General features: G+C 49.5%; 44 protein-coding genes, 1 other RNA gene and 1 pseudogene (2 of these 46 cut by a window edge). 16 read left to right on the top strand and 30 right to left on the bottom strand.

What is annotated here, in order from left to right:
• Positions 1-894, bottom strand: partial view of a monovalent cation:proton antiporter-2 (CPA2) family protein gene (locus AYI96_RS15525; protein ID WP_039032719.1) — the 5' portion only. 876 nt of this gene lie to the left of the window's left edge; the window shows 894 of its 1,770 coding nt (coding positions 1-894); the start codon lies at positions 892-894; its stop codon lies off the left edge, out of view.
• A 486-nt stretch (positions 895-1,380) separates the two neighbouring features.
• Here AYI96_RS15525 and AYI96_RS15530 point away from each other — a divergent pair, with 486 nt between their 5' ends.
• Positions 1,381-1,878, top strand: coding sequence for an outer membrane protein assembly factor BamE (locus AYI96_RS15530; RefSeq protein ID WP_039032718.1), 498 nt, complete (start codon positions 1,381-1,383; stop codon positions 1,876-1,878).
• A gap of 83 nt (positions 1,879-1,961) precedes the next feature.
• On the opposite strand, the gene AYI96_RS15535 is transcribed toward AYI96_RS15530, so the two are convergent.
• Positions 1,962-2,297 (bottom strand): RnfH family protein, encoded by a 336-nt coding sequence (locus AYI96_RS15535; RefSeq protein WP_039032717.1) that lies wholly within the window; start codon positions 2,295-2,297, stop codon positions 1,962-1,964.
• The gene (locus AYI96_RS15540) at positions 2,287-2,724 is read right to left on the bottom strand and encodes an SRPBCC family protein (protein WP_144361930.1); all 438 of its coding nucleotides are present in this window, start codon (positions 2,722-2,724) and stop codon (positions 2,287-2,289) included. The genes AYI96_RS15535 and AYI96_RS15540 overlap by 11 nt, the downstream gene beginning before the upstream one ends.
• Before the next feature lie 207 nt (positions 2,725-2,931).
• Here AYI96_RS15540 and smpB point away from each other — a divergent pair, with 207 nt between their 5' ends.
• From smpB to AYI96_RS15565, 5 genes and pseudogenes are all read left to right on the top strand, one after another.
• Positions 2,932-3,417 carry an SsrA-binding protein SmpB gene (gene smpB, locus AYI96_RS15545; protein WP_025009743.1) on the top strand — a complete coding sequence of 162 codons (486 nt, stop codon included), beginning with the start codon at positions 2,932-2,934 and terminating at the stop codon, positions 3,415-3,417.
• A 115-nt stretch (positions 3,418-3,532) separates the two neighbouring features.
• Positions 3,533-3,887: a transfer-messenger RNA gene (gene ssrA / locus AYI96_RS15550) on the top strand.
• A 202-nt stretch (positions 3,888-4,089) separates the two neighbouring features.
• Positions 4,090-5,313 (top strand): integrase domain-containing protein, encoded by a 1,224-nt coding sequence (locus tag AYI96_RS15555; RefSeq protein WP_144361931.1) that lies wholly within the window; start codon positions 4,090-4,092, stop codon positions 5,311-5,313.
• Between the two features lie 104 nt (positions 5,314-5,417).
• Complete coding sequence (locus AYI96_RS15560) at positions 5,418-6,338, top strand: IS5 family transposase (protein WP_144361932.1); 921 nt, start codon at positions 5,418-5,420, stop codon at positions 6,336-6,338.
• A 44-nt stretch (positions 6,339-6,382) separates the two neighbouring features.
• A pseudogene (locus tag AYI96_RS15565) lies at positions 6,383-6,526 on the top strand (IS256 family transposase); the annotation flags it as partial.
• A gap of 171 nt (positions 6,527-6,697) precedes the next feature.
• Here AYI96_RS15565 and AYI96_RS15570 read toward each other — a convergent pair.
• The 13 genes from AYI96_RS15570 to AYI96_RS15630 all read right to left on the bottom strand — a co-directional run bounded on the left by AYI96_RS15570 (position 6,698) and on the right by AYI96_RS15630 (position 31,821).
• On the bottom strand, positions 6,698-12,976 hold the full coding sequence (locus AYI96_RS15570; protein WP_144361933.1) for a DEAD/DEAH box helicase: 6,279 nt from the start codon (positions 12,974-12,976) through the stop codon (positions 6,698-6,700).
• 14 nt (positions 12,977-12,990) lie between these two features.
• Complete coding sequence (locus AYI96_RS15575; RefSeq protein WP_144361934.1) at positions 12,991-16,305, bottom strand: STY4851/ECs_5259 family protein; 3,315 nt, start codon at positions 16,303-16,305, stop codon at positions 12,991-12,993.
• 593 nt (positions 16,306-16,898) lie between these two features.
• Positions 16,899-17,807, bottom strand: a complete 909-nt coding sequence (locus tag AYI96_RS15580) for a viperin family antiviral radical SAM protein (protein WP_144361935.1) — start codon at positions 17,805-17,807, stop codon at positions 16,899-16,901.
• A gap of 64 nt (positions 17,808-17,871) precedes the next feature.
• Positions 17,872-18,573 (bottom strand): hypothetical protein, encoded by a 702-nt coding sequence (locus AYI96_RS15585; protein WP_144361936.1) that lies wholly within the window; start codon positions 18,571-18,573, stop codon positions 17,872-17,874.
• Positions 18,564-18,914 (bottom strand): hypothetical protein, encoded by a 351-nt coding sequence (locus AYI96_RS15590; RefSeq protein ID WP_144361937.1) that lies wholly within the window; start codon positions 18,912-18,914, stop codon positions 18,564-18,566. Before AYI96_RS15590 ends, AYI96_RS15585 begins: the two co-directional genes overlap by 10 nt.
• Complete coding sequence (locus AYI96_RS15595; RefSeq protein ID WP_144361938.1) at positions 18,911-19,594, bottom strand: hypothetical protein; 684 nt, start codon at positions 19,592-19,594, stop codon at positions 18,911-18,913. Before AYI96_RS15595 ends, AYI96_RS15590 begins: the two co-directional genes overlap by 4 nt.
• 82 nt (positions 19,595-19,676) lie before the next feature.
• Positions 19,677-21,053, bottom strand: a complete 1,377-nt coding sequence (locus AYI96_RS15600) for an McrC family protein (protein WP_144361939.1) — start codon at positions 21,051-21,053, stop codon at positions 19,677-19,679.
• 3 nt (positions 21,054-21,056) lie between these two features.
• Positions 21,057-23,534, bottom strand: a complete 2,478-nt coding sequence (locus tag AYI96_RS15605) for an McrB family protein (RefSeq protein WP_260853011.1) — start codon at positions 23,532-23,534, stop codon at positions 21,057-21,059.
• Positions 23,535-23,585: 51 nt separating this feature from the next.
• A complete protein-coding gene (locus AYI96_RS15610) occupies positions 23,586-24,917 on the bottom strand; it encodes a restriction endonuclease subunit S (RefSeq protein WP_144361940.1) in 1,332 nt (443 codons plus the stop codon).
• Complete coding sequence (locus AYI96_RS15615; RefSeq protein ID WP_144361941.1) at positions 24,914-26,638, bottom strand: N-6 DNA methylase; 1,725 nt, start codon at positions 26,636-26,638, stop codon at positions 24,914-24,916. The genes AYI96_RS15610 and AYI96_RS15615 overlap by 4 nt, the downstream gene beginning before the upstream one ends.
• Before the next feature lie 147 nt (positions 26,639-26,785).
• Positions 26,786-30,322 carry a type I restriction-modification system endonuclease gene (gene hsdR / locus AYI96_RS15620; RefSeq protein ID WP_144361942.1) on the bottom strand — a complete coding sequence of 1,179 codons (3,537 nt, stop codon included), beginning with the start codon at positions 30,320-30,322 and terminating at the stop codon, positions 26,786-26,788.
• A complete protein-coding gene (gene csm6, locus AYI96_RS15625; protein WP_144361943.1) occupies positions 30,322-31,464 on the bottom strand; it encodes a CRISPR-associated ring nuclease Csm6 in 1,143 nt (380 codons plus the stop codon). Before csm6 ends, hsdR begins: the two co-directional genes overlap by 1 nt.
• 147 nt (positions 31,465-31,611) lie before the next feature.
• The gene (locus AYI96_RS15630; protein WP_144361944.1) at positions 31,612-31,821 is read right to left on the bottom strand and encodes a helix-turn-helix transcriptional regulator; all 210 of its coding nucleotides are present in this window, start codon (positions 31,819-31,821) and stop codon (positions 31,612-31,614) included.
• Between the two features lie 145 nt (positions 31,822-31,966).
• Here AYI96_RS15630 and radC point away from each other — a divergent pair, with 145 nt between their 5' ends.
• From radC to AYI96_RS15655, 5 genes are all read left to right on the top strand, one after another.
• Positions 31,967-32,458 (top strand): RadC family protein, encoded by a 492-nt coding sequence (gene radC / locus AYI96_RS15635; protein WP_144361945.1) that lies wholly within the window; start codon positions 31,967-31,969, stop codon positions 32,456-32,458.
• Positions 32,451-32,813, top strand: coding sequence for a hypothetical protein (locus tag AYI96_RS15640; RefSeq protein WP_025011895.1), 363 nt, complete (start codon positions 32,451-32,453; stop codon positions 32,811-32,813). The genes radC and AYI96_RS15640 overlap by 8 nt, the downstream gene beginning before the upstream one ends.
• Positions 32,814-32,886: 73 nt before the next feature.
• Positions 32,887-33,294 carry a DUF2787 family protein gene (locus AYI96_RS15645; protein ID WP_144361946.1) on the top strand — a complete coding sequence of 136 codons (408 nt, stop codon included), beginning with the start codon at positions 32,887-32,889 and terminating at the stop codon, positions 33,292-33,294.
• A 108-nt stretch (positions 33,295-33,402) separates the two neighbouring features.
• Positions 33,403-33,963: a site-specific integrase gene (locus tag AYI96_RS15650; protein WP_025888120.1), complete on the top strand. Its 561-nt coding sequence runs from the start codon at positions 33,403-33,405 to the stop codon at positions 33,961-33,963.
• Between the two features lie 70 nt (positions 33,964-34,033).
• A complete protein-coding gene (locus tag AYI96_RS15655) occupies positions 34,034-34,759 on the top strand; it encodes a lecithin retinol acyltransferase family protein (protein ID WP_144361947.1) in 726 nt (241 codons plus the stop codon).
• Positions 34,760-34,867: 108 nt separating this feature from the next.
• On the opposite strand, the gene AYI96_RS15660 is transcribed toward AYI96_RS15655, so the two are convergent.
• Both AYI96_RS15660 and AYI96_RS15665 read right to left on the bottom strand, forming a co-directional pair.
• The gene (locus AYI96_RS15660; RefSeq protein ID WP_144361948.1) at positions 34,868-35,533 is read right to left on the bottom strand and encodes an inovirus Gp2 family protein; all 666 of its coding nucleotides are present in this window, start codon (positions 35,531-35,533) and stop codon (positions 34,868-34,870) included.
• A gap of 278 nt (positions 35,534-35,811) precedes the next feature.
• Positions 35,812-37,314, bottom strand: a complete 1,503-nt coding sequence (locus tag AYI96_RS15665) for a hypothetical protein (protein ID WP_144361949.1) — start codon at positions 37,312-37,314, stop codon at positions 35,812-35,814.
• Between the two features lie 81 nt (positions 37,315-37,395).
• Here AYI96_RS15665 and AYI96_RS15670 point away from each other — a divergent pair, with 81 nt between their 5' ends.
• Positions 37,396-38,070: a hypothetical protein gene (locus AYI96_RS15670; protein ID WP_144361950.1), complete on the top strand. Its 675-nt coding sequence runs from the start codon at positions 37,396-37,398 to the stop codon at positions 38,068-38,070.
• A gap of 804 nt (positions 38,071-38,874) precedes the next feature.
• Here the strand turns inward: AYI96_RS15670 and AYI96_RS15675 are convergent.
• The 3 genes from AYI96_RS15675 to guaB form a co-directional block, all read right to left on the bottom strand.
• Positions 38,875-39,096, bottom strand: a complete 222-nt coding sequence (locus AYI96_RS15675) for a hypothetical protein (RefSeq protein WP_186300078.1) — start codon at positions 39,094-39,096, stop codon at positions 38,875-38,877.
• A 308-nt stretch (positions 39,097-39,404) separates the two neighbouring features.
• Entirely contained in the window at positions 39,405-40,982 is a 1,578-nt protein-coding gene (gene guaA / locus AYI96_RS15680) for a glutamine-hydrolyzing GMP synthase (protein ID WP_028779200.1), read from the bottom strand.
• A gap of 103 nt (positions 40,983-41,085) precedes the next feature.
• The gene (gene guaB, locus AYI96_RS15685) at positions 41,086-42,552 is read right to left on the bottom strand and encodes an IMP dehydrogenase (protein ID WP_028779199.1); all 1,467 of its coding nucleotides are present in this window, start codon (positions 42,550-42,552) and stop codon (positions 41,086-41,088) included.
• Positions 42,553-42,669: 117 nt separating this feature from the next.
• On the opposite strand from guaB, the gene xseA reads away from it, so the two are divergent.
• On the top strand, positions 42,670-44,013 hold the full coding sequence (gene xseA / locus AYI96_RS15690) for an exodeoxyribonuclease VII large subunit (RefSeq protein ID WP_144361951.1): 1,344 nt from the start codon (positions 42,670-42,672) through the stop codon (positions 44,011-44,013).
• Between the two features lie 186 nt (positions 44,014-44,199).
• On the opposite strand, the gene der is transcribed toward xseA, so the two are convergent.
• The 8 genes from der to AYI96_RS15730 form a co-directional block, all read right to left on the bottom strand.
• Positions 44,200-45,666, bottom strand: a complete 1,467-nt coding sequence (gene der, locus AYI96_RS15695) for a ribosome biogenesis GTPase Der (RefSeq protein ID WP_039035069.1) — start codon at positions 45,664-45,666, stop codon at positions 44,200-44,202.
• A gap of 79 nt (positions 45,667-45,745) precedes the next feature.
• Positions 45,746-46,933: an outer membrane protein assembly factor BamB gene (gene bamB, locus AYI96_RS15700; protein ID WP_071477411.1), complete on the bottom strand. Its 1,188-nt coding sequence runs from the start codon at positions 46,931-46,933 to the stop codon at positions 45,746-45,748.
• A 9-nt stretch (positions 46,934-46,942) separates the two neighbouring features.
• Positions 46,943-47,563 (bottom strand): YfgM family protein, encoded by a 621-nt coding sequence (locus AYI96_RS15705; protein ID WP_039035071.1) that lies wholly within the window; start codon positions 47,561-47,563, stop codon positions 46,943-46,945.
• A gap of 18 nt (positions 47,564-47,581) precedes the next feature.
• Complete coding sequence (gene hisS / locus AYI96_RS15710; protein WP_039035072.1) at positions 47,582-48,859, bottom strand: histidine--tRNA ligase; 1,278 nt, start codon at positions 48,857-48,859, stop codon at positions 47,582-47,584.
• Positions 48,860-48,977: 118 nt separating this feature from the next.
• Complete coding sequence (ispG, locus tag AYI96_RS15715) at positions 48,978-50,090, bottom strand: flavodoxin-dependent (E)-4-hydroxy-3-methylbut-2-enyl-diphosphate synthase (protein ID WP_144361959.1); 1,113 nt, start codon at positions 50,088-50,090, stop codon at positions 48,978-48,980.
• 63 nt (positions 50,091-50,153) lie between these two features.
• Positions 50,154-51,071, bottom strand: coding sequence for a RodZ domain-containing protein (locus AYI96_RS15720; protein ID WP_083399908.1), 918 nt, complete (start codon positions 51,069-51,071; stop codon positions 50,154-50,156).
• On the bottom strand, positions 51,071-51,856 hold the full coding sequence (pilW, locus tag AYI96_RS15725; RefSeq protein WP_039035075.1) for a type IV pilus biogenesis/stability protein PilW: 786 nt from the start codon (positions 51,854-51,856) through the stop codon (positions 51,071-51,073). The genes AYI96_RS15720 and pilW overlap by 1 nt, the downstream gene beginning before the upstream one ends.
• A 32-nt stretch (positions 51,857-51,888) precedes the next feature.
• Complete coding sequence (locus AYI96_RS15730) at positions 51,889-53,010, bottom strand: bifunctional tRNA (adenosine(37)-C2)-methyltransferase TrmG/ribosomal RNA large subunit methyltransferase RlmN (RefSeq protein WP_039035076.1); 1,122 nt, start codon at positions 53,008-53,010, stop codon at positions 51,889-51,891.
• Positions 53,011-53,212: 202 nt separating this feature from the next.
• On the opposite strand from AYI96_RS15730, the gene AYI96_RS15735 reads away from it, so the two are divergent.
• Together AYI96_RS15735 and AYI96_RS15740 are read left to right on the top strand one after the other, a co-directional pair.
• Positions 53,213-54,289, top strand: coding sequence for a CNNM domain-containing protein (locus AYI96_RS15735; RefSeq protein ID WP_144361952.1), 1,077 nt, complete (start codon positions 53,213-53,215; stop codon positions 54,287-54,289).
• Between the two features lie 170 nt (positions 54,290-54,459).
• Positions 54,460-56,205 (top strand): bifunctional metallophosphatase/5'-nucleotidase, encoded by a 1,746-nt coding sequence (locus AYI96_RS15740; protein ID WP_144361953.1) that lies wholly within the window; start codon positions 54,460-54,462, stop codon positions 56,203-56,205.
• A 208-nt stretch (positions 56,206-56,413) separates the two neighbouring features.
• On the opposite strand, the gene AYI96_RS15745 is transcribed toward AYI96_RS15740, so the two are convergent.
• Entirely contained in the window at positions 56,414-57,307 is an 894-nt protein-coding gene (locus AYI96_RS15745) for a LysR family transcriptional regulator (RefSeq protein WP_144361954.1), read from the bottom strand.
• 138 nt (positions 57,308-57,445) lie between these two features.
• Here AYI96_RS15745 and AYI96_RS15750 point away from each other — a divergent pair, with 138 nt between their 5' ends.
• Positions 57,446-57,671, top strand: the 5' portion of a protein-coding gene (locus AYI96_RS15750) for a DoxX family protein (RefSeq protein ID WP_144361955.1). The gene runs 218 nt beyond the window's last position; the window shows 226 of its 444 coding nt (coding positions 1-226); it begins with the start codon at positions 57,446-57,448; its stop codon lies off the right edge, out of view.

Below are 57,671 nucleotides of genomic sequence, written 5' to 3' on the forward strand. Positions count from 1 at the left end.
GATCCCCAACAACGCCAAAGGCTCCTTCAGCAGTAAGCCCAGATCCATGGTCATGCCTACAGCCATGAAAAACAGCCCCAAAAGCAAGCCCTTGAAAGGCTCAATATCGGTTTCAAGCTGATGGCGATAACCCGAGTTGGCCAGCATGATACCGGCTAAAAACGCCCCCATACCGGCCGAAAGCCCTAGCCAGGCCATTAGCGCCGCGCTGCCCATCACCAGCAATAACGAAAACGCCGTCAGCACTTCGCGCACCCCACTGGCCGCCACCAACTGCAATACTTTGGGAAGCAGGTATTTCCCCACCAGCAAAAATCCCAAGAGCGCCAAACAGGTCCAATACCAGGGCACGGCATGATGAGCCGGATCGGCGCCGCTTGGCGACAGATAGGCAATCAGCAGCATCATGGGGATCACCGCCAGATCCTGCATCAGCAACACCCCAAAGGCGTCACGACCTACTGGTGTGGTGAGCAGTCGCTGCTCATTCATTAATTGCACCGCAAATGCTGTAGAAGACAGGGATAGCGCTGCGCCAACAATAATAGCGGCTTCGATGGAAAGCCCGACACCGAATGCCAAAGCGCTGACCACTGCCCAGGACAGCAGTAACTGACCACTGCCGAGGCCGAATATGGCACTGCGAAGTTCCCAGAGTTTGCCAGGAGTCAATTCAAGCCCCATGACAAACAGCATGAGGATCACCCCAAGCTCGGCAAAATGAAGCACAGCTGCCGGCTCGGAAACCACAGCAATACCGCCCGGTCCAAGCAGTACACCGGCGGCAAGGTAAGAAAGTATGGGGCCTATACCAAAGCGCTTGCCAAGTGGAACCAACACCACGGCAGCGAGCAAAAACATGAGCACTGAGGTAAAGATGCCGGCCTGTTCCATCGAGACTCCTTAACAAATAGCAATAGAAGGCTGTTGTTTGCCACACTTATATACAGGGATAAAAGGCATGGATGATTTAAATGACCCAAAGCAGCTTTTACTTGGGCCTATCACGGGAGTTTCAGTATAGCCAGCTTTATGGGCCTTGATAACCGAAATTTTGAACGTATTTAAAAATAAGTCTTTTAAATACAAATGGTTTTCAATGCTGCAGCAGGCTTATTGCAAGCCGGTAAAGCGAGTTCAAAATTTCTTGTTAGTCGATCTGGCACCGATTTTGTCCGAAGCGACTAAAATAAGCCCCTCCCGTGAATTTATTCTATTTTCCAGAGGTTAATTTGAGCCAAAACAACAATTTTGCAACAGCGAGACGAACCAAGTCACTTTTATGTTGTCGAAGCCTCAAGCGCCGAGTCAATAGCCCTTGTCAGCACGGGCTGGGCTTGGGTATTATGGCCGACAGTTTTTCATGAAGTAGCACATTCAATGTCAATTAAAAAGCAAAGTCTTACCCTGCTGAGCGTTAGTGCGCTCACCCTCTCACTCAGTGCCTGCAGTGTCTTTGACTGGCTGGTGTACAAGCCTGATATTCCACAGGGCAACTATATGGAGCCTCAGCAGGTGGAAAAGCTACGCATCGACATGACCAAGGAGCAGGTGGAATTTGTGCTTGGGCGTCCTGTACTGCGGGACAGCTTCAAGGATGATACCTGGTACTATGTTTACCATTACAAGAGTGGTCGTGATGCCAGCATTACCCATAAAGAACTGATCCTGCACTTTAGTGGCGATCAATTGGCCAAGGTCACAGGGGATTACGAACTGAGTAATGAATTCAATACCCCGCTGGAACAAAGTAGCCTGCCAATGGCCAACAGCCCTGAGCTGACGCCGCAGATCCCACAGCAACGCGGCGATGAAAAACCTTTGGTTGAAGAGCAGGATCCAACCAAAATGAATAAACACGAACAGGACCGTAAGTAATGGCTTACGCCTAAACTTGAATCCAAGACATTAAAAAAGCGCCTGTTGGCGCTTTTTTAATGTCTTGGATTCAGCAAAGTAACTCAGTTGATTTTGGCGCCGGTCACTTTATTGATCCGCCCTTCCTCCGCGGCCTTCTCGGCACGCTTACGGCGTACCTCTTTAGGGTCGGCAATCAAAGGACGATAGATTTCAATTCTCTGCCCGGGTTCAACTTCGTCATCGTGTTTGACCTGACGGCTGAAGGTGCCGAGTTTCACCGTTTCCAAGTCAATCTCAGGGAAAAAAGCCTGGATGTTACTCTGACGCACAGCCTCGATAAAACTGGTACCCGGCGTCACGGAAACACTGATCACTTTCTGTTGTGTCGGTAAGGCATAAATAACATCGACACTGAATTTTTCCTGTTCACTTGCCACTGTATACTTCCTTCGCCCTTTGAGTAAAAGCCGTAACCATAGAGGTAACCAGCTCTTTGAATACCTTGCCGAATGCCATACCCACCAAGGCGCTGGAGAACTCAAAATTCAACTCAAACTCCACCTTACATGCATCTTCTGCCAACTCAGTAAAATACCAATGACCGGTCAAATACTTGAAAGGGCCATTCTCCAGTTGCAGCTCAATACTTTTACCCTCCACCACCTGATTACGGGTGGTAAAGGTCTTGCTGATCCCGGCTTTACTGATATCTACCGACGCCAGCATGGTTTTGCCATCAAACTCCAACACCTTGCCGCCAACGCAACCAGGGAGAAACTCTTTATAGGACTCGACATCATTGACTAGCTGGTACATCTGCATCGCACTGTAACGTACCAGAACACTGCGGGAAATCTGTGGCATCCGTTGGTTGATACTCTTGGCTGACTCAAAACAGACCCGGATTTTAGCATGCCGGTCAAAAAACGCATCCTTTGTTCCATCGCAATGAGTTCTACCTCTGTAAGCGCTCAAAAAGCCAGCAACAAAACCCTAAGCTACTGCCCGCAACTCAAAATATTCTTCCAGGCCAATTCCAAATTGGCTGCTGCTGCGTATAATAGCCAGCCTATGGCTAAGAAGAATGCAAAAAAATCCGCAAACGCTCCGGCAACCATTGCCCGGAACAAGCGTGCGACCTTTGAATATCGCTTCGATGAAAAATTCGAGGCCGGTCTGTCCCTAATGGGATGGGAGGTCAAATCCATCCGCGCCGGCAAGGTGAATCTGTCGGAAAGCTTTGTCATGCTGAAAAATGGCGAAGCCTTCCTGCACAACTGTAATATCACCCCACTCAGCGCGGCATCGACTCATGTGGTCTGCGACCCAACCCGCATGCGTAAACTGCTGCTTAATCGCCGTGAACTGGACCGTCTGGCCGGCTTGGTTGAAAGGCAGGGTTACGCCATAGTGCCCATCTCCATGTACTGGCGTAAAGGGGCCTGGGTCAAGGTTGAGATAGGCTTGGGTAAGGGCAAGAAAGCCCACGATAAACGCGACGATATTAAACAACGTGACTGGGCTATCGAAAAAGCCCGGGTCATGAAGAGCAAGTAACTGATATTTGCTGTTATTTCGCACGCCAATTGTACGGATAACCAGCAAGTGATTGTCCTTTGCTAATTAAAGCCTTGGTAAGCAGGTGGTAAAGGGGTTACAATCGATACATCACGGGGGCGATTCTGGATTCGACGGGATTCGCGAAACTCCGGGAGCATGCCGAGGGGCGGTTGGCCTCGTAAAAAGCCGCACAGTTATAGTTGCAAACGACGATAACTACGCTCTAGCAGCTTAAGGCCGCTAGCCATCTACCACAGGTCTCGCACATGGGCAGTGGATTTGATGGTCACCTTACATAGTGCTAGCGAGGGAACCTTGTCTGGGGGTGAACCGCGAAACAGTACCAGGCTCACCGTTTGGAATCCTGTCTTTCGGAGTTCAACCGGTTAAATAAAAGAGAGACTAAGCATGTAGCGCCTTGAGCGTAGGTTTTTCGGACGCGGGTTCAAGTCCCGCCGCCTCCACCAATTCAAAGTAAAAAGACGTCTTCGGACGTCTTTTTTATTGCCTATAAAACAACAAAATCAACAACTTGCGTACCACGACGTATCAAGTGGTCTCACTGAATCTCACAGCTTTAGTATCCCAAACGGTATTCCAAGGTGATTTGACTTACTCTTGGAATACCATGATTATAAATCATCCAACTTGAGGCTATCGGGGGTAAATATGGCCACCAGCACAACTCGTCTCACCAACACCCAAATCAAGAATCAAAAGCCAGGCCCTAAGGACATTGTCTTATCTGATGGTGGAGGGTTACAACTACGAGTCAGAACTAACGGCTCTAAGCTTTGGAACTTCAACTATTATCATCCCATCACCAAAAAGCGGGTTAATATAGGTATTGGTCCCTACCCTGAAATTTGTCTTGTGAAAGCGCGCGAGTTAGTTTTGGAATACCGACAACTAGTAGCAACAGGTGTAGACCCGAAAGAAAAACGAGAACAAGAATCACTCAAAAACAAACAAGAAACTATGTACACGCTGAGGAATGTTGCAGCTGAATGGTTAGAGATTAAAAAGCACGAAGTAACAGAAGATCATGCCAATAAAACTTGGCGCTCATTAGAGAGACATGTTTTCCCTGAATTTGGTAGCACCCCACTTACTAAAATCACTGCTCCGAACGTCATAAAGCTATTTCGACCAATAGAGGCTTCAGGCAGTTTAGAGACCATTAAACGCCTGAGTCAGCGGCTAAATGAAATTATGAACCACGGTGTCAACTCCGGTTACATCGTAGCGAATCCGTTAGTAAAAATTCATACTGCATTTAAGAAGCCCAAAAAAGAGAACATGGCTACCCTAGCTCCATCAGAGCTCCCCGAACTCATGCGCTCGCTTTCCCAAGCTTCCATTAAACGTGTAACACGCTGTCTTATAGAGTGGCAGTTACACACTATGACACGTCCCTCTGAAGCCGCCACTGCACGCTGGGATGAATTAGATTTGGAGAAGCTAATTTGGACAATACCTGCAGAGAAGATGAAAAAGCGTCGAGTGCACGTTATTCCGCTTACCCAACAGATGCTCGGCATACTCGAAGCCATCAAGCCGATAAGTGGCCACAGAGAATTTATATTTCCATCAGATAGAGATCCAAAAACTCACTGCAATACACAGACTGCTAATATGGCATTAAAGCGTATGGGGTATGGAGGAAGACTTGTTAGCCATGGTCTTCGCTCCTTAGCAAGCACCATTCTCAATGAAGAAGGGTTTGAATCTGACCTCATCGAATCAGCGTTGTCACATGTCGATGCCAATTTAGTACGGGCGGCATATAACCGCTCCGACTTCCTGGAGCGGCGACGTCCTATGATGAACTGGTGGAGTGAGTACATTGAGACAGCTGCTGATGGAAATTTATCCGTCGCATCAAAACGATAAGTGAAGGCAAGCTTCGATTAAGCATGGCTTTGTTGCTTAATTCGATGGAACTAAATCAAGAAGCTACGATCTGATCGGCTACACCCATTAATCGTCGTAGCCTCATGCCTAAACCTCGTTACAAAACAACTAACTGGACGCAGTACAACAAAGCCTTAATAAACCGTGGTTCTCTGACCTTTTGGGTTGATGAGGAAGCGATAGCCGAGTGGAAGCAAAACAAACAAGGCAAGCGCGGCAGACCTCGTCAATTTAGCGACTTAGCCATTACTACTGCACTGATGGTGAAACGCATATTCTCTATGCCGTTGAGAACACTGCAAGGATTTCTAGACTCGGTATTTAAGCTGGCTAACATCCCGCTAGTTTGTCCGCACTACACCTGCATAAGCCGTCGCGCTAAGGAAGTTGAGGTTTCATTTAAAACTAAAACCAGAGGTGCGATACAACACCTAGCCATTGATGCCACAGGTCTCAAGGTTTATGGTGAAGGTGAATGGAAGGTCAAGAAGCATGGTACTGATGGGAAGCGTAGGGTTTGGCGTAAGCTGCATATCGCAGTAGATACTAGCACCCACGAAATAGTCGCAGCAGAGCTGAGCTTATCTAACGTAACCGATGCCGAAGTACTTCCCAACTTGCTTAAGCAGACACGTCGTAAAATCATTGAGATATCAGGAGATGGTGCTTATGACACAAGGAATTGCCATGATGCCATACGGGTCAAGCGAGCTGTTGCGCTCATCCCGCCAAGAGAGGGAGCAGCCTTCTGGGAACAAGGGCATCCTCGTAACTTAGCGGTAGGTTGCCAAAAGCTCTACGGCTCCAACAAGAAGTGGAAAAAGCGGTATGGCTATCATAAGCGCTCGCTATCAGAGACAGCAATGTACCGAGTAAAACAGCTGCTAGGTGGGAAATTAAGCTCAAGAAGTTACAATGCTCAGGATGGCGAGACTTACGCCATGATCAAAGCGCTGAACAAGCTTACAGGGCTTGGTATGCCTGAAACTCAGTATGTTGTATAGGAATTGCTCAATTTCAGGCGGTTTGGTTTCCTGTCCGAATTACGCAACAAAGCCTACTCAAACTGCTCTACGCCGGTATATTGAAGGCTCAGGAGCGGTGGTCACACCCGATTCAAAACTGGAATTTAACGCTATCTCAGCTGTCCATCCATTTTGAAGGACGACTGGATGCTCACATCGATCTGTGATTTTTAACGTGACACAGAATTTTGAACACCCTCAAGAAGCGTTAAAGGGAAATTTGTCGGTTTCGTTTCGTAGGTTTGGATGAAGAGGCCTGCATACACGAAGCCCCCTCACTGGGGGACTTCGTGTGTATTAGTTTTCAAGTACACTTATTGACTTGGAACAATAAATATTTAATGTTTAGACTGGTGCAGATAATAAACATCAGTTGTCCAATCACTTGAATTATGAACAACCAGTTCACCTTCCAATGATTTCAACATCTGCAGTTGACTATTCAGATCTGTCTCAAAGTCAAAGCTAATTGCCGCCCGTCTGGAAAAAGGATCTTTAACAGACCAATAACCGACACCTTGATCTAACTTGATTACCACGCTCTCACCATCTGAAAGTAGCAAACGCAGCTGCCTGCGATGTGCAATGTCAAAGCGGGAACTATGACAAGTGATGTCTGGGGCGATATTCGTCTTATCTTTCAACCATTCACGATAAGCACCAACAAAGTCATCCTCGTTTTTCCAGTCGTGGTGCAAGCATACTCCGACCTTTTCTTTGGAGTGGAACAACGTATCAAGCGCTATCGTTTTTATACTTGGTTTGACAATGCACAATGATGAAATAATTTGCGTTAGCATCAACATTGTCGCGGGGCTCTGAATGTATCTATCAGAATAATGGATAGCCTCAACATCCTTATTGCTCAAAAGTTCAACTAGTTTTGGTTCAAGTTTGAACAAATGCATCCAAAATGCCTCTCCAAAGCGAAGCAATTTTCCATTGAGCTCTTTATCAATTTCGACCGAACCATCAATAGTGCGAGTTTCTGGGGCGAGGAATTCAATAATATCAAGTTTCGATTCCAGAATCGTTTCGCTCGTTACTACCAATGAATCCGCTTTAAGCCAACCACTCCCCGGCAATGAGTCTTCAGGATTAGTTGACGCAACTGTGATCAACATCAACTCTCCTGCCAGCTGAGCCACTATGTTACCTTGTGGTGGCACGCCATTCGCAATTTTTGCCCCTAACATTTGCAACGTCCACAACTCATATGACAGTTCACGCCCGATGTCAGTCTCAGGTATCACCAAAGTCACTTCAACCTGATCCACTGACAAATAGGTGTTTATTGTTCGCTTAAAATTAGGGTGGTTAAGATCCCAATCATTTAGCTCTCCGGTTAGCCAAAGCGTCAGGCTGTTTGCACCTTTATTAATCTGCTCCTTGATTACATGAGCAACTGAAAAAGGTTGATACTTGGCATCGTCAGCGATTTTAATTTCATTAGGGATCTGATTATAAAAAGAAAATTCCGCACCCAACCAATCAAGGGCTACCGTTCGGTCGATAAGATCGATGTCATGCCGTGTATCTGACTCAAGTAGACATTCACTGCAGCCAGACCGGCATTTATCACACGCTAATTTCTCTACCATAGCGCTAATCAATGACTGGATATGAACATTTGCAGAACTGGCAAATCCAGCGCCGCCTGTTACCATGTCATAAAGCTGGACAACATACACTGCGCGAGTGCTATCCACTATTGCAGGCCTTACGGCGTAACCAAGTTCTCCAGTACCTATCCCGAGCTTATCTGCCAAAGCCGATCTGAGTGCGACTGCCAACGTCATCGCTACAATCTTACCTTCTGCATTAGCGGGAATGTATTCGTTTCTTAAAGGGTGTTTTAATACCAACTCGAAAACATCGGTTTTGGCGTGACTTCCCAAATGGACACCTTGTATGAGTGTTCCTGAACCATCACACTCCGTATTGAGGTCGCCCCGTTTATCAAACTTTGCCGCCTTCAATGGTCTATGTGGCTTAGACGGCGATAAAGCTTGCGGAAAGTCGCCTTTTTTGTCCAACGATTCGGCCCGACCACATTGCATACACAAGGCATACCCTTTTCCATGCAGTCCAGAACTGTGATTAAAAACCGTACCTTCAGCAGTAGAGACCATATAGCCCATGTTGGTGTTGGGTAGCGATATTTCCGTCGCATATTTACCTACCGAGACCCAAGCAGGCTCCACTGGTATGAACATCTGACTGGTAACATCATTGGAAGGTGAACTATAAAAATCAGTAACAAACCCGTTAGGCTGCAATACTCGACGAATGTGTTGGAGTTTTATCGGTTGGCCGCAACTTTGATTTGTACACACGATGTTTAGTTCAGATGCTGTGACTTCCTCTTCAAAGCCTGTTTGACCACAACAATCACAGCGCCAAGCCAAATCAAACTTCTGGGCCTCTTTTGCTCCTGAGTCTGAAACATTGTGCCAATGCAAGGATATTCCCCCAGAACGAAATACCCGGCCATCAAGCACTATTTCAGCTCCAGGAGCGTATTCCCGTATTGCTACAGCAAGATTTCGACTTGGCAAGCCACGCAGACGTGAAACGTTATCTTCCCGTTCCTCTTTGGCAGTTTTTTCCTCTTTTCGGCTTCGCAGATAATCTTCAATGTTGTTGTTGTCAAAATTCACAACATCGGTAGGAAATCCATATCCTGGTAGAAATGACTTCGACGCCAATTCTCGCAGCAAATACTCTTTGGAAAGCCGAGCTTTCTCAAGTTTCAACCGATAAGCATATGGGCTTTCAGGTAATGCACTCGTTTGCTCTGACTCAAGATATTGATATTCCTTTAGCCATTGCTTTTCCAGCTTATTCAGTACTTCAGCAGAATGCTCTCTGAGTTGATATGGTTGATATCCAGCCAGTACGGTGCCGCGCACCAAAGACTGTATTGCACCATCCCAGCAAACTGCATCGCTCGCCAGCCAGTCACGGAAACGAGAGCAAACCGAGCCATCCTGTGGGAGATAAAACCACTCAAGGTTCAAAGATGTCTTCTCTGTCGAGGTTGAACCAATAACATCACGCAGAAAAACAGCTAATAGCATCGAGTTAATATGACGCTGTACCAGTCTTTCCGAGTTAAACGCAACGTATGGCGCAGTGATCTTTGTTTCAAATGGCCAGGTCGGTTTTGAGAAAACAGCTTGGTCATGGGGGTTTGCCTTACAGAGGGTGTATGACATGGCTCTGGATTCTTTGCTTCGGCCTGCACGCCCTGCCCGCTGCAAGTAATTGGCAGGGTGCGGTGGTACGTTATTCATCACCACCGCAGAGATCCCGCCAATATCCACACCCATTTCCATGGTGGTGGAGCAGTTCAGCACATTGATTTTGCCCGATTTAAACTTGTCTTCGTAGTCTTGTAGTCGCTCTGCACTTTGCTGTGCCGAGTGTTCAGCTGTACGATAATAAAAACCACCTTCGACAGCCCGATCGTTAATATCCGTCCACAGATTTTGCTCTCGAAGCAACTTCACATGCTCATTTTGACTAACCAATTTTCGTGTATGGAATAATCCTTTCTGAAAATCGAACTGAGATGCATCGAAATGCCAAATTGACGGGAATGCGACCTTTTCACATTGATAATCAACAGGGTTAAGAATATTGCGTGGTAGATATGGCGTGAAACCTTTAAATGTAGTGTCCAGCAGTTTATTGGTAACCGGACAAATAAAAGCATTGTCGATAAATGAAAAAGTTAACTTTTCTCTATTGAGAGCAAAGCGGTTTTCATCAGCAACAAGCACCCTTGCCTTTTCAGTTAAATCACGCCATGCCGATTTCAGCCATGCATTGATGAGATCTCTATCCCGGTTAGAGTCAATGTTGAGGCTTGCCCCCAAACATAGAAGCTTAACCAAGCGATTCATCTGTCCGCTTTTTACCTGCGGCCACTTTTTGATCCGACCTTCATCATGCTCGTCAGAGTCAGGGCTTCTAAGGCTCTTCGAAGAGAATCGAGTACCAATCCAGCGCAGCCACCCCCCTTCCTCCACTCGGATAAAGGTGTTTTCACGGACATAGAAATCCAAGGATACTTTGATAAAGCTTTGCCAATCAGCCAGAGTTAGCCCATGTTCTTCCCAGCGAGGCGGACAAAGCGTAATCCTTTCCAAACCAGCGTAGCCAACTTTGACGAGCCCCTGAGTCTCAGAACTATTCTGGCGTTTAGGACGACGGACAAACTCGCGGAAAAGCAGCATTTCAGCCAATTTCACACTGCCATCGGTTTGTTTAAACACTTCTGGTGACATGTATTGGTTATAGAGCAGCATGGCGCCCTGAAAGTCACTCTTACCGGCGAGCGCTTTCACCATGTCATGCCACCCCACTTCGACTGTTTGAACCAGATCAACGCCTGAATCCATAGCATTGGCTTGTTCTTCGAGAAGAGATGCCGCTCCTTCCATCCCCATATTTTTCAACTCGTTAGCTTGCTGCCTCAGGTCTTGGGACGTCACCCCCTCTACCGGTTTATTAATATCGACAGGCTTTTCTAATTGCTTAGCTTTTAACACCTCAACCACAGCGCCACGCAGTTTGGAACGCTCAGCTTCCTGCTGCATCCGTACCGACAAGCGGGCGGTACCCTGGCGACTGTCGGTAAAGGTTATCAATCGGCGACCACGGGCTGGCAGCGACTGAGGCCCAATTTTGCTATTTTTATCATCTTCAGAATCGAAATCCGGACAAAACTCCAGTAAGGTCGGCACAACGTTTGCGATGTAAAATGGTGCCCCCAACAAGGCCCGTCTGAACGGTAATCCCTGTTTAGCTCCACCAAATTCGCAGCGACTGCAGGTAAGTTCAGCGCCCACATCAAAAGCAACCCGGTAACCCTCCGAATCAAAAGAATGTAGCTCACCGGTTTTGCTAAGCAAAATATCCTGATAGATCCCTTTGGTATCAGGTTTTGCTGCGATAATGGCTGGCAGCGACGAAGACTCATCGTTGTCTTGCGTCGAAGTTTCGTCCTCTGCAGATTCATGCTGCAGCGCGAACTCGTCAACTTCGTTGCCATTCCACTGCACCAACTTACCCCCTCGGTCACGGGCCATGAGATGAGGTTCATTACAGTCACCACAAAAGCTCAACTCAAATACAGGTGCACCGCATTCGCAGTGATTTGTTTGGACAGCGTAGACATAACCGAACGGCCAATCGTGCTCCAGCGCAGTGCCCTGCTTATGCAAACACTTTTTATCGATACAAGCCCAGAGACCATTGGTCATTCGCTGAAAAAAATGTGCCCTGACTTTGATAAACGCTTCCTGAGATAGCGACGGTTTTGTACCAGATAGCAAATCCAACCACCGCAGAATTTCAGCTTGGGACAATGGCGCCTGGTTAAGCCGCTTTGAAATTCTGAACCCTATCTCATTGATGGTGAGAGGCGTTTTACTTTCAACCAACACCTCTCTCAACGTCTTCGCCAAAGGCGATGCTAACAACGCACCAAATCTGGCTTTAGATACTTCCGGATCGGGCTTACCTTTGGCAACGGGTTGCCCAGATGGTTCTATACTCTCGAGCGCATTCAAACTAAGCGAATCGCCATCGACAAAGTCAAGCTCAGGAATAATTCTCCTACCATCAATGACTTTTACCTGTTCTGGAGACACACCAGCAAGCGCAGAGAGATACTTCGTCAATTGTTCACTCGCTTCTGCGCCGGCAATGGTTGCAGAGGTTGCGACGAAGCGCACATCCTTCGCTTCAACACCGAACGCCTGCAGTACTCGTCTTAGTTGTAAGGCCAACTCAGCAGCTTGCGAGCCAACATAGGTGTGGGCCTCATCAAGGACAATCCAACGGAGTGATTTTTGTTTGCGGGAAATATCAATTATCGGAGAGTCAACCTGCCTTACAAGCATATACTCAAGCATGGTACCGTTTGTCACCAAAATGGGGGCTGGTGATTTTCGCATCAGCTCACGAGACAGCACTTCATTGGGACGTTGCTTTTGCTCCTGGCGTTTTTTATTTTCACTGTTTTCTGTATTCCCGTTATATAAACAGTAACGGATGCCCCCATTAAAATGCTTTGTCCAAGCGTCTAAGCGTTCCTGTTGAGAGTTAATAAGCGCATTAAGTGGATACAAAAAAAGCGCTCTGACCCCCACTAATTGCGTTTCAGCTGCACAATACTCCTGATACAAATCCTGCAGTACAGGCACCATGAAGCATTCCGTTTTTCCTGAGCCCGTGCCTGAAGTAATAACCACTGATTTGGGCGGCTCTTCCAGTAAGGTTTGCCATGCTGTTAACTGATGTGTGTAGGGCTTAATGGACTTGTTAAATCGATAGCGTCCATTGGTTTCATTATCCAGGGCATCAACCAGCTCAGGGGCTAGCAGTTCTCCTGAAAGCTGTGCCATATCCCTGTCACCTGACTCCCAACCAAAAGTGTGCTCAAACACTGGCGGAGCGAGCATGGCCTGAGAATTACCACACTCAGACGACAAGAGTTCACTCAAGTGATTTCTAAGCGATGGATTCGTTATACCAAGGATGCTTAGTGTCGCCTCACTGGCTCTGGAAATAGATTGGGTCACCAACTCTGAAAAAAATCGTGTCATTTTCCAAACCTTGTTTATGCCTGAGTGAAATAATTAATGAAGCAACGATAGACAGGCTCAAACCACTCACTGTCAAAATCTCTTAATTTACGGAAGTGAAACAAGGCTTCATCTGAGCGCATCAGGGTATCCGCACCTTTGATAATGCCGCTGGCGATTGCCGCCGCGAAAATTGGAGCATAAACCACACCATGGTGGTACGTCCTCACAGTCGAAACCTCAAATGGCATTTGTCGAAGCGCCAAGCAACAATTCCGAATCTCGTCTCCGAATTCCTCAGGCCAAACCACATCTTCGGACTGCTGATTAAGAAGTGCTTGATACCAACCATTCATAGTGTGTTGCATTACGGGAATAGGTAAAGGAGGCAGCATCGAGTTGTGCTTAAGATAAGTTGCAACTATATCGTCCAACACAGAAATCGAGGTGGCAAGCTTATCCACCTGCTTTGACACAATATCCTGTACAAGGATATCTGATATGCCCACCGCAGATAGACTTTTTACCAATAAGCGAACCGCATGCTGCCAATCTTTTAGCTCAATAAACGCCCACAACACTGGAAGTTCGTCATCGATTTGAGCAATGAATTGGGGATCACATTCAAACCGAAAAAGTGCGACAGCCAAAGTGCGGGGATCCTTTACTAAATGGCGCCAAACTTCAAACGTCGACAGTGGCAAATAAGAGAAATTACGGTAAATATCTTTAAGATACTGCCAACCACTGTGGGTCCAGTCGTCCGCCATCTGAGATAACACAGTGCTTATTGCGTCCGGCGCAAAACGTGGATGATAGATTCGTGCAGCTTTCTGCAAGGTTTTTAGCTCGTCACTGTTCACGCCTTCCATCGAGCCTGGAATAAACTTGGCACGAAACATTATGCTGCTTGACTCCTGAGGGATAACCAACCAAGGACCACCTTCAAATACAAAGGATGGCAATTCATATAACCCGGTGTTCACTCCCTGGGACAAACGACCAGATAGCAAAATAGGTTTCTGCTCAGGATTGGCCAAATTCATTAATGCCGGCTTTAAAGACGATGATTGCAAAATACCCAAAGATTCAGGATAAACGGTGTTGTTACTTTTATCGTATTCAAGAACCATAGAGTAACGGCTAATCCTGTGCCGAATGATTCTTCCAGGCCCACTGATGGAAAGGTCAACCTTCGCGTCCAGAGCATCTGACGTCGACAACAGTGAAATAATTGCGTCCCTCAATCCGTATAGACTTATTTGCAGCGGTTTATCCGTGACCTTATATTGCCAACGATAGTAAGGCGCTCGAACCACGTTTTCTGAAGACTGACTAATTGCTTCAACCTGAAAGCTTGCAGGGCATCCCTGCTGCGCGAATAGATGTAAACTAGCCCCCAACAAATCATCAATCGACAGCTGACTGGCCAGAGCATTACCATCCGAATCAAAAGTTAACGCCCCCTTTGAAGGGAAAGGCACATCGATGTATATCGGATCCGCCCCCAGACTTACCGTCACCTCCAGCCGCACAGACTCCGGCGGCATATCTTTGGCTGACAAAAGGATTTCAGTCACGCCGCCATTTTTTTTCAAATCATCTACGTTAACCCGATCGGATTGAATCCTTGTCACACAAGAAAAGGAAGTGGAAACCTTAATACGGCCTTGATTGGGGGTTGCGCCAGCGATGAGATCTATCGAAAAATCACGAGGAAGGATACCTATACGCTTTTTCAGCAAAGTAACATTTTCTGACGTTCTGACAGAAAACGTATGCCGACCATAGACTTGTGAACCATGTAAGCTATTGATGATGTCTGAACCGAGATAGCTCGAGTATTGATTATTCACCATCTCGGAAGAACTTTCAGCAGGTGTGACGGAAGGTACTCCCAAGAAAATCAGGGCGGGGGTTGTCTTCCAATTAAGTTGCTCCCCTTTAATCACAACCGCGCCAAAACCATAATCTTCTGCACCAGTTGTAATTACAAAACGTTCTGAGTCAACGGTATTTATCTCACAACGACCTTTAAGCCGAGTCAGGCTAAAATCCCCAAACTTCATGCCGTTGAAATCATGCTCCCACTGCCCATGAACCAAGGTCATTTGCATACGCGGGGGACACAACATAAACACTTCTTCGCGACTTGTTGTTAATGACGCCTGCGCCAATACTCGCCAAGAGCCTCCCTCTTCTATCAGGGTAAGCGGCACTTCTCCAAGATCCAGCGCGCTATCCGCCAACCGAATGTCGGCCAGTCTCTGCCCCCCCTGCATTGCGACCAGATAAAGTTCGCTTTGTGCCTGACGTCGCTTGACCAGAGTGCTGGCCATCCTCATCCTGACTATCGCCTGCTCAGCTTCAAACTGAACGAATGCTGGACCAAGGGCTGCGATTTGCTTATCACCTTCAAAAACCGCCAACTCGATTCGTCCGGATGTCAGCTGCAATCTCGAGAGTTCAAATCGACAATTCAGCGGCAGTACAACTTCGGTACTGAACGACTGATTATCAAAAGAAACAAAGTGCCTACAGAATAGCCTCGTGCGTTTTCCTGCTACTCTTTTTACTGCCTCTGAAGCGCCGACCAGTAACTGACTGAGAAAGGCAGACCCCACCTCACTTTCCAACGGTAACGGAAAACTTCGACGCCACTCTGGAAAATGCTCATCCAGATATGCAGCTGGGCAGAGCTGTTTTTCCAGTGAAAATTGATGTACCAAGCCATCAAGCTGCTCAACCATATTTGAAATCAACTCAACGGACTCTTCTCCCTGTAAGTTTTCAGGCAATCGAAGGATTCGGCTAAGAATAAGCCGTTTAACCGCCTCTCCCCCCCACTCCTTTACCTGCTGATAGCCACTGAATATAGAGGTAAAAGCAAGCTGGTAGCCATTGGAGTCCTCGGACAATTGCTTTGAAGGCAAACCACCTTCTTTAAATAATGATCCTAAATAGTCACATCGGTCTGACTGGTAACGGGATATACTGCGCCCCCAATAGCACTCTAAGCCCAGCCTGACAACCTCTGCACGCTGCCCGTGCGTCAATTCAAATCCGAGAGTTTGGAAAATGGGTCGCCAGCTCCATTCAAGGTTATATTCACGGCGAAACCACTCGGCGCAATAAAGTGTATAGGCTGCGCACCATTCAGCAGATAACCTGCCAGGATCTGCGAACCTGAAAGATTCAGAAAGAATGTCTTTGAGCTCAGCATATTCTGCTGAAGAAACCTGGTACTGGTATAACGGAATCCCTTTTGAAGCCGTCAAACCACGTTGACTGAGAAAGGCGCTAATCCACGATCTTGCGGTACGCTGAACAGAGAACGTTGAATTGGGCATATTTGTGAAAACTCCTTGTAAAACACCGTACGGATAATACGATGAGATTAAGAGCATGTCATTGACCTAGGCCAAAGAAGCGAGTTGAGTTCAAGACTTGGGGCGAAGCGCCCCTACTGCCAACGGGCTTTAACACAAGGGCAGTAATGCACATAACCGCCCCAGTAATACTGCCGGCCATAGTATTGAAGCGCGGCCCTGCAGCGGAGTTAATAAGCTTATGTTGGAATGGCATACACCAATCAAAGCCGAAGTAAGCCCACGAACCTTCGCAGTCCAATTCAATGCAACGGCCATGCTACGCACTTGGTGCTACTGCCTGTTAACCCAATGATCGAAGTCGTTATGACTCAGGCAATAAAATGGACCAGTATTGTTGCATTCGCGCCTAACCAATAGCCGATATTTACGATTAACCCGGTAGCTCAACCAGCGCTTATTCCCCTTCAGTACTTTAGGGCGCATGCCACGCACAACATCTTTTGCCATTATTCTGACAATAAGGCGTTCGGCTCGGTGGATCATCACGCGAGAGGTTCCAGGACTAATCAGCCAAACTTGCAAACTCCCCAGGGTGACCAGATATTGATGACTCATACCAGGCCCTCCAATGCTGCGTCACTGGAATTTGCACTCACATAGCGCTGGGCAAATTTGGCGGTATCGAATCCGGTTTCGGCTAATGCCACGGCAATTGGCGTGGTGAGTAACGGGCGGCTCTTAAAGTATCCATGAGCCTGGTCAGTATTCTGGAACAAAGCGCCATCAGGGCTCAACATCAGATAGGAGTTGGTCATTGAGTCGTTATTCTCAACCGACATACAGTGCGACACCATTTCATGTCGCTGGACAAAGGCAGCAAATTGCTTATCGCTGATAGTCTGAATGGAGTCAAACACAGGTAAAACCCGCAGAATTTTCCACTTGTCAGGCTTAAGTGCCGTAATTAGGGAGCTGAAGTCTTCCTCAATATTAAACTGATTCACCACTGTATTGATTTTCAGCTCAGTGGTTGGAGAGTGACGCTTAACTTGCTGAAAAATTGATTGCAATCTCTCTGTTGATAACACCTTGCCAGACGCCGTCATACGTCCGATTTTTTGTTGTTCTGCAACAGAGCAGGCGTCGTAACTAATCCCAAGCAACTGCAATTTATGACTTTGCTCAGCAATAAATTGGTCACTGATTAAATGCCCGTTAGTGATAATGGATGTTTTGAAGCCTAGTTCAATGGCGTAATCCAATGCGTCAATAAACCTCTGCTTTAGCACTAAAGGTTCACCACCGGCAAAATTAAGGCGCACACTCTGATACTGAAGTTGCTGCTGAATCGGATTAGGGGACAAAAAGTACTGGGCAAGCTTGGCGAGCACCCGTTTCATCTCTTCCCGATTGCGGTACAGCTCGTTGGGCTTAGCCCATTTGGCATAACAATAATGGCAATCGTAATTGCACTTTTCTGTGATGTGATAGTTGATAACTAACTGATTTGCTTTGCTCATGACACAACTCCTTTTGATTGACAGGAGTAGTGTTGATTTGTGCACCGCACAAAAAAGCGTTATTTCAGTCCGGCAGAAAATTTAATAGCGCATTGAAGCTCAGAGCCTCCTGATACTCGCTGCGAACCCGCCGAACAAGATCAGCCAATGCCATATCAGCATGCAACAATGCGGGTTCAAGTTGGTCTGCCAAAGTTACGGCACCAGTAAGATCCTGCTCCAGCCAGCACAGCAGTAATTGCTCTTTGAAGGATAGTGACAGACGCTGCGTGCGAAGTAGTTCATACAAGAGCCCTGTGTGACGCAGAGCCATATCCATTTGTGGTAAACGCTGGGCTTCAAATGGGCATGAAAGGCGGGCTGCACGGAGGTTAAATGCCGGCTCACGCATCTCGCACAGAAATTGCTGCGCCTTCCGCGATAAATGGCTCACTGCTGATACCGTCTGGGCTTTCAGTAAAATCTCTTCACACAAGTTGGCGCTGGTCCTTCGGGTGGCAGGTAGCTCGAATATCGCTTTTACGTATTGGGTATCGTCAAAAAAAGCATCGAGCACGAGCGCATTGAAAAGGCAGTCGACAGCTTGTGACTGCAACCATTTTTTTCCCCGTTTACCCATACTCGGGTCGCTGAAACCGTCATCCACTATCAGTGACGACGGAATCACCCCATTACGCAGAAAACTGTTGGCTTTGGTTCGCAGTGCTTCGCTACCTGAAACGCCGAATAATTGCTGCACAGCCTGATTGCTATTCACTAGCGACATACGGCCTGCTCCAACAACTTGGCCTCACTGAAAGCCTGGTCAAGGTTGACCGATGCTATCACTTCGGCGGCACCATAAACCGACTTGCCATAGGAATAGGTGCAAGTGCTGTTGGCATGCATTATCGCGCCCAGGCAGTAACCGGCGCGGAAACTTTCCTCTTTTGACGTCGTCAGGAAAGCTCCAAAGCGGGGTTCATCGCGTTTTTTATACAACTCTGTGTATTCTTTGCAGGCGTATATCAAGAACTCAGCACTGCCGGGTTTGGCATTGGAATTCACCAGCGCATGACTTGGCTGGGTAATCAGCAGCAATCCGATACTGTAAATAACAGGCTTCATTCTGCACCTCCCATTTTAACAGTAGGACACTGGTTAACATTAGCAGCGAAGCCATTCACGGACGAGGCGGTAGCAGGCTCAGCAGGCAGAGGTACTGCAGAAACAGACTGCACACTGGAAAGAGTGCCAAGTCGGTGATAGCTATAGCCCAAGGTTGCCATGGTCAATAGATAATCTACTACATCCAGCATCGGCATACTGGCATAATCATCCACGGTTGTGTCATTGGCTGCCGCATATATCAGTAGCCCAATGAAAGCCACCAAAAACACATGGGCTTGATGTACAAAGGGGGTGATAATTTTACGCACCAGAGGGGCGTCAATTCGGCAGCAGAGCTTTATGTAATGGAAAGCAAACCACAGCAATCCAACAATAAATATAGTTTCAGCCAGATCCAGCTCTGACAGGGAATAAGAGTATTCGAATATCTCTGACTGCATCAGCAAACACAGACCAATACCCAGTATAAACATGGTCAATAACCACAGCCATTTCACCAAGAATTTCACTCCGCGCCAAATCCGCACTGCGAGGCTGACTCTTTTTGGGTTAATCTGGTTTTGTTGATTAGTGCTATCTTGATTTTTAGAGTTATTTTGCCAAGCACTATCATTTTGAAATGGGCTGGAGTTTTGATTCGCGCCGCAGCGTTGCGGTGCTGAGTCGGTTTGCTGCATAGGTTTTCCAACGTCCTTATTTTTGTCGTTTTAGCTTAAGTGATGCCTGTAGGCTTTGGCTCTTAAGTTCATTTGATTAGGGTTATGCGTTGCTTTGGGCCGGGTTCAAGTCGAAGGCTTTGGTAACCCACCCATCATCGCCCAAAGACAAACTGTCATCCTCAGGAAAGATTATGTGGCTCCTGAACTTGTCAATTTTAAACGGCAGCACCCACAGCTTCAGTGATCCAGAAAACGCGAAATGCCCTTCCAGTGGTTTTTGAAACGTCCCGGTCTGCGGGTAGATCAATACCAGGGTTCCCTCAGCCTTCAGGTACTTTTGCCCATACGCAAACATCTGATAAAAATCCGCCTGAGATAAATCAAACTTATCGGTGCTATCCGGGTTGATGCGCTTCCACTTGGTATCGAGCACGCAAACTTGTTCGCCATCCCTTTCAATCATCAAATCTGGCTTTAAGGTAAACAAATTTCGCTGTTTACCTGGTCCCAAGTGATGGGTAACAAGCTTCTCTGTTTTAGCTTGAGTACGGAGCGAATACGCGGTGGGAAGCTGGCTTCTCAGTGTTTTTGCGACAAAAGATTCAAACACTGATTCCATGGGGAACAGGAGTGAAGGCGCCTTTGTCCGCCCTTTCATGCTGATCGGCGAAGCGCCGTCCAGGATAAGTTTCGCCCAACTTAACGCAGCTTTATAATGCTGCATCCCACGGTCAAGCTTCACGCTATCGAAATCTTGTTTAATGTTCAGGCTTTTGGGCACTGCATCAAATGCAAATAGCAGTTCCCGCAGCAACTTCTGATTGCTGTGGTTCCTGCAGTATCCTTGCACCATGAGCATAGCGCTTTTCAACAGGCGGTTAACCCGAGTGTTTTCCACATACTCATCAAACTCACAGTAAAATCGGTGCTTTGCCACAGTATTGTGACGAAACTGCCCTACCATATTGAGTTTGCCTTTTTTAACTAAAAGGTTGTCTACCTTACGCAAATAATCACGCTTCAGGCCCCGTTTAACGATGTGGTTCACACACTCCAAAAACTGAGAGATAAACACTTCAAGTAGCGGCATTTTCAGCGTTTTAAGGGCAGCGTTATCGAGCTGAATGTGGCGAAACTCTCCCAAGGCTTGCAGCATCACAAGCAATGTTGCACGGGCTTGCTCATAAGTCGTTTCACCCGAGTCAGAATCCAGGCCCGTTTTAGGTAACACCTCGATATGATCCCCGGAAGGAACAAAAATGATGCCGACATAGTTTTGCACCTGAAGCAGCCTGCAACCACGCCTGAAGCAGGGCTTCATCAGCTGGTTGAAACCAGAGTTATCCTCCGTCAGGCAGCGCTCCTCTAAGTAGGCAAAATCTGCATCGGGGATCACTGTGTACCCCTTTGCATCACCAGCATAACTATCTGAGCAGAGGTAACCAAACTCAAACACTGTGGGGGTCACGCTTTGCATCACTTATTCGAGCTCTCGTTTGGCCTGGTTAGTCTGGTATATGCCAATATAGGTTTCTTCTAACGTCCACACCTTGTCAGTAAATGGCTTTAATTGGTATTTCTTGGGCGCATCGCCGTAATGATTGAGTTCATTGGCTGAACCAAATAATGCGGTTAACTTTCCATCGTCTAACGTCGTTTCGTCGATAAACTGCAATTGAGCTTCACGCTGGTTATCCCCCAGCACCAGGCGGATTTTCTGCCAGTCTTCAAAGAAGTACTCTTGCAACAGGGGAACTACCTTGTCCTGGAACACACTCACCAGCTTGGCAAAGGCGTCATCTTCCTTACCTTCGTCTTTTAAATTTCTCACCGGCATCAAGAACGCATGGCCGAGGGTGTGCTCACGGTCGTACAGAATCTCAATGCGCTCGTTCAGTGTTTGCAGCAAGCGCTTAAGATCGATGCCATTTACTAAAGAACCACCCAATAAAGCTGGGTTTGGCATCATCTCGACAAAGTCAAAGCGGCGGCGCAGCGCGGTATCCATCATCGCCAGGGAACGGTCGGCAGTATTCATAGTGCCGATGATGTCGACATTTGCCGGGACCGAAAAGGGCTCTTGGCTATAGGCAAGTTTCACTGATATGGCGTGTTTACAGCCAGCACGTTTGTCGGCTTCGATAAGTGTGATCAGCTCACCAAAAATTTTAGAGATATTGCCGCGGTTAATTTCGTCAATAAACATCGCATAGCGGTGGTCCGGGTCATTCGCTGCGCGCTGGCATAGCTGTAGAAAAGCGCCCGATTCAACAGAGTAGTGAATGTTTCCATCGTCATCGGTTTGTGCTCTTAATCCTTCAATAAACTCTTCATAGCCATAAGACTGATGGAAGGTGGTGGTACTGTAACGCTGGATCACCTCGGCGGATTGTGGCCCTTCTTTGATCTCGTTTGCCAGGGCGACCAAATCTTCCACCAACTCCAACTTCTCTTTGACAATAAACCAGAAAGCATCTTCGGTTTTGTCAAAAATTGCAGGCTCGCTGTGGGACTGATACTCCACTGTTTTTGAATCCAGTATGGTAAAACTCTGCAACGCCGCCCACGCGGTATTGGCCAAGTTTTTATCACGATGATTAAGCGCTGCCTTGCACTGGAAATACTCATGTTCAACCAGCTGTTTTACTTTGGCTTTCCCACCAATATCCAGTAAACACAGGGTCAACACCTGCATCCAGTTTAACGACTCAAGCTTGGTTTTTAACCAAACATCATGCTCCAGCACTTCTGGCTGACTGGTGTATTGTTCAAATTTTTTTTGGAGCAGATAAGTTTTGCCCGTTCCCGGCGGGCCATAAAGAATTTGGTTTAACGGGGTGACCCTATCGTTAGTATTTCCCATTGGATGAACCTCATAGCCGCTCTGAGTATCTTCCCTGACTTGATCCAGACGACCATCTCGAATGTCTTCGTATATTTGCCATGTCGCCATATTGGCAAACATGGGGTCGTAATCCTCCGGAAGATGTGTCGATATAGCCCGCTTAAATTCCTCATTCATTTCAAACCAATTTCCTTCAAGGGACAGTCCCAGGGAAAAACGCTTATCGAGGTAAGACGCAACTACTCTGAAACAGTTTTCGTCGACCGTTGTAGTACACACAGTCGGTGAGATAGCTGCAAATACTCTATTCAGCAACGCCCAGTACATTTTATTCAAGGCACCTTCTGACTTGGCATTTTGCATCATCTGCCTGGCTTGAAGGTAGGTTTCGGAAGTGGCGTTTTGCTTAATAAGAAATGAAATTTCCCGCAAAACAGGCTTAGCCATTTCGTACTCTTTGTGGGATGGCATACCTTGTCTTAGACTGGAAACAGAGTTATCTCGCTCGTACCAAATTAACGCCAAGGTCTCATCTGAAAAGTCTGGGTCAGCATGAATTTGATTAAACGTTTCTCTGTATCCTCTATACCAAGCCGAACTTGGGTAGGATCTTTCATGCACATATCCGTTAAACAAATCGAGCAGGGAATCGCCCGTTAAGCGCTCATAGGCAGGTTTTAAGTCCAGCGCTATCAGATAGTCAATCAGCGCGTCTTTTTGGGGAAACTCTGCAATTCTATATCCTGTTTTTTTTGAGCCAGCGGCTACCTCATCGTCACGGGTATATACCAAACTGTCACCATCAAAAACAAACTCGATAAAATCTGGCTCCAATGCCCTTGCCAGAGAATAACGGTGGGACAGATATTTGTTCACTTCCTGCCGACGTGAGTTATCTTTCGCCGGAAACGTGGTTTGAATATGTTGCTGAAGCGTTTTGCGTTCAACAACCTCTGCACCCGATGCATGCTGTGTTACCAGTCCACTGCGTGTTAGCTCTGCTAATGCCTTAAATACGGCAATAGCATAAAAATCTGGTTTGTTAATTTCTTGGCTGGTTAAGCAATCAACGACATGTTGCTTATACGCAGTAAATTTTGTCTGAAAATCCATTTAGGGGCCTTTAAATATGCACGCCCGAAGGCGTGCTGGATATAAAAGGAATTACGCCGTCGCCTGCTTACGCCCTACCTTTTTCGCGGTTTTGGCTAAGGCTTCGGCCTCGGCGCGCGCAGCAGCGATGCGTTCCAGCAGTTTATCCGCCGGTTCGTCATTTGGGTCTTGCGCCACCAGCTCACCACGAAACGCCTTGGCAAGAATGCTTTGGGTCAGCTTATCCACCCGCGCCTGCGCTTTTTTCACCTGCGCTTCAATGGTGTAGGCAAAAGCAAAGTACTGGTCGACGAGACGGACGATTTCTTTTTGTTCGCTTTTCTTTGGCAAACTACAAACAAACGCTCGCATTTTTTTTATCCCGAATGCAGCCTGAGATGTTGAGTTCGCCTGTTTAGCTACTTCTTCCATTGTCGTTGGTGATGATAAAAAGTACTGAATATACTTAGGGTCAGCTAAACTAATTTCTGGTTGAATAAGAATTACATTCGCAGAAAGAGCAAAATCAACGCCAATTGGTAATACTGTCGCCTTACCCAAAGTACCTATTTTGCCAAATATAAAATCACCTTCTTTTAACGTGTAACGAGCGTTATGTTCTTTAAGTACGTCAGGCGAAACCTTACGAGCATTTTCAATATCAATTGAACCATCCTCCCGTAGATCACCAATACTAACAAATGGAATTCCATCTTCAACTACGGGCGGAGTTCTGTGACTTGGATGCGGATCTTGGATGTGAGCTGCTTCTTTTAAAGTAATCTGTTTCCAAGATGTATCTTCAGCGCATTCCCCACGCCACTCCTCCGTCAATTTCCCCGATACCGCAGAAGCGAGTACCGATTGGCGGAAGCGTTTGAGGATCGCGGGAATGCCATCGAGGCGCACTTTGATGGTGTCCACCTGCGCCAACACCTCATCCAGCTTTTCAACGATGCGACTTTGTTCGGCTAGGGGGGCAACCCTAACCTCCAAGTCCTTTAAAAACTGACCACTTATTGCCTTAAATGTTGACCCTGTTCCTTGCTGAGACGTCCATGGCTCTATGGAGCGCAAGTAAAGTAAAAGATATCGGTCGGCTTGTTCATACGCTCGTATTGCGCTTAGTCCTCTTCCGATTGAGCATTTTGCTGGAGCTAAGTTTGTAGGTCCAACGGGTGCCCTCACCGACAGAAGTATATCGTCCTTCTGGGCAAGCTTTTTCGGTTTAGTGCAATACTTTCTCACTTCTGGATAGAGTTCTTGGAACTCGGCCTTTCCTTGAAAGAAAGGGATACCATCTCCGATATCATTGCAGTCACTACTCGCCGGTGATTGGCCCATGATTATTTCAGCAAATTGAGGTAGCTTGGCCTTAGCCCATCCCTTCGGTAACTGGCTCATGCCTTCGCCTCCTGAACGTCACCGTCCAGGCTCCCTTCCGCAGGCTCTAGCACCTGTTCTTGCTGTTTTTCCGCCAGTCCAAACGCCTCTTCAATCAACAGCTTTTGCGCCTCTGCCTCATCATTGGCCCCAAGCGCCTGCATCAGTTGGTACAGTTCGCTCAAGGCTTCGGTCAGTTCTGCCATTGCCTCACCCGCCAAAACATCCGGCTCTGGCAGGTTTTCGGCGCTGGTCGCTTCCAGGTCTTTCAGCCAGGAAATATCCAGGCTGTCGCCCTTTTGGTCGCGGATATAGTCGCGGCTGAACTTCCTCCAACGCGCGTTGGCTTTGAGATACTCGCGTTCAAACTCGGCTTGATTAAAGGCTTGTTCCTTTTCGGCGGCATTTTGCTTAGCCTGCGCTATCGCTGCCAGCTTCTGCGCTTCAAAGCTATCGCCATCGGCATAGATTGCGCCCAAGGTCTCGTAAACACCTTCTTCACGCAGTGACTGACCGTTTTTATCGCTGCCGTAAGCGGCGATAAAGGCGTCAAAGTGCTGTTCCGTTAATGGGCGGCGCTTACCAAAGGTGTTCATATTGGTGCGCATATCAAACACCCAGGTTTCCTTGGTGCAGCCCTTGTCCTGACGCGGATTCTCCGGGGTGCCCTTTTGGAAGAAGAGCACGTTGGTTTTCACGCCCTGGGCGTAAAAAATGCCGGTGGGCAACCTCAAAATGGTGTGCAGGTTACATTTGTCCATTAGGTCGCGGCGGATATCAGTGCCCTTACCGCCTTCGAACAACACGTTATCCGGAATGACCACGGCGGCGCGGCCACCCGGCTCCAAGGCATCGTAAATATGCTGGATAAAACACAGTTGCTTGTTACCGGTTGGGTGCACAAAGGTGCGGGTAATGTTGGTGCTGGCGGCGCTGCCAAAGGGCGGGTTGGTGAGGATCACATTGGCCTTTGGCAGGCTTTCACCGGCGCTGCCAAGGGTATTGCCCAAACGAATTGCACCTTCGTTGGCATCGCCTTCAATGTCGTGCAGCAGGCAGTTCATCAGCGCCAGACGGCGGGTTTCCGGAACCAGCTCCAGGCCGACAAAGGCCTTTTTCATCTGAAAATCCTGGTCGTCATCATCAAGGTCATCCAAATCATGGGTGCGGGCCTTGATGTATTTATCAGCCTCAATCAAGAAGCCTGCGGTACCCGCTGCCGGATCTTGAATGATTTCCCTTGGTTTGGGCTGCATGACTTTTACAATAGTGCTGATAAGCGCACGGGGGGTGAAGTATTGCCCAGCGCCGGACTTGGTTTCGTTGGCGTTTTTTTGCAGCAGGCCTTCGTACATATCACCGAAGTCGTCACGGCTTTTGCCCTGCTCTCCTTCATACCATTCCAAACTGTCCATATTGCTGACAAGCTCCGTAAGCTGCTTAGGCTCGCGGATGGTAGTGTTGGCATTTTGGAAAATCGCACGCACTATGGCGTGATCGTCGGCCCCCAGTTGCACCAACAGCTTACGGTAAAACTGATGCTGCTCCTGGCCCATTTTTCCTTTAAGGTCATTCCAGCGGTAACCTTCGGGCAGCAAGTCTTCTTCCTGCCCGGTTTCTTTACACATCTTCAGGAACAACAGGGAGGCCAGCTCATTGACGTAGTTTTGGTACGACACCCCGCCATCGCGCAGGTTGTCACAGAGTTTCCAGAGTTTGGCGACCAGATCGTTGTTGTTCATTGGTACTCTCTTTTATTGGCTTGATGGGCAGCCTTATGGGCCGCCGCTATTTGTAGTAGCTTGGGATAATTCACTGTCTCGCCGGTTGACTCAGGCATCCCGCCCCCGGCAGTGCCAAGCTCAATGCATGGTAAAAATTGTACGCAGCTAGGCCTGGTGATCCCACATAAATTCGCTGAACCTGGCGACTATGGTGTCTAATTCGCCATCGAACACCGCCTGTAATTTGGGCTTGCCACCTCGACGTTTGTAATTGCCGATTTTAAAGGTGTCGTCATCCAGCACCACTTTCTCCTTGATGGACTCGGCCAAGCGGTCGAGCCAGCTAAGTTGTTCATCGTTCCAGTGATTGCCGCTTTTTATTTTATCCAGGGCGATATCGACCCGGCGCTCAAACGGCAGCAGCGGATCACCCATGGCGGCGCGGCGGATATGGCCAATCAGGCGAGCGGCGATGTCTTCGTTTTTGGCCACCCGCCAGGCATGGCGCAGGCTCGAATCATCATAATGCTGGCCATCAAACCACTCTTGCAGTTCAAGCAGGCCTTTGCGGGTTAAATCCCGTGGCCGATTGATGACGATATCAAGTGCAGCTTGGCGATTGGCGCTGTTGCTGACCAATTTATCGAAGGCATCCAAAAAATCTTCGGCATGTTCGTGCTCGCCAAATTGTTGCCGGACTTCAATCACTTCATCGTGGATATCGGTAAAGATTGGCATCTCGCGCAGGGCGTTGATGTCTTGCTTGAGCCTTTCGATACGGCCAACCAGATTGCCGATTTTGTTAAAGACTTCTGCCGACCACTGGGGCCCTTTTTGTTTGAGGGTTCTAGCGAGCGAATTGAAATCGCACCCGGCGGCGTTTTCACACAGCTCATCGAGGCGCTTTATCTGGCTGGCGATATCTTTGGATTTGTCTCGGCTGAACTGCGCCAGACCAATCACCCGCTGCAACTTGGCGACCAGCTGTTCGTGACTGTGCTCGGCAAAACTGCGGCCATCGGCTTCTTTCGCCTTGTAGGTTTCTGAGTCGGTGATTTCATTGACCAGGGTTTGCAAATCCACCAGGGGCCGCACGACCACAGGGCGCATGGTGTCGACGCTTTGCAAGGTGGCGTACAAATCTACCGCATCGAAAATGCGGAACGAGGTTTTGCCCACTTCTGGGCAAAGTCGAGTCGCTCGCCCTTTCATCTGCTCGTAGAGAATGCGGCTTTTGACTTTACGCATAAACACCAGATTGCAGATGCTGGGTATATCAATGCCGGTGGTGAGCAGGTCGACTGTGACCACTATGTTGGGCAAACGCTCTTTATTAAAGCGAGTGATCATCGACTGCACCTTGGTGCTGTCTTTATCCGCATCGCCGGTGATTTTGATGATGGCATCGTGCTCCAGCTGCGGATATTTTGCACTGAAGGCGGTACGCAGCTCATCGACCACGGTATCGGCGTGGGTGTTATCGACACAGAACACCAGCGTCTTTTGCAGCCCTGTCGGGTCGAGATACTTTACCAGCTCCTCACAGACCACCTTGTTAAAGTTGGAAGCGATAAGGCCACGGTTAAAGTCGGCCACCTCGAAGTTTTGATCATCTTCAAGAGTATCGTTTACCAACTCCCCCTGGTTGCTAAGCCGGGTAACCTCAGAGCCTTTGGCGATATAGACACCGTCACTGTTTAACTGGGTGATAATCCTTATTGGTGGCTCCTGATCGCACAGATAGCCATCCACCACCGCTTTACGATAGCTGTAGCGGTAAACCGGGGTTCTCTCTGGCCCACCAAAGATGTCGGTGGTGTGCTGAGCCGGTGTTGCGGTAAGCGCCACTTTGACCGCATCGAAGTGATCGATAATACGGCGGTAGGCGGAGATATAGTCGAGCTGATTGCGAAACTTAAGCTCGCCCTCGGTTTGTTCTTTATCGAGGATGTAACCACGGTGGGCTTCATCAACTATGATGCAGTCGTAACGGCCGACCGGCATCACTTCGTCGCTTTGCAGCGTACGTTTTACCAATGACTGCACAGTCGCAACATGAATTTTGGTGCTGTCTTCGGGGAATCTGTCGGTTAGCCCCTTGATGTTAAAAATGGCGTTAAAGCTATCACCTTTGATGATGGTGTCTTCAAAGGAGCCCAGCGCCTGAGCACCCAGTGAGGTGCGGTCGACCAAAAACAGAATACGCCTGAAACGCTGCGATTGAATGAGCCGATACATAAGCGCGATTGCGGTACGGGTTTTACCCGTGCCGGTTGCCATGGCGAGCAGGATATCCTGTTGCCCCTGAATAATCGCCTTTTCAACCGCCTGCACAGCCTCTTCCTGATAGTAGCGCAGACCAAGGTCGCTCATATCCGGATGCTTGGCAAACCAGTCGTTGAGAATGTGGTTGTCCCGCTCCAGCAGTTCTACCAACTCTTCTGGTCTGTGCCACTCGGGCAGTGCCTTGGGCATGTTATTGGGGCGGCGAACGTCGCGATACCAGATGCCACTTTTGGTTTTAAACGTTGCACGATACTCGCGGCCATTGGCAGAAAAACAGAATGGCACGTAAAAACGGCGACCATCACTGTCGGGCCAGTTTGGCGCGTAGGCAGAACATGACTCGGCAACCTGGGCGAGCCGATGCTCATCTCCGTGAGCCGCTTCCATCAGTAAATCACGGAGTAATTTGTGGTCGAAGCACTTGCTGTAGCGATAGGCTTCGCTGAGTTTGGCACTGACGTCTTTGTTATTCTTTTTAGCTTCGATCACGCCGATGGGCTTAAGCCCCACAAAGAGAACATAATCGGCAAAACCTTGCTTGCCGGTTTCGTCAGTACCTGTTGGCCATTCGGCAATGGCCATATTACGGCCATGCTCGGGACGAGTGCCTTTAGAGAAGGTGAGGTTTTGACTGTCGGCATCCCAACCGGCTTTGCGCAGCTGAGCATCGATAAGGTAGCGGGTTTCAGCCTCGCTCAATTCGAGACTGCGGCTGATGGCCTGCTCGGTAATCTGCTTGTGGTAAGCACGACGTTCCTGCTCGGTCTTTTTGGCAAGCTCGGCATCTTTTGCCGCAAGCTGAGCCTCCAGTGCTGCGATTCGTGCATCGGTTTGGGCCTGGGTTTCCTGCTGCTTACCTTCGAGGATGGCGATATAACCGTTGAGTGCGACCAAGCGCTGCTTTTGTGCTTCGAGTGCGGCCTTGGATTGATGTTCTGCCTGATTGGCGGATTCCAACTGGCGTTTCATCTCCTCGACTTCGGCCAGATAGCGGTTGTCACAATGAGAAGGCAGAACAAATGGCGGTGGCTGAAAATCCAGATCCTTGGTACTAATTCGGTAAAACCATATACCGAGGCGGTAGCCCAGACGCAGACACATTTCGGCATCCTGGAGATCGTCATGATATTCATGGACCGCCTTATTGCCAATTTGCCGAAGTTTGTGGAAGACACTCATGATCGCGTCATCCATGAAACGCAATTTCCCGATTTCGCGCAGCAGTTCGTGCTGATTTTCAGGGATGTCTTCAAAGCCCAACATGTTGGCGAGGATTTTTGCCGTCATCTCACCGAACTGGCGCATTTTGACCAATGTGGTGTTCGGGTCATCCGGGTAATTATTTTCGGCGGCACAGGCTACGGCGTACAGGAAGTCGTTGACGCCTCTGAGAAACTCAAAATTGGATTTTTTCATTATGACTTTCCATTCGATAGTGCCGCACCGTAGAGCGAGCCGTGGGAGCAGAGTGCCACGCGATACCTTTGCCCGGCTTTTTCTGGGAATGACAACACGGCCAGCTTATCTGCAGTTGCCGCCGGCAATACTTTTTTAAGCTTGTGATTTATCTGGCTGCAGACGGGCTGAAGAAAAGACTTCTCCATCCCTGTTAATTGATGAAGATTTTGTTCTTTAAAATCCTCGGGGGTTATCCCGAAACTCTCAAATACTCTCGGGTCCTGCGACATAGTGGCAAACAGACTTAGAAAGCCCTGGCTGTGTGCTGGGTCTTCATCAAAATATCTGTCTACCAGCATCCCCGCTTCACCTTTGTGATAAAGCCAAAGATAAAAGGCCAATTCCTTTGCGGTGAGCTTAATCTCAACGCCCAGGGTCTCGAGAGTTTTGGCCTTGGGATTGATTTTGACCGACAAGGTTTGGTCTTGCCCGGCGTTAAGCAGTGCCACCGTTTGGCTGAAGGACAGGTTTTCCATCGAAGCCAGCAGACTAGGGTCTATGGAATGCCGCATTTTTACAAAGGGGATTTCTGCCAGGGTTACCCGGGCCTTACTGACGTCAACCTCGCCCTGGCCATTCTTACCTGTGACCCATTTGGCTGATTTAGTGGGAAACCAAAAATCGCGGACAAACTCATAGTCATCATCCACAAAAACGTGGCTTAGGGTATCCCGCTCCCGCCCCAGTAAGGACATGGCGTAACCGGTGTAAAAAGCCATGGTTTTACGCCCTCCCGCAAGTGATGTATGAAGCGCGATGTCGGGATTACTTGTTAACCTGAAGAGTGCCTTGGTAATGAAATCCGCCATATGACTTTGATCGTTGATGGATTTAGCATCATCAACCTGATTGCCAGCGTCATCTTCAATCAACCAGATATGGGACTCATCGAAACGAAACTCAGGGAGCTGATATTCGTCTTTTAGCGCTTGTAAATGGCCGTCACGAAACAAACCATTAATCAACAACGGCTTGGCCGAAAGCGTTGTAATAACATACACTTCTTCCGGAAACGGCTTGCCACTCTGGTGGATAGCATACAGGGTTTCTGTCAATACCTGAGGGCTTGCCCCTATCGTAGCTAATAGAATGTTTTTCATAACGTTCCGTGTTTGAATCGCTTAGGCCATGAGTTTACTCGGGTCTGATAGAAGAGGCTATCCCCACCCTCACGATATGTGAGGGTGGGGAAAATGAACCATCATCAATGTCATGACCCTAAACATTAAGGAGGCCTCAAAAGCAATCTATGCCGCAACTTCTGATACTTTTTGGCTAGTATCCCTTGCTGCAATTCGCTCTTCTATCCAGTTCAAAATCTCTTCTTCTACCCAGCCAACGGAGCGCTCGCCGAGGGATACCGAGCTTGGGAATTTTCCGTCAGCCATCATGCGGTATACACTGGCGCGGGACAGGGCTGTCAGGTTCAGTACTTCTTTCAGTTTAATTAGTCTCATGATGAGCTCCTGTTATTGACTCATCACATAAGCGCTGTCAGTAATTTTTAACTTTTCCGCATTCACTCTGCAGCCCGCTTTTCGAAACATTTTCAGTTATATATCACCCCTGTGCATAAACCAGAGTCATCATCAAGGAGGCGATATGCACAGAACCATTTCTGCACCCAGCAACAACTGGTCTCACACATCCAGTCAAATCCTCGAAACCGCTGCCGGCATCATCGCCGAGCGCTATGTTCGAGATGGCGTATTCACCAACCCAAGCGCAACCATGGACTTTCTGCGCTTCAAGTTGCATCAACATGAGCGCGAGGTATTCGCGGTCATGATGCTGGACAGCCAGCACAGATTAATTGAGTTCACGGAGCTGTTTTACGGCACGATTGATGCTGCCAGTGTTTACCCCAGGGAAGTTGTTAAAGCGGTACTGAGCTGTAATGCAGCGGCAGTTATCCTCACTCACAACCACCCTTCCGGCGTTGCCGAGCCTTCGCAGGCCGACAGGCGTATCACCGAGCGGTTAATCAACGCTCTCGGTACCATAGATGTGCCAGTGCTGGACCACATTGTGGTGGGCGACCAATGTGTATCGTTTGCCGAGCGAGGTTGGCTGGAGGGAAAGCACCATGATTGAGTTTACCGACAGCTTTTCACAGGCTGCGGTGGCTGAAGCCTGTCAGGCATTCCCTGAGTTGCGGGCTTATCTACTGCGGGAGCTTACCCTGCCCACGTTCGAGCGGCCGCTGAATGACACAGGAGAGGTGATTGGCGCTCCCCAGGTGATGCCATTAACGTCGCTGCGCAAAACCGTGTTGTATGTGTCTCACAAAGATATGAATGGTCACATTCCCAGGGAAATCGGCTTTTGTCGCTACCTGCAGCGCTGCGACACTTACGGCGTGCCGTTTGGTCCTTGGCTTAAGGTGATCAACGGCTGCTATTTCAATCACGGCTCCAATACCCAACCGAATTGGAGCGCCCACAGCTGAACCCCAAACCTTTTATCTATCCCCTGCCTGCTTGGCATCCACCAAGCGGGCTTTTTGTTTTTGGAGAATCGATATGAACATTATCCAGTACCAGGCTCTGACCTTACCCGCCGACTTTTATGAACTGCTAAAGATGCACGCCAAGGACTATCAAACCCAGGAAGCCCACTTTATCACCCTCAATTTTGCCGATCCGGATTACAACGCCGAGCGGGGTGGTTTCCATCCGGTGGAGATAGGTTTGAGTCGTCAGGGCGATGCCTGGGCACTCAGCTACTTTACCGACTTCGCTTTCTATGGCCGGGTCATGCCGGAATTGGAACGGGAGATTGACGTGCATTTTCAGGCTCAGGAGGTTTACAGCACCTTCTACGGAACTCGGCCTTTGCGGGAAGTTGCGGGGTTGGTGCAACTGCTGCTCAAGAACTTCCTCAGCTATGTCGCCATCGACGCTTATGTCGTCAAAGTGCAGGCCCACTGAAGTGGTTCTCAAAAAGGTATTGTGGGCACCAGCAAACCCAGGCCCGATAGGGGTTGGCAAGAGGCTGGTTCCCATATTCATCAAATAGCCAAATGAGGGAACTTCACCATGAAAGAAGTCGAGGCGGTGAAAAGCCGCGATACCATAAAGCTTATCAGCTACCTGCTTGAGCGTCACTTTGGTCAGCAGATGGCTGATGTCTGGAATATCGGTCTTAATCTGGCACTGCGGATCTCAGATCTACTGGCGATCAGATTCAGTGACATCCAAGGTGACAGGCTCAGCATTATTGAGCAAAAAACCGGTAAAAGAGCCGATATCAAACTCAACGCCAAAACCAAGGCTTTGATCGACGCTATCCGCCAGCGTCACCCTGACCACATCTATCTGTTTCAATCCTACCGTAGCCAGCAGATGCAAAATGCAGCGCCTAAGCCGCTCAGTCGTCGAGCCGTGACCAAAGCCTTTGCCTTCGTTGGTGAAGACATCAGGCTTGCGTTAGGGACCCACTCAATGCGTAAAACTCGCGGTTATCACTTGTACCAATCCTGCAAGGATATTGGCCGAGTGATGCGTATGCTCAGGCACCAATCGGAAGCGGTCACGCTGCGTTACATCGGCATTACCCAACAACAGATAGACCGCGACTTTATTGAACTGGAAATCTAACCCCAAACCTTTCCCCACTTGAGAGCAGTTGCCTAAAAGGGCGCTGCTCTCTTTTTATTTGGAGTACAACATGAAGAAATTCAAAGCCGGTGATCATCTGGTTACCAATATCGATCCGCTTGGATTGACTGAACACCATGGTCTGTGTGTTGGGAATGACCAAGTTATCCATCAACGTAAAGATGGTTTTGTTGAGCAACTCAGTCTGAGTGAATTCTCGGGTGGGGCCAAGGTTCGTCGCAAAGCGATTGCATATGATAGAGACGGTGCTGTGAAGCGAGCGGAAAGCCAATTGGGTTGCAGGCCCTATGACCTGCTCAGCAATAACTGTGAACACTTCGTCAACTGGTGTATCGATGAAACAGAAACGTCCAACCAGGTCAGTAACAACCTCCATTTCACCGCACAAGTGACAGCACGAGCCGGATTGCTTGGCAGTGCCGCTCAACGTGCAGCACAAGGGAGCCTGGCCAATATCGCCCTTGCATCAACAGCAGCCAAAGCCGTCGGTGAATACATTGGGTTACCGGATGCAGTGAACAGGGCCATTGGGACTCCAGGCGATTTGGTAGCCAAACCACTTGAGACTTTTATCAATGGCACCTGTGAAACACTGAGTACGTCCTCCGGGCATTTAAGAGCAGGAAACTATAGTGAAGCGGCAACATCACTCGTCAAAGGTTCATTGGAAACGGCTGTAGATTGCACCATAGTCAAACCCCTTGAAGTTACCGGAGACGGTATTGTGGCAATAGTGGATATTGGCAAGGATATCTGGCTATGGTTTAAGTACTGATAATGTTTGTCTACTGGATCAGGGGCTGATGCCCCTGATATAAGGATCTCAATCACTTAAGTATTGTGCGGGAAATTCTCAGCAAATAGGTTTTGCCCGGTTTACCCCTTAACGTTGACTACACCCAAAAGAGCGAGCTCTATCTCCGTATTGTTTAGTCTCCAATTTGGCAATATAGCTGACACGATTAAAAGCCGCTCCAAAGACAATTTCGAAGTTTAGAGCATTACAATCGATGTAATACATGGGAGTATAGGGGAAATGAACAAGACCTTCCGCACTGAACTCATCAATTCCTATGGCGCTAGCCCAAGCTTCGACAATCTTTGTATTCAAATTTTTTCCATGACTGCTGTAATGTCCCAAATGACTATAAGCATCTTTATTAAGGAATATTGCAGCATGATAATGATCCGTGGCAGCTCCAGCACATTCCTTCGCCCATAAATATCGTAGCTTGCAAGGATGCGCACGCTTTCCTTCTCGTCCTTTTACAGATCTGTCATGTTGGATTTTTGCATCGAGTGATTTGAAAAATTTACTAATAACCGTTGAGTTGTAAAACGTGGGAGAATCAACAAAATTAATGAGAGGTAAATGCAAATCAAACCTCACCATCAAAGTACGAGGATGTTCAGTCAGTGCTGCTTGCATTACCTGTATGATTGAATCCAAGTATTGCTTGCTGAGAGGCTTAGGATTGACGCTCAAACCTTGATATTGACCATTGTCGATAATGACAAGATTGGGATTAGCCGAATGACGTTGTTTCATTTATATTCGTCCATAGTGGTTATTGTTCATAACGTATATGGCTTCTGTATTTTTTTACTTATATGCATGACTATGAGCAGCATTGTACAGTACCTACTCAATAATGACATATCTCCTAATGTTCGTATTGTTACCTTATTCCTTGGATAACGGTGATACTGCACACACCAATTAATTTATAGATCCAATCGAATACTAACAAACAGACAATTTTATATATTCACTAACTAAGCAATCCTCGCCAAATTTGTAAAAACAACCTATAGACACAGGTACTTTTAAGATCTAACTTGGTCGCTAGTTAAATTACGCAGAATCCCAGCCAACTTATGAGGATCTGTTCCACAAATCAAATACTGAACATGGTCGATTTTTGCGTGCTCAATTTTGGTGTTTGATATTAACAAGTGATCTTTCAAAACCAAACAGTGATCATACGAATCACGTTCAGGAGTTATTACCGTCAGCACAAATGGCACGAAATGATTAACCAATACGGTAGTTTCCTTTTCCTCTCTCTCACCACTCGCCTCTACTTTTAATTGCTGATGGCCAATAACAACCATTCGCTCGCGTTGGTTGTAGTCGATAATTCGACCTTCTCTCCCCATGCATTCAACCAAAAGACGCCAATAGCGAGAGAGCTCTAGAACCCCATACAGAGACTCTTTGATTAAAGCATCAATAATGTATTTATTTAGTCGGTTGATTATGCTAGTTTTTGAGAATTCATCATTCCCACTATCCGCGAGTTCAGCTTGTGGAGTGGAAAATTGAATATCGCGTAACTCATGCAAAAAAATGGTCATAATTGCGCTCCGTAATTTAGCCTCACACTCTTCTCTATTTTCCTTATCATAATATTCCACAGTAGGTACCAAAGAGGTTATCGTTGATAGGTATAAATGGTTCACCCAAGAAACAAGCTCTTTCGAACGAAAAAACTCAGATAATTGGAAGTACTGCTCATCCGACAGCATCGAATCTTGTCTTGGATACCGTCCATTAGCTAGCTTCTGCGTTTTTTTGTAGTGTTCTGCTAGTTTACTCACACATCGCAGTGGAAAAAAATCAGTGGAAACTAACGGTAATCCCAACTTTAAAATTTTAGTATCTGGTTGCTGACCATATATTTTGTAGATTGGAGGTAAGTATGGAAATAGTTCGCTTCGCTTAACTCCGTCTGCAGCAACGCTAACTAACCCTTTATTAACCAACGCTTTGAGAGCTCTCCGAAGTGTTAACTGAGTAATACCAGCTATCTTGCACAACAATGAATCATCGCACCCGATCACATACCTAGCTTTATTGGCGTGCATCAGCAAAATAACCCAGACCAAGCCTTCATTTACATGAAGCGTCGCGGATGTCACTGCTGATGATGTTTCTGCCAGTGATTCCACTCTTAGAACGGATTCCAGTTCGTCTTGCCAAGAACAAGCCTCAAGGCATTCTCGCCACATTCTTATGCATTCAGTCGATAATGCATAGTCGAAGCGCAATTTGGATTTATCGTCCTCTTGTCGTTCGAGGGGACTTCTTATCTTCCAGAGGTAACCTTCTTGCTCTAAGTATTGTAGCGCAATTCCGAGCTTTCTTTTTGATACACCTAAAGCCTTAGCTAAAGCATCCCTCGAACCTGATTGGAAATCTCTTCCAAACCTAACGGCCCAGGTCAGAAGTACTAACCTGGTCTCAGGAGTTGCCCCTGTCATTGAAAGCAGAAGTTGCATACCAATAGAAATAACAAAGCCACCGAATCTCTCATTATTAGCACACAAAACCACACTTTAATAGCCATTTGCTCATCAATAACATACATGTTACGTTACATGTAACATGATTAAGGTGACAACTATTCCATGCAAGTCAACACTCCTATCGAGCTTCCAGATATCATCAAACTTTTCGACTTTTTGAAGTCAGAGACAATCACTGAAAGGAAGTTGGTACAAGACTATGTATCGCGACAAGGGATAGGCTTAACTCCAAATTTGCCAAGTATTGAGCGTATAAAATTTGAGTTAGCTACCTTTTTTTTAATGACAAACACTACTCCTGCGGCCATTAAATTATTTGCTAAAAGGATGGGAGCTGCTTGGAGAGCTAAGAAACATAGAAAGAATAAGGCTTTGGTTACACTATCCATAAGCTTGAATCGAGACGTGTCCAATCAACTAACTCAAATGTGCAAAGGTCACAAAAAGACAGACATTGTCACGTACCTGATTACGGGAAACTATCCAAGGTTTTTAGCGGAACAGAGAGCTACACAAGAGAAATTTGCCGAGGAAAAAAGAGTACGAAAAGTTGAGGCAGAAAAAGCTAATTTATGTAAGTTAATGAAAAGTTCTACACAACCCGCCGCAAAACCTGAACAACAGATTACTCCGTCACTAGCCCATGTAGACGAACTCAGAAACGGAATAGCCAAGCTTTACGAGATTATCTTTACGGCCAATGAACAGGGGCAAATAATCGATGATAAGAAGTTGATTGAGGCAACAAAGTTATACTACTCTGCTTTCAGCAAGTAGCCCCAAAGTAACCAAATCAACGTTTAGGATGCTGAACTCAATTCCAAAAGGAGATTTCTTCATAACTAATTAAAAATCAATAGAAATTTGAAAGAATAGTGCACATTAAGACTTGGTATTCCAAATGGTGTACCAAAGATAAAGTCAAATCACTATAAATCATTTAAAAAACAAAGAGATAAAAAGCAAATTCAGATGACGCCGCCCCAAATAAAACAAAGGGTTAGCAGAAATGCTAACCCTTTTTCTTTGCCGATTTATTGAAAATGGCAGCAAAGTGGCAGCAGAGAAATTGCGGAGTGCTGCCACTTCCCTTCTTTTCAGTTCTGGATCCTCTCAATGTCTTATTGATCAACTGCTTTAGTATGGCCGCCGTTTTCTGGCTTTCTCTCATACCCTCACGTAATCCACGCAAAACCCCGTGCTGCTGCGGCTTTCACTCCTGCATCCATGGTCAATCCAACCTAGTGGAACTGTAAAACAGTGAAATTAACCGCGATCTTTTCAGATCTTCGATCCTTTCTCAGGCCCAGTGTCTGCGCTTGGTGGCGCCATAAACTGAACAAATTCAAAACTGAAAATAAATTGAGGTGCAAACTGCGCAGGAGGGTGAGGAAGAGTGCGAATTTCGTGACGTAGAATTGCGTAGGTGGTGATTTACGTGGCCAGAATAGCCAGCCGCGTCTGTGCTGCAGCATCGTCAGTTTTGATTGTTGGGTGGGGCTTTGCTGTGTGCTGATATGAAAAACGGCTCAGGTTCCTTGTGGGAGCTGAGCCGGTATCGAGTAAAGACGGATCTATGGTTTACTTGGTGATTGGGTCTAGCCTGGCCTTTTGGGCTTCTGCTGCACTCGCCTTGCCGGAGAAGTCTCTAGCCTCATTCGGTGCCGGGCTGGTGCTGTGGGTATGACTGGCACAGATGGTTGCCAGCTCGGCTACCGTTTCCATGAGTTCAGATAGCAGCTTGAGCACGTTTTCATCTTCACTGCCCAGCCACGTTTTTGGGCTGCGGTAATCCTTTGACACGCTGGCGATCACCTCGCGGGTTTAGCATCAGTGTGAAACATCAAAAAGATATGGCTGTCCTGTATTTTGTAAAACAGATAGATATGAAAATTTAATACCATGTCCCATCAAAAACACTCAGCATGGTATCGGGCGTAATCCATGGCATTACCGATGAATCATACCCATCAAAATACCACGGTCAAACCGTGCTTGGCGTTGCCAGACATTGCCAAAAATGACTAAGTCAGAAACAAAAAAAGTCCGCAATTACGCGGACTTAAGTATGATTTAGTGCTTGTTAATGCCTGACCTTTCTTAAAGGAGCATTATTCCCACTCAATCGTTGCCGGTGGCTTGCCTGAGATGTCGTACACCACGCGGGAGATGCCGTCGATTTCATTGATGATGCGGTTGGACACCCGGCCAAGGAAGTCGTACGGCAGGTGAGCCCAATGGGCAGTCATAAAGTCGATGGTTTCCACGGCGCGCAGAGACACAACCCAGTCGTACTTGCGGCCATCGCCCATTACACCTACGCTGCGAACCGGCAGGAACACAGTGAAGGCCTGGCTGACACGGTCGTACAGTTCGGCTTTGCGCAGCTCTTCGATGAAGATGGCATCGGCGCGGCGCAGCAGATCGCAGTACTCTTTCTTGACTTCGCCGAGTACCCGTACGCCCAGGCCTGGGCCAGGGAATGGGTGGCGATAGAGCATGTCGTAAGGCAGACCCAGCTCCAGGCCAATCTTGCGTACTTCGTCTTTGAACAGTTCACGCAGCGGTTCAACCAGACCCAGCTCCATATCTTCCGGCAGGCCGCCGACGTTATGGTGCGACTTGATCACATGGGCCTTGCCTGTGGCGCTGCCGGCAGACTCGATGACATCGGGGTAGATGGTGCCCTGGGCCAGCCACTTGGCGTTAACGCACTTACCGGCTTCTTCGTCGAAGATTTCCACAAACACCCGGCCGATGATCTTGCGCTTGGCTTCTGGGTCGTTTTCGCCTTTGAGGGCATTGAGGAATCTGTCTTCGGCTTCAACCTTGATGATGTTAAGACCGAAGTGGTCGCCGAACATCTCCATCACTTGCTCGCCTTCGTTCAGACGCAGCAGGCCGTTGTCGACAAACACACAGGTGAGTCTGTCGCCGATGGCGCGGTGCAGCAGCATGGCGGTAACAGAGGAGTCAACCCCACCGGAAAGCGCCAGTATCACTTCATCGTCACCTATCTGCTTTTTAAGGCGCTCAACGGCGTCTTCGATGATGGAAGCGGGTTTCCACTTGGCTTCACAGCCACAGATTTCCAGCGCGAAATGCTCCAGCATGCGCTTGCCCTGACGGGTGTGGGTCACTTCAGGGTGGAACTGCACGCCGTAGAAACCTTTGGCTTCATTGGCCATGGCGGCGAATGGGCAGGTTTCGGTCTTGGCAACCGCGACAAAGCCTTCAGGGATAGCCGAGACTTTGTCACCGTGGCTCATCCATACATCCAGCAATGGACGACCGGCTTCGTTAACGGCATCTTCGATGTTTTTAAACAGTGCAGATTCGGCCAGCAGTTCGATTTGCGCGTAACCGAACTCGCCCTCGCCTATGCCCTGGATAACTTTGCCACCCAGCTGCTCGCTCATGGTCTGCATACCGTAACAGATACCCAGTACAGGCACGCCTGCATTGAACACATACTCTGGGGCTCGGGGAGAATTGTCGGCGGTGACACTCTCGGGACCACCGGCCAGAATAATGCCCTGAGGGGCAAACTCGCGGATCTGCTCTTCACTGACATCCCAGGCCCAGAGTTCACAGTAGACGCCAATTTCGCGGATACGACGGGCAATCAGCTGGGTATACTGGGATCCGAAATCAAGGATCAGTATCTTGTGCTCATGAATATTGCTCATTGATAACCTTTATCTCTTTAGTTTGATTGCAGTGCCTGCCGTAACAGGCACAGTTTTTATCTGCTTATAAACCAAGGGCGACACTCATGCCGCCCCGAATTTGTTAAACGCCTGAACGGTAGTTCGGCGCTTCTTTGGAGATAGTCACATCGTGAACGTGGGATTCGCCCATACCGGCAGAAGTCACCTTGACGAACTGGGCCTTATCGCCCAATTCCTGAATGGTGGCGCAGCCTGTCAGCCCCATACAGGAACGCAAACCGCCCATGTACTGATGGATAATCTCTTTGATTTTGCCTTTATAGGGAACACGGCCTTCAATACCTTCAGGTACCAGTTTGTCGGCGGCGTTGTCGCTCTGGAAGTAGCGATCGGAAGAGCCCTGAGACATGGCGCCCAGTGAGCCCATACCTCGGTAAGATTTATAAGCGCGGCCCTTGTAGAGTTCAGTTTCACCTGGAGATTCATCGGTACCGGCAAACATGGAACCTGCCATGATGCAAGATGCACCGGCGGCCAGCGCCTTGGCCAGATCGCCTGAAAAACGGATACCGCCATCGGCAATCACTGGGATACCCAGATGCTTAACGGCAGCAGCGGCATCGGAAACTGCAGTGATTTGCGGTACCCCCACGCCGGTAACGATACGGGTAGTACAGATAGAGCCAGGGCCAATACCGACTTTAACCGCATTCACACCGGCTTCTACCAGCGCCAGGGCGCCTTCGGCGGTCGCCACGTTGCCGCCAACGATTTGCAGATCCGGATACTTGGCACGGGTATCGCGAATACGCTGCAGTACCCCTTCAGAATGGCCGTGGGATGAATCAATCAAGAGTACATCGACACCGGCTTTGACCAGCGCATCAACACGCTCTTCGTTACCTGGACCAGCACCAACAGCGGCGCCAACACGCAGACGGCCCAGCTCATCTTTACAGGCATTGGGCTTACGCTCGGCTTTCTCGAAGTCTTTAACAGTGATCAGGCCCTTAAGCTGGAATTCATCATTCACAACCAGCACTTTTTCAATGCGGTTGGAGTGCATCAGCTTTTGTACTTCATCCAGCTTGGTGCCTTCAGGTACAGTCACCAGACGCTCTTTCGGGGTCATGATTTCAGAAACCAGGCGGTTGGTATCGGTCACGAAGCGCACGTCACGGCCAGTGATGATACCCACCAGTTCGTTGGCGTCATTGATTACCGGATAGCCGGCAAATCCGTTCTTTTCGGTTAATACCTTAAGCTCGGCCAGTGTCGTGGAAGGTGTTACTGTTACAGGCTGTTGAACCACACCTGCTTCATAGATCTTCACTTTACGAACTTCTTCGGCCTGCTGTTCAATACTCATATTCTTATGAATAAAGCCCAAGCCACCTTCTTGCGCCATGGCGATTGCCAAACGGGCTTCGGTCACTGTGTCCATTGCAGCGGACACCAGGGGGATATTCAGTTCGATTTTGTCGGTCAGACGGGTCTTGAGATTGGCGGTATTAGGGAGAACGGTCGAGTGGGCCGGAACCAGCAGCACATCGTCAAAGGTAAGCGCTTCTTTAATTAATCGTAGCATTGCAACATCTCCCCGGGGGTTAGATTGAAGGTGAAATATTGCGGCGGCATTATACCTTGCAACCCCGGGGTGGTAAATGGGAAAATAGAGAAAAATTCCAATTTGAACGCAAATTCCATGCCAGAGCTCAAAAAACAGGTATATACCGTCTCCCGCCTCAATGCCGAAGTTCGTGCCTTGTTGGAGGGAAACCTCGGCAGGATTTGGCTCAATGGCGAAATTTCCAACTTTGCCAGCCCAAGCTCGGGCCATTGGTATCTGACACTCAAGGACAACCACTCACAAATTCGCTGCGCCATGTTCCGTGGCCGCAATCAGAATGTGACCTTCCGCCCGGTCAACGGCCAGCAAGTGCTGGTGCGGGCAGCCCTGAGTGTCTATGAGCCTAGGGGCGATTACCAACTGCTTATCGAAACCATGCTGCCTGCCGGTGATGGCTTGCTGGCGCAGCAGTATGAAGCGCTGAAGCAGAAGCTCGCGGCCGAAGGCCTGTTTGCCGCCGAGACCAAACGACCACTACCGGCCAACATCCAGCGCATCGGGGTGATCACCTCCCCCACTGGCGCCGCCATACGCGATGTACTGCATGTACTGAAACGCCGCGATCCTTCCATCGAAGTGGTGATCTACCCCTCACAGGTTCAGGGCGACACTGCCGCCAACCAGCTTATTGAGGCACTCACCTTGGCCAACCAGAGGCTGGAGGTGGATCTGTTACTGCTGACCCGCGGCGGCGGCAGCCTGGAAGATATGTGGTGTTTCAACGATGAAAATCTGGCCCACGCCATCTACAACAGCGCCCTGCCGGTAATTTCAGCGGTGGGCCATGAAGTGGATACCTGTATCAGTGACTATGTCGCCGATCTGCGTGCCCCTACCCCATCGGCCGCCGCCGAGCTGGTATCCCAGGATGTCGACAACAAGCGGCAAAAGCTGGCCACTGCCATGGCCAGGCTGCGCCAGGGCTGGCAACACTGGCACTTAGCCAAACGCCAACAGCTGTCACTGCTGGATCACAAATTGCAACGCCAGGATCCCAAGCGGCGGCTGGAACAGCTGGTACAGCAGTTTGATGAGCAGCAACTGAGAATGACGGCCGCCATCAACAATCGCCTGCACCGGCTGGAACACAGACAGCTACAGCTCAAGAGCCGCCTCGAAGCCCAGAGTCCGGCCCACAAGCTGAGCCTGGAAGGCAACAGATTGAATTATCTCGGTCAACAGTTGCAGGATGCCATCGCCGATAAACTGAAAGAGGCCAAGGCACGCCTGGGGGCCAGCGCCCATTCGCTGGAAAGTGTCAGCCCACTATCGACTCTGTCCAGAGGTTACAGCATCAGCAAGAACGAAGCCGGGAAAGTCCTCGAAAACAGTGAGGACGCCGTGGTCGGCGAGCAGATGCGTACCCAGTTGAAACAGGGCGCGCTGCTCTCAAGAATTGAAGCCATCATAGAGGAATAGCATCAATCAGATAAATGCTCCTCGCCGGAGAAGGGAACCGAATGGAAAATACCTGTGAATCGTTCGCAGATGTTATTCCAGTTCACAGGCCCTTCATTAAACCCAGCTCACTGAATTCATGTGTAATATTGGTCATCAGAAACAACAAAGCCGGGTTAAACCCGGCTTTGTTTTGCGAAAATCCTATCAGGATTTCTTGTTTTTGATGTGCGCCATCATCCGCTTGCGGCGTCTTTCCTGGCTCAGGGTCAGTTTCTCCCCCTTGCCTTCAAAGGGGTTGGCCCCTTCCTGGAAGCGCAGCTGGATGGGCGTACCCACAACTTTCAGCGAGCGGCGGTAGTAGTTCATCATATAACGCTTATAGGAGTCCGGCAGCTTGGATACCTGGTTGCCGTGTACCACCACGATAGGTGGGTTGTAACCACCGGCGTGGGCATACTTGAGCTTAACCCGGCGACCATTGACCAGAGGCGGCTGATGATCGTCCTGCGCCATCTGCATTATCTTGGTCAGCAGCGAAGTGGACACCCGTCTGGTCGCGCTGTCATAAGCTTCTTCGATGGACTCATACAGATGACCCACACCTGTGCCATGCAGCGCCGAGATAAAGTGAATGCGGGCAAAGTCGATAAAGCCCAGACGACGGTCCAGCTCACTCTTGACCCTTTCCTTGACGTCATTGTCTATGCCGTCCCACTTGTTGACCGCAATCACCAGCGCCCGACCGGCGTTGAGGGCAAAACCCAGCAAACCAAGATCCTGCTCGGCGATACCTTCACGGGCATCGATAACCAAGAGCACCACGTTGGCGTCTTCAACCGCTTTCAGGGTTTTAATCACCGAGAACTTTTCAACGACTTCATGCACCTTGGCGCGGCGACGCACCCCGGCTGTGTCTATAATGACGTACTCACGGCCTTCACGCTGCATTGGAATATAAATGGAGTCACGGGTGGTGCCCGGCTCATCATAAACCACTACCCGCTCTTCACCGAGGATGCGGTTGGTCAGGGTCGACTTGCCCACGTTTGGCTTGCCGATAATCGCCAGCTTGATAGGCAAGTCCTGCAGTCTGGCCTGTTCAGCTTCGGCTTCCTCTTCTGTGTATTGACGCTCGTCGACCTTCTCTTCCTCGGGCGCATCCGGGTTAATCCCCATCGCCTCGGCAAAAGGAGCCAGCGCATACTCAATCATATTGGTAACACCACGGCCATGAGCCGCCGCCATCTGATACACCTCACCCAGGCCCAGGGCCCAGAATTCGGCGCAGGCGGAATCGGCATCGATACCGTCAATCTTGTTGGCCACCACAAAGGTGGTCTTTTGCCGACTGCGAAGATGTTGGGCTATGGCCTGATCGGCCGCGGTCAAACCGGCGCGGGCATCCGTCAGAAACAGCACTACATCCGCTTCTTCGATAGCCGCCAGCGATTGCTCGGCCATCTTGGTTTCTATGCCTTCTTCGGTGCCGTCAATACCGCCGGTATCCACCAGGATGAATTCGTAACCTGACAGATAGGCACGACCGTATTTACGATCCCGCGTCAAGCCTGGGTAATCCGCCACCAGTGCATCACGGGTGCGGGTCAGACGATTGAACAGGGTCGACTTACCGACATTGGGTCGCCCTACCAGGGCCACTACAGGAATCATCTTTTTGCCTCTTTAAAACTTCTCAATAAAAAGCCCCCGGAACGCACTCCCAGGGGCTTGGCAGTATCAAAGCCTGGGATCAGGGCAGAGTTACTGTGGCAATTTTGCCATCCCGGGTCTGCAGATAAATTTTGTCGTCAACCACCAGAGGTTGACTGAAAAGGCCCGAGCTATCGACCTGCACCCGACCGACAATTTGGCCGTTGCTGCGATCGATAAAGTGCAGATAACCTTCAAAGTCACCTACCACTACATAGTCCTGGAACACGGCCGGAGCAGTCAGATCCCTATTTGTCAGATCCGAGTTACTCCAAAGCTCCAGACCGTTACGTCTGTCCACTGAGTATACACGGCTGTGATCGTCCACCAAATACAGACTCAAGCCCGCACTGTCCAGCTCGTGGAAACTGGAGTACTTGCGCGACCAGACAATACGGCCACTGCGCATTTCCATGCTCACCAGGTTACCGTTGTAGCTCACGGCGTACAGGTTGTCACCCAACAACAGCGGCGTCATATCGACATCGGCCATACGGCTGAATTCGTTACCGCCTTTAGGGGTGTAAATCGGTTGCTCCCAAGCTGGCTGGCCATTGTTTTTGATAATAACTGCGACCTTGCCATCGGCCGTACCAACAAAGAAACCACCCTGAGCATACGCAGGAGAACTGCTACCGCGCAGAGTCAAGTTTGGCAAGGAAGCTTCATAGCTCCAAAGCTTTTCACCTGTGTCGACATTAAAGGCATCCAGCGAGCCTGAGCTGCTGTTAACCACCACCATGTCTTCGGCAACTGCGGGCAAGGACAATAGTTCGCCTTCTGCTACGGCGTGCCAAAGCACTTCACCGGTTTCAGCGTCAAGCGCCGCCAAAAGGCCACTTTCTCCACCGACAAACACCTTGTTACGGGCCGCGGTCACGCCGGATGCCAGACGAGCGCCCTTGTTCTTTTTCAGGGCACCATCACGGAATGCTTCACTGAAGTCGGTGCTCCAGACCTTCTCGCCGCTGCTCTCGTCAAAGGCGGTTACTTCACCATAGCGGTCGGCAACAAAAATTTTGCCGTAGCGCACTGCCGGACGCAGGCGGGAGTAATAATCGCCAACACCACTGCCGACCGAAGCACTCCAACTGACCTCTGGGAATACGCTGGCGTTGAGCTCCAGCAGCGGGCTTACAGGTTCTTCTTCCACATCACTGGAAGCACAACCCGTCAGTGCGCCTATGGCCATGCCACAGGCCAAAAGAGTTTTACACCACGACTTCATTGGCCTTCCTTATGCCTGATTCAGGTTATCGAGTTTCATCTGCAGCGCCGGACTGGTTGTCACGCCGCCATTTTTAACGGCTTCCTGGTAAGCGAGTCTCGCCTTGTCGGTTTCCCCTTGACGCAACAGCAGATCGCCTTTGAATTCATCTCTTTGGGTAGCAAAGGCACTATCTTTAACCTGCTCAAGCGTGGTCAAAGCGGTAGCAACCTGGCCCTGTTCAGCCTGAATTCGTGCCAGACGCAGTGTGGCAACCGCTGTCAGGGCATCACCCGGCTTGGCGGCAATCACGGTTTTGAGGGCAGCTTCAGCTTTTGCCAGGTCACCGGCCTCTACCGCGCTCTTGGCAACAATCAGTTGCATCAGCGCCGAGTAACCGGCCTGGGCGTGCTGCTTGTCAAATTCGGCAGCGGCAGCCATCACTGTGGCTTCATCACCGCCTTGCATCAAGGCCTGGTTAAAAGCCTGAGAGGCAGCTTCGGCACGTTCGACTTTGACATCGGAATAATAGTTCCAGCCATAAAGGCCACCCAGACCTATTACGGCACCAGCGACTATCGAAACACCATAGTCTCTCCAGAACTGCTTGATCGCCTCAACTTGTTGTTCTTCTGTGCTGTAGATTTCCACCCGCACTTCCCCTCTAAATTATTTAATCAGTTCTGCCAAATAGTCGGCCAGGGCCTGGCGTTCAACATCCTGCTGAGCGCCATCACCCCGCAGCGGTTTCACCGCCACCTTGTTATTGGCCAGTTCGGTCTCACCGATAATCAGCGCAAAACCCGCGCCGCTCTTATCGGCTCTTTTCATCTGTTTCTTGAAGTTGCCACCCCCGCAGTGACTCATCACCTTAAGCTTGGGCAGCTTCTCACGCAGTTCCTGGGCAATTTTCATCGCCTCAATTACGCAGTCATCGCCCATGGCGGTCACGTAGACATCCACTTCGGCAGCAACATCGGCGTTCAGCTCCAGGGTTTCCAGCAGCAGAACAATCCGTTCCAGCCCCATGGCAAAGCCCACTGCCGGCGTTTCTTTACCGCCAAGCTGGCTCACCAGACCGTCGTAACGACCACCGGCCAGCACAGTGCCCTGAGCGCCTAAACTATCGGTGACCCACTCAAATACGGTGCGGTTGTAGTAATCCAATCCGCGTACCAAGCGTGGGTTAACCCTGTATTGGATACCAACGGCCTCCAGGAGTTCACACAAGCGGGCAAAATGTGCCTTGGAGTCTTCACCCAGGTAATCCATCAGCGCCGGGGCATCGGCCAGCAAGGCCTGAACCTGCTGATCTTTTGAGTCCAGTACCCGCAGTGGGTTGCTGTACATGCGCCGCTGACTGTCTTCGTCCAGCTTGTCTTTATGTTGCTCGAGGAAGGCCACCAGCGCTTCACGATAGGCGGCGCGCTCGTCGCTGTCACCCAAAGTGTTCAGCTCGAGCGAAACATGGTCGGTCAATCCAAGCTTCTGCCACAAAGAGGCAGACAACATCAGCACTTCGGCGTCAATATCGGCGCTCTTGATGCCATAAACTTCAACCCCGAACTGATGGAACTGACGATAGCGCCCTTTCTGTGGCCGCTCGTGGCGGAACATGGGGCCCATATACCACAGACGCTGTTCCTGGTTGTACAAGAGGCCATGTTCGTTACCGGCACGAACTGTCGAGGCGGTGCCTTCCGGACGCAGGGTGAGACTGTCACCGTTGCGATCGGCGAAGGTGTACATCTCCTTCTCGACAATATCTGTCACCTCCCCTATCGAACGCTTGAACAGGTCTGTGTTCTCAACGATAGGTGTGCGGATTTCACTGTAACCGAAAGAGGCAACCGAGGCGCGCAGTACCGCCTCAACTTTTTGCCATACGGGGCTTTGGGTTGGCAGAATGTCATTCATTCCGCGAATCGCTTGGATCTGTTTTGCCACTATCTCGACTCGTTTTGCTCTGGGGCTAAAAATTCAAAAATGCCAGCCATTATAGGCGCTTCACCGGCAAACGTAAAACTGGCCAGCGCTGGCCAGTTCACATTCACGTCATTGGGGATTATTCGGCTTCTTTGACTGAAATACGGTTTTCCATCATTTGCGCCTTAGCGCGAATTTTGGCTTCAAGGGCATCGACCAGATTGTCGTTGTCGAAGCGCTCTTTCTGACGCTCGCCTTCGTCATAATAACCGCTCTTGCGGTTACCGCCGGTAAGGCCAATATGAGACACCAGGGCTTCCCCCGGGCCATTGACCACACAACCTATGATGGAGACATCCATGGCTGTGGTCACATCTTCCAGGCGTTGCTCCAGGGCATTGACCGTGCCTATCACGTCAAACTCTTGTCTTGAACAGGATGGACAGGCGATAAAGTTAATTCCGCGGGAGCGAATGCGCAGCGACTTGAGGATATCGAAACCAACTTTGATCTCCTCTACTGGATCGGCTGCCAAAGACACTCTCAAAGTGTCGCCTATGCCTTCTGCAAGCAGCATACCCAGGCCCACAGCCGATTTTACGGCACCGGCACGGGCACCACCGGCTTCGGTGATCCCAAGGTGCAATGGCTGTTTAATCTGTTTCGCCAGTAAACGGTAGGACTCCACGGCCAGGAACACGTCCGATGCCTTCACCGAGACCTTGAACTGGTCGAAGTTGAGCCTGTCGAGAATATCCACATGGCGCATTGCCGATTCCAGCAAGGCTTCCGGGGTGGGCTCATTGTATTTGTCCATCAAGTCTTTTTCGAGACTGCCGCCGTTTACCCCGATGCGGATGGGGATATTCTTATCTCGGGCAGACTCAACCACGGCACGGATACGTTCTTCATTGCCTATGTTGCCTGGGTTAATACGCAGACAGTCGGCACCGTATTCCGCCACTTTAAGCGCTATGCGGTAGTCGAAATGGATATCGGCCACCAGCGGCACCTTGACCTGCTGCTTGATAAGCCTGAACGCCTCGGCGGCATCCATGGTAGGCACAGACACCCGTACGATATCAGCGCCCACAGTTTCCAGCGCCCGGATTTGCGCTACTGTGGCTTCTATATCTGTGGTGCGGGTATTGGTCATGGATTGCACGGCAATCGGAGCGCCATCACCTATGGGAACATTGCCGACATAGATGCGGGTGGAAGGACGGCGTTTTATGGGATTTTCACTGTACATCGTATTCTGCTCTGTTGACTCGGCGCCATGAGTGCGCCACTTCAATTATCCTGCTTGGTGCTATTATGCCTGTGGCAGGGTCAGTCTGGCTACCCGGCCGCTGGGGAAATCGGCAAGGCTCACAGCCTGGCCGTTAAACGTCAGACTCACTGTCTGCGGTGCGCCCAAGACCAGTTTAAAAGGCGCCTTGCCTTGTACCCTGATGGTTTGTCCTGGCGATCTCAAGCCATCTATCAAAGTTTTGCCGTTGGCATCTGTAAGTTTAATCCAGCAGTCGCCATCAAGCTCGATACCGACAGAAGCCTGCGTTGCCACTGTTGCCACCGGTTGCTCGGTCATATCGACATCTGAGTTAACAACACCAGAGTTGACTTCATCAGTATTGTTATCCTCAACAAGACTCTTCTCTACTTCAGCGGTAGGTGTTTCGGTTGAAGTTTCAGGCGGAAGTTCGGTTTCTGCTATTTGTGCCTGACGCGATTCAAACTCTCTGGCCTGCTGCACCTCTTCTGCCGTAGGTTGGGAGAAATCGACATCGGAAACCACAGAAGGTTTTTGCAGCCACCACACCACCAGCAGGGCCAGCAGCAGAAAACCGATAAGGTAAGTCACCAGCATCAAACGGCTGTCGGTAGCCTGACGGCTGGTCTTGCGCGAAAAGCTCTGCATCGCCGGCTCAGTCACCTTGGGGACCTGCCGTGCCAGGCAATTGTTGATAGCTTCTTTATCCACGCCCAATATGCGGGCATAGTTCTTCACGTAGCCGCGGACATAGGTGGAGGAATCGATATTGCTGAAACAGTCTGCTTCAATATCGGTCACTATGCAGGGGCGCAAGTGCAGCCTGGTAGCCGCATCTTCTACAGTGATACCTTTTTGTTCGCGTGCGCTTTTCAGTAATGACCCGAGCGTATCCTCTTGCCCGGGAACCTTTGGGTTCTCGTCTTCATCCTTGTTGACTTGGTTATTCAACTCTGTCATCAGTGCATACTTGCCCGGTATTGTTTAGCCTGGGGAGACGCCGGAAATTTGGCCTGCAGCAATATTCCATATCGCTTGGCGGCCGCGTCATCATTTAACCCTTGCTCAATGCGAATGCCCAACGCCAAGCTTTCCGCGGTTTCAGGAACTACTCGGTGGAGGCGTTCCAATTGCATTCTGGCCGCGGCGTAGTTATGGGCGTCAAGCTCCAATTCTGTCAGTTCCAGTAATGAGACCTGTCTTCTGGGCTCATACTTTAGCGCCATCTCAAAATAGTGTCGCGCTTTTTCTCTTTCCCCGGCATCCCGACTGCAAATACCCAGGTTTTCATAGCTGGAGGCGGTGCGGGTATATCTGGGGTTGTCGATTGCCATCAGGAACATCTTCTCTGCCTTGGCATATTTCTGCTGCTGGCAGAGAAATACCCCAAAGTTGTTCATCGAGTCGCCGCTGGCATTGCGGGTATCTATGGCGGCTTCATAAGCTTGCTCAGCCTTCACCACTTCACCCACGGTTTGATAATAATAAGCCATGGCAATATGCACATCCTCAAGGTGAGGGGCGTATTCCATGGCTCTGTCTAGATTATATTTGGCTTGTTGGGAGTTACCTTTTTGCAGATAGGTCAGGCCTAGCTGCGTCCGTTCCTTGGCGGCGGCAATTTTATCAAACTGGCGTTGCGAGACCGGAATGTCCGTGCCGGCATAAGTTCGCTCGGTTACACATCCGGGCAACATGGCCCCTAGCAGTAACGCGAGCGTTAAACCTGGCAATCCGTGCTTCATTGGCAAACCTATAAATCTGGACAAACAAAGAGTTAATCCATTGTGACCGAAATTTGATTGGCTTGCATGCGTTTTTTCGCCAGACGCTTGGTTCTGTCACGTATATCACCGGCCAACTGGCCACAGGCGGCATCGATATCATCGCCGCGGGTCTTACGCACTATTACAGTCAGACCGTATTCCATCAGCACTTTGGCAAACCTGTCGATACGGGAGTTAGAAGAACGCCCGTAAGGAGATCCCGGATAAGGATTAAACGGAATAAGGTTGACCTTGCAAGGAGTATCCTTCATCAGTTTGGCCAACTCATGGGCCTGCTCTGTGCTGTCGTTGATATGATCCAGCATCACATATTCCAGTGTGACCCGGCCACGGTTAGCGTTGGACTTGGCGATATAACGACGAATAGCAGCCAAAAATTCGTTAAGCGGATACTTCTTGTTGATAGGCACCAACTCGTTACGCAGCTCGTCATTAGGGGCATGGATACTGACCGCCAGCGCCACATCGAGGGCATCGCCCAACTTATCCAGCGCAGGTACAACGCCGGATGTCGAAACCGTTACCCGCCGTTTGGACAGGGCAAAACCAAAGTCATCCAGCATGATATCCATCGCCGGGATCACATTGGCCAGGTTCAGCAAGGGCTCACCCATGCCCATCATCACCACATTGGTGACCGGGCGCTCACCGGTTTCCTTCTGAAAACCGAGGAAGTGGGATACCCGCCAGATCTGGCCGACAATTTCAGACACTGTCAGGTTACGGTTAAAGCCCTGCTGAGCCGTGGAGCAGAAAGTACATTCCAGCGCACATCCCACCTGGGATGAGATACACAGAGTCGCCCTATCATCTTCCGGAATATAGACAGTTTCCACTTCCTGACCTTCGCCGACATTAATGGCAAACTTGATGGTGCCATCGGCCGACTTCTGATAGCTGGAGATCTCCGGCGCTACCACTTCACAGCGCTCTTTCAACTTGGCCCGCAGGTGTTTGTTGATATTGGTCATCTGGTCAAAGTCACTGATCCCGAAGTGATACAACCACTTCATCAGCTGTTCGGCACGAAACGGCTTATCGCCCAACTCGACGAAAAGCTCACGCATTGCCTTACGATCAAGATCCAAAAGATTGATCTTTTTTTCACTCATTTGACTTTCCTCAACACCAAAACCTGCAGCAGGGCGGCGAATTATACAGATAGGCCGCAACTATAGCCAGTAATTCAGCGGTTCCCCTTATACCCTACTTTCTCTCTACCGAGCATAAAATTAAGCTTCAGCTCACAAGCTCTATGATAGAATAGCGCTGGGCTAATGTTGGCCTTTGCATCGGAGTGATAATTCCCCCCTTATGCTAACGCTTATCGTTATTGTATTGGTCGCCATCGGCGTCTCTTTTCTCTGTAGTGTGTTTGAAGCCGTGCTGCTTTCGGTGACGCCCAGCTATATCGCGTCGCAGCGCCAGTCCACCCCGGACGCTGCCGAACGTCTTCAAAAACAGAAAGACAATGTCGAATCTCCTCTGGTCGCCATTTTGACACTCAACACCATAGCCCATACCGTAGGTGCGGCCGTGGCCGGTGCCCAGGCCGCCAAAGTGTTTGGCGATGAGATGTTGGGGGTATTCTCCGGGGTACTGACCTTCCTCATTCTATTCTTTTCCGAAATCATCCCCAAAACCATAGGTGCCAACTACTGGCGAGCCATGGCCCCCAGTGTGTCTGTTGCCCTGGTGTGGATGGAACGCATCACTCTGCCGCTTATCTGGATGTCCAATAAGGTTACCCGTTTGCTCGGCAAAGGTGACTCTGGCCAGTATATCCGTCAGGAAATGAGCGCCATGGCCAAGATAGGCCATGAATCCGGTGAGCTGGATGAGCAGGAAAGCAAAATTCTGACTCAGATGCTGAGCGTCAAGGAGATGCCGGTTACTGCCATCATGACTCCAAGAACCGTGATGTTCACTCTGCCGGCCGCCCTGACTCAACATGAATTTGTCAGCCAGCATATCAACAAGCCTTTCACCCGGGTGCCTATTTTCGACAAGGATCACGACGACATTATAGGCTATGTCAATCGTACCGATGTGCTGCTGAGTGAACGGGATAACCCAGATGCGCCCCTAGGGAACCTCAAGCGCAATTTGGTGATAGTGCCGGAAACCGCCCGCATCCTGCCGCTGTTTGAACTGATGATCAAACGCAACGCTCAGATAGCCATGGTGGTTGACGAGTACGGCAGCGGTCAGGGGCTGGTGACACTGGAAGACATAATCGAATCCTTGCTGGGGCTGGAGATTGTCGATATTAACGACCCGGCCACCGACATGCAGCAACTGGCAAGGCGACTTTGGAAACGTCGCATGAAAGATAAAGGGATCCGCCTCTCGGATGACAGAGAGCCGGTCACTGACTCCCAAGGGCTCTGATTGCAGAATATTAATTCAGTGCTTTAATACAGGTGTCATCCAAGTGGGAGATAGTTTGACAGGCTAACGACCCACCCATCAATACAGTCATCATTTTGGGGGAGCTCAGGCTCCCCCTTTTTCATCTGCCTCTGGAGGTGTACAATCCCCGCTCGCAGAATGAGGATGATATGCACACAGATTATGTTTTAAGACTTGCCCATCTCAACGATACCCACTCACACTTGGATCCCAGCCGGGTTCAGTTCAAGATTGACTCTCAGGGACGCGAGTTTGATCTTCACAGCCACAGTGGTGGCTACGCTCGGATCTCGGCTCAGGTCAAGGCCGCAAGAGACGCTGCCCAAGCACAAAACCAGCCTTTTATCCTGCTCCACGGCGGCGATTGTTTCCAGGGCACCTTGTATTACAGCCAGTTCAAAGGCCGGGCCAACGCCAAACTGCTAAAGATGTTGGCACCCGATGCCATGGTCATAGGCAACCATGATATTGACGATGGCAACGCTCTGCTGGCCGGTTTTATCAAAGAGGTCGGCTTCCCTGTGCTAGCGGCCAATATGGATCTCAGCGGCGAAGCTGAAGATAAGCCCGGGCGTCTTCGAGGGCTGGACAACCTCTATGATCTGGATACTACCTCAGGCATCGGCCGCTGCCTGATAAAACCTTTCCACGACAAGCAGCTGGCGATAGTTGGTATTACTCTGGATCAAATGAAAGCCATCGCCAGGCCGGATCCCGATACCGAATTTACCGATGCCTTTGCCACTACCAGGAAGACTGTTGAAGCCCTCAGAGCCAAAGGCATAGTGCATATCATAGTGCTCAGTCACTTAGGGTTGGATCAAGACAGATTACTGGCCGAAACTATCCCTGGGATCAGCCTGATCGTCGGCGGCCACACCCATACCCTGATGGGTGATTTCCGCGGTTTTGGCCTGCCATGCCTGCCCTATGGTGAAAGCGTCAACGGCGTGCCTATCCTCCATGCCGGTAAACATGCCGAAACCCTGGGGCTCGCCGACATTCAGTTCGATGACGCGGGCCGGGTGACCCAACTCGAAGGCAGTAACATCTTTATGCTGGACCGTCAGTTTCTGCTGAGCGGCCCCCAGGCGGCCACCGAAGCCGACTATCAAGCCGCCAAGGCGATCTTGGAGCAACACCCAGGTATTCACTGGGATGATAACGATGAAGCCATGGAGCAAGTGATAGCCAACGAGTTCCGCCCGGCGATAAGCTGCATGGAAAATCAGGTGCTTGCCCTGGTATCCAAACCTCTGGTGCATACCCGTCTGCCAAGCCGCACCCTGCCCCACGGCAGTGAAATAGCCCCCTGGGTCAGCCGCAGTATGTTTCTGGAGTCCAAAGCCAAAGACCAAAGAGTGGACTTTGCGCTGCATAACGCCGGCGGCGTGCGTCAATCTGTGCCCCAAGGACAACTGACCAAAGCCGATGTGCTCGGGCGCCTGTTGCCGTTTGAATTGCCGCTGGTTAAATATGAAATCGCCGGGGAACACCTCTACCAGGCACTGGAGTCGGCCATCAACGCCGCCACCAACAACGGTGTGCGTGGTACCGGCGCCGGCAGTTTTCCCTATACCTATGGGCTGAGATATTTCTATGATGGCCGCAGACAGCAGGGAGAAAGACTATTCCGGCTGGAGCTGTTGCGGGCAAATGGCCTGTGGCAAGCGCTGGCACCAGAGCAGCATTATGTCGGGGTGTCCACCTGCTACACCACGGCCGGGAAAGAAGGCTATGAGCCTCTGCTGCAAGCCCGCTGGCAGGAGTCCATGCCATCACTGACATTGCCGGGCGCCTTCATCAACTTCCTGAAAAAGGCTCCCAAACTGGATGAGTTGCTATTGCCCCATGTGCACTATACCAGCCACAGAGCCGAAGCAGCCGGCGAATAAGCCTGCCACATTGAGCGCGGTTATCCCTCGCCCCTGTGCGGGCAAAGCAACCATTCAAGGCCATAAGCTCTGCTCCTAAACCCTGGTTGTAAGCCATTTTATAAACTGCTTTATAAACCTACCGCCTTCATAAACCTACCGCCTTCATAAACCTATGGTTCCATAAACCTATGGTTCCATAAACCTACAGCTTCATAAACCAACCGCTTCATAAACCAAAGTCACTGCCTTGCAGGCGCTCGGCAAACCAGCCAAGCGCCTTTCCCATCTCCCCTTTTCGCCAGGCCATATAGATGGGCAGCGAAGGCCTGGGCAAGGCCACTTCACGCTGCACCAACTCACCTTTGGCCAACGCATCCCGGATCAAATGCACAGGCAGAAAACCCACCCCTATTCCCATCTTCTGTGCGGTGATCTTGGCTTCCATCGACGACACCCGGATAAGCTGACGACTGTCAAACACCCCACTGGAGCGCTGACTCAAGGAGCGCGAGGTATCTGCCACTATGATAGATGGAAATTGCAACAAGGCTTCAGAGGCTATCTCAGTGTCAAATTGCGCCAAGGGATGCTCAGGCGCCACAACAAACACAAACTCCAGCTCACCAAGCTTTTGCAGTTCATACTGACCTCTTGGCAATTCGCCCGTGACGCCTATGGCGATATCGGCGCGGTTGGAATAAAGCGCATCCCAGCCGCCGCCAAGGGCCTCATGGGTCACGCTGACGGTGAGCTGTTTACCCAGCTCAGTGAATTCTTTAATTAGTGAAAGCAGCGGTGCCTGCGGCAAAACCGTATCCAGCGCCAGGGTCAGTTGCGCCTCCCAACCGGTTTCCAATTGCCTCACGGCATCCTCAAGCCGGGCGGTGGCCGCCAGGATCTCCCGCCCCTGGGTCAACACCAAACGTCCCACTTCGGTAAGTTGAGCCCGAGTGCCCTTACGTTCAAATAATCTGCTTCCCAGTTCACTCTCCAGCTTTTTAACCTGATAGGTCAAGGCAGATGGCACCTTGAAAAGCGCCTCGGCCGCTGCCGAGAAACTGCCTTTTTTATCTATAGCATCCAATACTTTAAGCGCATCCAGGCTAATGACAGAGTGCATGACAAAACCTACGTTCAATTTTTTTGAAGTTCAATGTCAAAATGTTCCGATTTTCAGCCGTAAAGGTCAAGAATAAACTGCACAGTAACTGGACAGGAAAGCCTATCTACCCTATTCAAATTCATTGAGGACACCATTATGAAACACCTGATGATAAAACTGCTCCGCACCGATGCCGGTTTCGCGCCTCTGGCGCTGCGCCTGCCTATAGGTATCACTTTTATGGCTCACGGCGCCCAGAAGCTCTTTGGCTGGTTCGGCGGTTACGGCCTGGAAGGCACAGGACAATGGATGACCTCTATCGGCCTGACTCCCGGATATTTGATGGCGCTGATGGCCGGTTCCAGTGAGTTTTTCGGCGGTC

Origin of the sequence: Shewanella sp. MSW, from assembly GCF_007636515.1 — a bacterium.
Taxonomy (GTDB): Bacteria; Pseudomonadota; Gammaproteobacteria; order Enterobacterales; family Shewanellaceae; genus Shewanella; species Shewanella indica.

Excerpts from the sequence above, each read along its gene's own strand:
- AYI96_RS15640 (WP_025011895.1), top strand. The coding sequence starts at position 32,451 with ATGATTGAGTTTACCGACAGCTTTTCACAGGCTGCGGTGGCTGAAGCC.
- AYI96_RS15650 (WP_025888120.1), top strand. The coding sequence starts at position 33,403 with ATGAAAGAAGTCGAGGCGGTGAAAAGCCGCGATACCATAAAGCTTATC.
- xseA (WP_144361951.1), top strand. The coding sequence starts at position 42,670 with ATGCCAGAGCTCAAAAAACAGGTATATACCGTCTCCCGCCTCAATGCC.
- AYI96_RS15560 (WP_144361932.1), top strand. The coding sequence starts at position 5,418 with ATGCCTAAACCTCGTTACAAAACAACTAACTGGACGCAGTACAACAAA.
- AYI96_RS15575 (WP_144361934.1), bottom strand. The coding sequence starts at position 16,305 with ATGCCCAATTCAACGTTCTCTGTTCAGCGTACCGCAAGATCGTGGATT.
- AYI96_RS15595 (WP_144361938.1), bottom strand. The coding sequence starts at position 19,594 with ATGCAGCAAACCGACTCAGCACCGCAACGCTGCGGCGCGAATCAAAAC.
- bamB (WP_071477411.1), bottom strand. The coding sequence starts at position 46,933 with ATGAAGTCGTGGTGTAAAACTCTTTTGGCCTGTGGCATGGCCATAGGC.
- AYI96_RS15600 (WP_144361939.1), bottom strand. The coding sequence starts at position 21,053 with ATGCAAAGCGTGACCCCCACAGTGTTTGAGTTTGGTTACCTCTGCTCA.
- smpB (WP_025009743.1), top strand. The coding sequence starts at position 2,932 with ATGGCTAAGAAGAATGCAAAAAAATCCGCAAACGCTCCGGCAACCATT.
- AYI96_RS15530 (WP_039032718.1), top strand. The coding sequence starts at position 1,381 with ATGTCAATTAAAAAGCAAAGTCTTACCCTGCTGAGCGTTAGTGCGCTC.
- AYI96_RS15655 (WP_144361947.1), top strand. The coding sequence starts at position 34,034 with ATGAAGAAATTCAAAGCCGGTGATCATCTGGTTACCAATATCGATCCG.
- AYI96_RS15610 (WP_144361940.1), bottom strand. The coding sequence starts at position 24,917 with ATGAGCCAGTTACCGAAGGGATGGGCTAAGGCCAAGCTACCTCAATTT.
- ispG (WP_144361959.1), bottom strand. The coding sequence starts at position 50,090 with ATGTACAGTGAAAATCCCATAAAACGCCGTCCTTCCACCCGCATCTAT.
- AYI96_RS15570 (WP_144361933.1), bottom strand. The coding sequence starts at position 12,976 with ATGACACGATTTTTTTCAGAGTTGGTGACCCAATCTATTTCCAGAGCC.
- radC (WP_144361945.1), top strand. The coding sequence starts at position 31,967 with ATGCACAGAACCATTTCTGCACCCAGCAACAACTGGTCTCACACATCC.
- AYI96_RS15660 (WP_144361948.1), bottom strand. The coding sequence starts at position 35,533 with ATGAAACAACGTCATTCGGCTAATCCCAATCTTGTCATTATCGACAAT.
- pilW (WP_039035075.1), bottom strand. The coding sequence starts at position 51,856 with ATGAAGCACGGATTGCCAGGTTTAACGCTCGCGTTACTGCTAGGGGCC.
- AYI96_RS15605 (WP_260853011.1), bottom strand. The coding sequence starts at position 23,534 with ATGGATTTTCAGACAAAATTTACTGCGTATAAGCAACATGTCGTTGAT.
- AYI96_RS15720 (WP_083399908.1), bottom strand. The coding sequence starts at position 51,071 with ATGACAGAGTTGAATAACCAAGTCAACAAGGATGAAGACGAGAACCCA.
- AYI96_RS15735 (WP_144361952.1), top strand. The coding sequence starts at position 53,213 with ATGCTAACGCTTATCGTTATTGTATTGGTCGCCATCGGCGTCTCTTTT.
- AYI96_RS15630 (WP_144361944.1), bottom strand. The coding sequence starts at position 31,821 with ATGAGACTAATTAAACTGAAAGAAGTACTGAACCTGACAGCCCTGTCC.
- AYI96_RS15590 (WP_144361937.1), bottom strand. The coding sequence starts at position 18,914 with ATGAAGCCTGTTATTTACAGTATCGGATTGCTGCTGATTACCCAGCCA.
- AYI96_RS15645 (WP_144361946.1), top strand. The coding sequence starts at position 32,887 with ATGAACATTATCCAGTACCAGGCTCTGACCTTACCCGCCGACTTTTAT.
- AYI96_RS15580 (WP_144361935.1), bottom strand. The coding sequence starts at position 17,807 with ATGAGCAAAGCAAATCAGTTAGTTATCAACTATCACATCACAGAAAAG.
- hsdR (WP_144361942.1), bottom strand. The coding sequence starts at position 30,322 with ATGAAAAAATCCAATTTTGAGTTTCTCAGAGGCGTCAACGACTTCCTG.
- AYI96_RS15615 (WP_144361941.1), bottom strand. The coding sequence starts at position 26,638 with ATGAACAACAACGATCTGGTCGCCAAACTCTGGAAACTCTGTGACAAC.
- AYI96_RS15555 (WP_144361931.1), top strand. The coding sequence starts at position 4,090 with ATGGCCACCAGCACAACTCGTCTCACCAACACCCAAATCAAGAATCAA.
- AYI96_RS15670 (WP_144361950.1), top strand. The coding sequence starts at position 37,396 with ATGCAAGTCAACACTCCTATCGAGCTTCCAGATATCATCAAACTTTTC.
- AYI96_RS15740 (WP_144361953.1), top strand. The coding sequence starts at position 54,460 with ATGCACACAGATTATGTTTTAAGACTTGCCCATCTCAACGATACCCAC.
- csm6 (WP_144361943.1), bottom strand. The coding sequence starts at position 31,464 with ATGAAAAACATTCTATTAGCTACGATAGGGGCAAGCCCTCAGGTATTG.
- AYI96_RS15585 (WP_144361936.1), bottom strand. The coding sequence starts at position 18,573 with ATGTCGCTAGTGAATAGCAATCAGGCTGTGCAGCAATTATTCGGCGTT.
- AYI96_RS15745 (WP_144361954.1), bottom strand. The coding sequence starts at position 57,307 with ATGCACTCTGTCATTAGCCTGGATGCGCTTAAAGTATTGGATGCTATA.
- AYI96_RS15540 (WP_144361930.1), bottom strand. The coding sequence starts at position 2,724 with ATGCCACAGATTTCCCGCAGTGTTCTGGTACGTTACAGTGCGATGCAG.
- AYI96_RS15730 (WP_039035076.1), bottom strand. The coding sequence starts at position 53,010 with ATGAGTGAAAAAAAGATCAATCTTTTGGATCTTGATCGTAAGGCAATG.
- guaB (WP_028779199.1), bottom strand. The coding sequence starts at position 42,552 with ATGCTACGATTAATTAAAGAAGCGCTTACCTTTGACGATGTGCTGCTG.
- guaA (WP_028779200.1), bottom strand. The coding sequence starts at position 40,982 with ATGAGCAATATTCATGAGCACAAGATACTGATCCTTGATTTCGGATCC.
- der (WP_039035069.1), bottom strand. The coding sequence starts at position 45,666 with ATGATTCCTGTAGTGGCCCTGGTAGGGCGACCCAATGTCGGTAAGTCG.